The following is a 57,671-nucleotide window of genomic DNA, read 5'->3' on the forward strand; positions in this document are numbered from 1 at the left end:
GCACCTGAAGCACGAGCGGGGCCCCGGGGAAGTTCCCCCGGGGCCCCGCGAACGATCGGCTGAACGCCGGCCGGTGTCTACCGGCTACCGACTAGTTGTCGGTCTCGTTGAACTCCTCGTTGTTCTTCTTCTTGCGACGCGCCAGGTAGGCGGCGGCGCCACCACCGGCGGCGATCGCGGCACCCGCGGCGATCAGACCGAGCACGGGGCTGCCGGTCTGCGCCAGATCGGCCTCCTTCGGGTCCGGCTTGGGGACGTTGTCCTCGGAGCGGTTCGGCGGGGTCTTGTCGTCCCCGCCGCCGCCACTGCCGCCGCCGTTGTCGCCGCCGTCGTCGTGCACGCCCGTGGTGATACCGGCCATGCTCTCCGCGACCGGGAAGCCGGAGACGTACTCGCCGTCGATGGCGAAGTTCAGGGTCAGGAACGTGTAGGCGTCGTCCCACTCGAACCCGGAGTCGGTGTTCTGCTCCTCGCCACCGAAGGCCGCCAGGACGACGTCGACGGTCACGTTCTCACCGTCGAGCTCGGCCTGGAAACGGCCCAGGTGCTCCGAGTCGCCGATTTCGGGCGTGGACTCGTGCGTGACGTCACCGCCCCAGGTCTGGGTGGTGGTGACACTGCCGGTGAAAGTGTCCTCGAAGACGATGGTGTCCGCGCCGTCGGTGAGAACGGTGTTGTTCACGTCCAGCTCGATGACACCGGAAGCGCTGTCCTGCAGCTCCTCATCGTCGGTGTCGTCGCCCTCACCGTCGGTGTCGTCGCCGGTGCCGTCACCCTCACCACCGGTGCCGTCGCCTTCACCGTCACCCTCACCGTCGGTGTCGTCGTCACCTTCACCGTCGGTGTCGTCGCCCTCACCTTCGGTGTCGTCGCCGGTGTCGTCGCCCTCACCGTCGGTGTCGTCGTCTTCACCGCCCTCACCATCGGTGTCGTCGTCTTCACCGCCCTCACCATCGGTGTCGTCGTCACCTTCACCGTCGGTGTCGCCGGCCTCGACGCTGAGGACGTCCTCGAGGTCGCCCTCGGTGAGAACGATCCGGCCGCTCTCGACGACCGCACCAGCCTGCGCGCCGTTGTCGTCGACCAGGACGCTGGTGGTACCGGAGACGTTCAGCCAGGTGCCGACGCTGGCGTCGAAGGTGCCGTTCTCCGACTGCTGCTGGGTGATCTGCGATTCCAGGCGGTCCTGGCCGCCCGCGGCCGAGGCTGACGCCCAGCCGTAGGTCTCACCGTCGGCGTAAGCAGGAAGCGCGGCGGCGAGGCTGAGCGCGCCGAAAGCAGCGAAGGCGGCGCCGCCCTGGAAAACGCGACGCGCAGTGAATCTGGGGGTGCTCTTCAAGTCGAATCCTCATTCGGATGGTCCCGGTGCCACCTGAGTAGCCTCCGGGCCTGGTCACGCGATCCACCGCCGAACACGAAGGCGGACGGATGTCTCGGAACGCGGAATCACGAACCAGAGTCGGATGGGGCTGCGATGACGAGGGCGCAGAGAGGCCCTCTAACTGCAAAGATGGGGAAGAAGCACGGAGCGAGCCAGCCAGGGACAAGAGACCGACGGACCGTTGGGGTTGCTTCCCATTCCCTGACGGGACACTACATCCCAACAAAGATCAAATCACCACTTGATGATCACAAATGGATCACAACACCCTCTTTGGCTCACCACCCCCACGCGGAATGACAAGCCCAGTATTTTTTCTCAACGCAGGTAAACCTTTATCAAGATCATGCGTCTTTAATAGATCCCGCTCATCAGCAAAGGTTTCTGTGATTGGCGACACCATCTCACCTGAACCCTTCTCTTGAAAGCAGCGGAACCCTTTGTCCACTTCCGGACACCGGCTATGCACCCTTCGTGCGGTTCCGGAGTGGTAAGTCGGAGTCTGGCTCAGCGGCTAGGTTGTGAGGCATGCCCGACTCCGCACCGACAGGGCTCAGGAGCAGCACCACCCGCGCCCTGGCCCTGCTCTCACTCGCCGTCCTGTGGACCGCGGCCTGCACGTCACCGGCCGGTGGCGCCCCCGGCACCGATCCCACGGCGGCACCGCCGCTGCCCGGACCCGAGGACGGCTCCGCCACGTCGGAGGAGGACGGTGAGACCTCCATCGACGACGAGGCCGCCCCGCCCGGCGACGGCCCGCTCGGCGACCGGGTCGTGGTCATCGACCCCGGCCACAACGGTGGCAACGCGGCCGCCCCGAGCGAGATCAACGCCTTGGTGCCCGCCGGGAACGGTGAGAAGGCCTGTGACACCGTCGGCACCGAGAGCGCCAACGGCTACGCCGAACACGAGTTCAACTGGGAGATGTCCCTGCTCGTCCAGGAACGGCTGGAGGCCGACGGTGCGACGGTGATCCTCACCCGGGAGGACAACGAGGGCGTGGGGCCCTGCATCAACGAGCGCGCCGAGATCGGCAACGAGAACGAGGCGGACGCCGCCCTGTCCATCCACGCCGACGGCGGCCCCGAGCCCGGCCGCGGCTTCCACGTCATCACCCCCGGGGAGATCCCCGATCTCACCGAGGAGATCGTGGAGCCCTCCGCGCTCCTGGCCGAGGACATCCGCCGCGAGTACCTCGAGGGCAGCGACGTCCCCTACGCCGACTACCTCGCCGAGGACGGCCTGGACGAGCGCACCGACCTGGGCGGGCTGAACCTGTCCACGGTGCCGAAGGTGTTCCTGGAGGCCGGGAACATGCGCAACCCCGAGGACGCCGAGCTCCTGGAGGATCCCGAGTGGCGTGAGCGGGCCGCGGACTCCATCGCCCGCGGAGTGGCCACCTACCTCCTGCGCAGCTAGGGCGCCCCGCACACGCAGAAGCGGGCCCCGGGGAGTGTTCCCCGGGGCCCGCTCTGCGGCACAGTGGTCAGCGCCTCACGGCACCCCGTGCGACCGAGAGACTAGTTCTCGTTGGTCTCGGCGGTCTCGGTGGCCTCTTCACCGTTCTTCTTCTTACGACGCGCCAGGTAGGCAGCAGCGCCACCACCGGCGGCGATCGCGGCACCCGCGGCGATCAGACCGACCAGCGGCGAACCGGTCTGCGCGAGCGGCTCAGCGTCCTTGGCCTCGGTCTTGGGGAGCGTGTCCTTGTCGCGCTCCTTCTGCGGCGGGGTCTTGTCGTCGCCGCCGCCGTCACCGTTGTCACCGCCGTTGTCACCGCCGCCGTCGATCACACCGGTGGTGATACCCGCGGCGCTCTCGGCGACCGGGTAGCCGGAGATGACCTCACCACCGACGCTGAAGAGGATGTACATGTCGGTGACCGCGTCGTTCCACACGAACCCGGCGTCGTGGCTCTCGAAGACGGCCGTGGCGGACTCGAGCACCACCTTCAGCTCGACCTCCTCGTCATCGACCAGGATGGTCGTGCCAAAGCCGTCTGTGTTCGAGTTGAAGCTGTGGCTGACCGCGCCATCCCAGGTCTGGGAGGTGGAGACACTGGCGCCAGAGACGGTGCCTTCAAGGAGGACGTCGCTGCCGTTGTTGGCCAGCTCGGAGTTCTCCTCGTCGAGCTCGATGACCTCGGCGGAGGCGGTCGCGTTGACCTCGTCCTCGTCGTCCTCGTCGTCCTCGGAGGTCGTCTCGGAAGGCTGCTCGACGGGAGCCTCGGTCTGCTCGTCGGTGGGAACGTCGGACGGGTCGCCGGAGCCTCCATTGCCCCCGTTGTCGCTACCGGGCGCACCGGTGGCGTCGTCGTCCGGGTTCGGGTTCCCGTCCTCGTTGCCGTCGTCACCGTCCTCGGTGTCGCCGTCACCGTCCTCGGTGTCGCCGTCACCGTCCTCGGTGTCGCCGTCCTCGTCGTCGGTGTCGTCCTCGTCGGTGTCGTCGTCCTCAGTCTCCTCCTCGTCCTCGTCCTCCTCTTCGGGGTTGAGGATGCCGGGGAGGTCGGCCTCGGTGATGACGATGCGGGCGGTGTCCACGACGGCGGTACCGGTGGCACCGCTGGAGTTCACGGTGGCGGTGGTGGTGCCCTCGACGGTCAGCCAGCTACCGATGCTGCTGCTGAAGCTGTCGGTGACCGTCTGGTCCTGGGTGATGAAGGTTTCCACGGCACCGCTGGTACCGCCCAGGGCAGAGGCGTAGGCCCAACCGTAGGTGTCGGCGCTGGCGGGCGAGGCGGCGGCCAGGGTGAGGGCGCCGAAGGCGGCGAAGGCGACACCGCCCTGGAACACGCGACGCGCCGAGACTCGGGGAGAGTTCTTCAAGATCAATCCTCGTATGGATCGTCCGGACCCACGTGTGTCTGGGTCAGGCCTGGCTGCGACTTCCGCGTCCGAAACACATAGGTGGGGCGTCTCGGAATGTGGAATCGCGAACCAGGTTCGAATGGGGGACGGCCAGGGCGCACAGAAGCCCATGACCTGTGGGAACGGAGAGCGCACACGGTTTCGGCCCGCAGACGGCAAAGGCCGGAAGAACCGGCTGATTTGCTTTCTGTTCCCTGAGCAAAGGATACAGACACTCAGTACCTAAAACCCCCGATATGGGCATATCAGAAAGGTCACGATAGGCCTTCGACCACTCCGGGTAACAATACTCGACAATTCCGGTAATCTTTTTTGAACCCGGTAAACCAACCTTGGACTGGGGCGTCTTAAGAGGAAGTCCTCCAACTGGAGAGGCCACTGGACTACGCCGGGGCACGTCCACACCCGGCCAAAACTACCGGCCGGTATGGCGCACGTCACTCAACATCGGCATAATGCGAGCCATGAGTTCCCCTGCCTGTCTCCCCGCCCCCGGGTTCGGTTCCGACCCGCGCAGCCGCGACCGCCGCCGTACCGCCGCTCGCTCCGGCGCCGCCACCGCCCGGATCGCCGCCGTGCCACACACGGACTCGTGATACCGCCCCTACGAACGTCGTGAACTGCACAATGGGGACCATGCCTCTGACACCGGCGGACATCCGCAACAAGAAGTTCCACACGGTGCGCCTGCGCCCGGGTTACAACGAGGAGGACGTCGACGCGCTCCTCGACCGCATCGAGGCGACCCTGGTGGCACTGGAGGGCGGGCCGCGCAAGGGACCGCTGCTCACCGCGGACGAAATCCGCAACTCCCGCTTCCGCACCACCCGGATGAGCCCCGGGTACCGCGAGGACGAGGTGGACGACTTCCTCGACCTCGTCGTCGCCGACCTCGCCGGACGCGGCCTGGGACAGCCCGCGCCGCCGCCTCCACTGCCGCCGCACCCGGGACGGACCGGCCCCCAGCAAGCCAGTCCCGACCAGGGCCCGGCATACCCGGGGCAGCGCAGACCGGACCTGCCGCCGAACGCGCCCTCCGCGCCGATGTCCTCCCCCGGGCCGAGGATGGCCCCCAAGGACATCAGGGAGAAGCGCTTCGCCACCACCAGGCTGACCACCGGCTACAACGAGCAGGAGGTCGACGAGTTCCTGGACCGCGCCGAGTACACGCTGGAGGTCCTTCTCCAGGGCCGTCCTGACCGGGCCACGCTCACCTCGGCCGAGGTGGAACGAGTCCAGTTCGCCACCACCCGGGCCCGCCCGGGGTACGACCCGGCGCAGGTCGACCAGTTCCTGGACGAGCTCGCCGAGGAGTTCCGCCACCACGAGCGCCGCTGACCCCGAAACACGCCGCCTCCGCCACCTCACGCAAAGGAAAGCGGAAAGTAATATTTAGGCACAGGGAGTAGTCATCCTGAGCCGCGGGCGGCCTGAGGGGAGCAGCATGCCACACGTGACGCCGCAAGGGGAGTACTTCCCGGCCTGCGCGGTCTACGGAGTTTCCGGCTGCGACTCGGCGCCCGCGCGGTGGTCCGCGCCGCAGCCCTCACTGCACGGACACGCGCGTGAACTGTGCTCGGCGGACACCGACGAGGAGGTCGTCCCAGCAGCCGCGCATCCCTGGGAGAAACCGTTGCTCGCGCTGTGCGTGGCGGTGTCAGTGGGGTTGCTCGCGGTGGCGGTGAGGTTCGTGTGGTCGGTCTCGGGGTCGGTGCCGTGGACCGCTCTGGCACTGTTCACAGCACCTCTGACCTGCTGGTCGATGCGCGGACTGCGGTACGCCCGCGAGCGCGCAGAGTCGGTCAGGATCTCCCCCACCCAGTTCCCCGAGGCCTACCGGATGGTGGTGTCGCTCTCGGCGGACATGGGCCTGGCACGGGCCCCGGAGGCATACGTGCGGCTGGGTCCGGTCTCAGCGCGCGCCGACGCGGCCGCGCACGGGTTGCGGCGCTACCTGGTGCTGCCCGACGCGCTGTTCGACGGCGGCGGCCGGCTGCGCGACCCGGACGCCCTGGCCTTCCTCATCGCCCACCAGATCGGCCATGTTGCTGCCGGACACACCGGCTACTGGCGCCGGGTGGCCACCCTCGGCGCCGAACTGCTCCCGGGGCTGGGCGCAGCGCTCTCCCGCGCCGCCGAGTACACCGCCGACAACCACGCCCACGCGCACCTGCCCGAGGGGACCCACGCGGTCCGGTTGTTCGCAGGAGGGCCGAACCTGTACACACGGGTGAACATGGGCGAGATGGCCGCCCGGGCGGGCACCGACCGGGGGTGCTCCCTGCTCCTGTACCACCTGCTCTCGCGGCGTCCGAGCAATACACGAAGGATGGCCGCCCTGCGCGACCGCACCCGTCGTGGCCGGGTCTTCCTCTAGGGCGTGTCCGCCAAACACGCCCTAGCGACCAGGTGTTCCTCCGGTTGCCGGCCCGGAGCGGCTCAGCCCTTCACGATCTTCTCCAGTGTGTCAAGGTCCTCGCCGGACAGTGTCAGTCCGGCGCCGACGGTGTTCTCGCGCAGGTGTGCGACCGATGAGGTCCCGGGAATCAGCAGGATGTTCGGTGACCGGTGCAGCAGCCAGGCGAGGGCGACAGAGACGGGAGTGGTCTCCAAACGGCCGGCGACGGCGGAGAGCTCGGATGACTGCAGGGGGCTGAAGCCGCCGAGCGGGAAGAAGGGCACGTAGGCGACGTGCTCCGCGGCGAGCCGGTCGATCAGGGCGTCGTCGTGGCGGTGGGCGAGGTTGTACATGTTCTGCACGCTCACGATCGGCGCGATGCCCTGTGCCTCGGCGACCTGGTCAGCGGTGGCGTTGCTCAGACCGAGGTGGCGGATGAGGCCCCGGTCCTGGAGGTCGACCAGCGCCTCGAACGCCTCGGCGATCGGGTCCGGCTTGGGCCCCTCCGCGTCACCGAGGCGGAGGTAGACCAGGTCCAGGGTGTCGAGCCCGAGGGAGGCGAGGTTCTCCTCGACCTGGCGACGCAGCTGTTCCGGCCGCCGTGCGACCGGCCACCCGCCCTGTTCGTCCCGCTGGGCGCCGACCTTGGTCACCACGTGCAGTGATTCCGGGTAGGGGTGCAGGGCCTCGCGGATCAGCTGGTTGGTGATGCGCGGCCCGTAGGCGTCGCTGGTGTCGATGTGGGTGATCCCGAGGTCGACGGCCTCGCGTAGGACGGCGATGGCACCGTCGCGGTCGGCGGGCGGTCCCATCACTCCCGGGCCGGAGAGCCGCATAGCGCCGTAGCCGAAGCGGGTGACGGTCAGATCGCCCAGCGGCCAGGTGCCGCCGGGAAGTACAGGGGAGGGGGTGCTCATGCCTGGGGCCTTTCGTTCGGTCCGATCGCTGGTTCCTCTCGGTTCCTTCCTTCATACTGGTGGGGTAGCTTCCTTTCAGAAAGTAGGCACTTCGAAGTGCCCTGGCCACCTCGGGGTGAGTGGAGCTGAGCATGGGGACGATGTCGGCGGCCCAGAAGAGGGCCCAGGCCAAGATCGAGTACGACGCCTTCCTGGACGTGTGCCCGAGTCGGAAGCTGCTGGACCGGATCTCCGACAAGTGGGTCGCCCTGGTGCTGTGCGCGCTCGGCGGGGACGGGGAGCCCCGGGCCATGCGCTTCTCCGAGCTGTCCCGGACCCTCGCGGGCGTCAGCCAGAAGATGCTCACCCAGACGCTTCGGTCACTGGAACGAGACGGACTCCTCACCCGTACCGCGACCGCTACCGTGCCCGTCACGGTCTCCTACGAACTCACCGGGCTCGGCCTGTCGCTGCACCAGTTGATGGGCGGCCTGAAAGGCTGGGCCGAAGAGCACATGGACGAGGTACTAGCCAACCGCTCGGACCACGACACCCGGACCGGCTAGGGCCTGTTCGGGAAGTCAGGGGATGGCTGATCGCGACCCGCGCCACTCCTGGAAAACTTGACTTTTTCGAACGTGTGTTCGATAAGCTGTGGGGGTGAGTCTTCTGAACGAACAGATCGAGGTCCGTTCCACCGACCGTGGAAACCCCGCCCAGTTCACCTGGCGCGGCCATACCTTCCGGGTCCGCAGGGTCATCGGTGACTGGCCCGCGCGCCCCGAGGCTCCGGGCGTCCCGGCCACACAGATCCACCTGCTCCGCGTCTCGGCGGAGTCCGAGTCGGGTCAGCCCAGCATCATCGACATCTCACGCGACACCGCCTCGGACCGCTGGACCATGCGACGCCAGTGGAGCTAGCTCGACGTGCTCTGAGTTAGCCCAGGACCCATTCCTCGCACGCCAGGCACTCCGCCGTCGGCCTGCCTCACGGGCACCGTCGGTGGACGGCCCCTTCCCCACCCGCACGGCGCGGCCGGTCGTGTCGCGGCCAATCCTTCCCAGTGACGCAAGAGTGGCTCAGACGGGGCGGGAGCCGGGGCAGCTGTAGGAAGGCAGCACGAAAACGAACAGAACGAACCGGTGGGAGTGTCCCCAACCCGGGCTGGCGTGTGTCCGTTGCTTTCTTAACCCGCACATCCGGAGAGGGGCCCGAAAACGGTCGCGGGCACTCACCGGGCAGGAACCCGGCCCGGCCCACCAAGGGCGGATTCAACTGGTCGTCGCAACACCTCGTTGATCACACGGTTCAGCGCGCCGGGGGATTCTCCGGCGTCGTCGTGACTGCGACTGCGGCGCGCTGCATGACCGTCACGGCAACAGCGGGAAGACCGCGGGGCCAGGGTTTTGCGCCCCGGCGGGGTCAGCGCTCGTAGTAGGGCTGGCCCTCGGGTTCACGGGCCCAGCGGATGCGTTCGAGGATGCGCTCGGCCATCCGGGGCAGCTCATCCGGGCCGAACCAGGCCACGTCCAGGCTCTCATCGTCGTCGACCCTGATCCGACCGCCGACCGGACGGCAGCGGAAGGCCAGGTCAAGGAACTGCACCTGGTCGCCGTTGGGGTAGGTGTGCGGTTCCTGGCCGATGACGGTGGCCAAGCGCTCCACCTCGATCTCCACCCCGGTCTCCTCGCGTACCTCGCGGACCACCGCCTGGGCAGGCTGCTCACCCGGTTCGAGGATGCCGCCGGGGGTGGCCCAGCGGCCGTCGTCGGAACGCTGGTGCAGCAGCACCCGGCCTGCACCGTCGAGCACCACGGCGGTCACCCCCACCAGCGGGAGGAGGTCGTGGCCGACGTGCTTGCGCAGCTTCGTGAGGAAGTCGGGAACGGGCATGGCACCGACATTAGCGCCGGACCGGGTGGGGGCTGATCAACCGCGCCGTGCGCGGAGTTCGGCGTACTCGTGGTCGAGGATCGACATCAGGACCGCGTCGTGCCACTGGCCGTCCCAGCGCAGGTGTTCACGCCACACGCCCTCGCGAACGAAACCGGACCTGGCGTAGGACCGCTGAGCGCCGGTGTTGAAGTCGAACACCTCCAGGGCCACCCGGTGCAGTCCGGCGGTCTCGAAGGCGTACTCCAGGACCAGGTCGGTGGCCTCGGTGCCGTAGCCCTTCCCGGTCTGCGCCATGGAGTTGAGCCCGATCCGGTAGTGCGCCTCGGCGTTGGCCGGGTCCAGGTCGATGAGCGCGCAGTCCCCGAGGGCGGTGCCGTCCTCGGCGCGGATCAGCCAGTCGGCCCGGTCGTCGCGTTGCTCCCACGCGGTGAACACCCGGATCAGCTGTTCGGCGGTGAACTCCTGGTGAGTGCCGGTGAGCCTGCGCACCTGCGGGTCCATGTCCACCAACCAGGGGATGAGTTCCTTCCCGTTGGCGGGGCCGAGCGGTTCGAGCCGCACCCGCTCCCCGACGAGGGCGGGCTGGTCGCGGAAGACATCCGAAGGCACCATGATGGGGATCCAACCAGCGCCCCCACACGCGGGCAACGGGTTTTCGGCGGCAGGCCGCAGGCGTCAGGCAAGCGGCAGGTGACAGGGGGCACGGGTGGCGACCGGTACGGGCACGGTGAGTTTCCAGACCGTCCGGGAGACCAACATGCGCACCGTCCTGCGCACCGTGCGCGAACTCGCCCCCTGCTCGCGCGCCGCCGTCGCCGCGACCACCGGGCTGAACAAGACCACCGTGTCCAGCCTGGTCACCGACCTCACGGCGCGCGGTCTGGTCCGGGAAACCGGCGAGACCTCGCAGCGCCGGGTGGGCCGCCCAGGGGTCCTGTTGGCCCTGGACGACCGGTCGGTGGCCGCGATCGGTCTGGAGGTCAACGTCGACTACCTGTCGGTGGTGGCGGTGGACCTGCTGCACCGGGAGCTGGTGCAACGACACGTACCGCTGGACGCCCGGTCGGCCGGGGCCCTGGACTGCGCGCACCGGATCGCGGACATCCTGCGGGAAGTCACCGAGGGCCCCGAACTGCGCGAACGCTCGGTGCTGGGGGTGAGCGTGGCGGTCCCCGGGCTGATCGACGCCCCCTCCGGCACGGTGAAGCGTGCTCCCAACCTGGGCTGGCGGGACGTCCCGCTCCGGAATCTGCTGCGTTCCCGCCTGGCCGACTCGGCGCTGTCCGGGGCCACGGTCCTGGTCGACAACGACGCCAACCTGGGTGCCATGGCCGAGTACCGGTTCGGGCCGTTGGCCGGGCTGCCGGACCTGGTGTACGTGACCGGTGAGGTGGGGATCGGCGCGGGGGTGCTGACCGGCGGTGAGCTGCTGCGCGGCGCGGGCGGGTTCGCCGGGGAGATCGGGCACCTGGAGCTGGCCCCGGAGGGCCCGGAGTGCTCGTGCGGGCGCCGGGGCTGTCTGGAGGCGGTGGCCGGGATCGGCGCGATCCTGCGTGCGGCCCTGCCGGACCTGACCGCGGACCGGCCGTTGCACGGGCGCGAGGTCGCAGACCTGGTCGAGGTCGCAGTGGATCGGGCTTCGGCGGGTGAGAGCACGGCCGTGGCGGCACTGGAGCGGGCCGGAACCTGGCTGGGTCGCGGGGTGGCGACCCTGGTCAACGTGGTCAACCCGGGCGCCGTGGTGCTGGGGGGCTACTTCGTGCCGATGGCCCCGTGGCTGCTCCCCCGGTGCCGCGAGGCCGCCCGCGCCCACTCCTTCGCCGAGGAGGCGGGCGGCTGCCAGGTGGAGCCCTCTGATCTGGGAATGAGCGCGGCTTCCCGGGGCGGCGCCGCCGTGATGATCCACGGCCTGGACGCGGGAGACCTGCCATTGCCCCCGCAGCTGCCGCTGCCGCTGCCGTAGGGGGAAGCCGGGCCATCCGGAATCGCTCCTGCTCAGCCAGCACCAGCAGCCTGAGTTCGTCGCGTTCGTGCCAGACCGCGGCGATATCGCCCGCCGGGGTCTGAGGGGATTCGGGCCGCGACGCCCCTCTCCCCTCCAGCCCCGCAGGCCCGAGGCCGACACCCGTGGAGTCCGCATCCGCTACGACCCCGGAGCCACGGGCTGATACTGCGCTGGCAAACGTCTGTTGCCCAACGCAAAGAATCACGCCAATCACGCCAGATAGGCGTCTATCTGGGGCATGTTGGAGAACATGAGCGCCCGCACCAGCGACCCGCACGAGCTCTCCGTGACCGAGGCGCGTGACCACTTCTCCGAACGCGTCAACCGCGCGATCTACGGCGGCGAGGTCACCTTCGTCACCCGCGGCCGCAACCACCAGCGGGCCGCCGCGATCGTCCCGGCCAACCTGGTCGAGCACTACGAGGAACTACTGGACGAGCGGGACGCCCGGATCGCCGCTGAGCGCCTGGCCGACATCGAGACCGGCCGCAGCCAGACCATCTCCCTCGAAGACCTGGAGCGGAAGCTGAACCTGTGACCGACCAGGCCTACGCGGCCCGTTTCGACACCCCAGCTGCCAAGCAGGTGGAAAAGCTCGACAAACCAGTGCAACGGCGGGTGGTGGACAAGGCCCGTGCCCTGGCCAAGGACCCGCGCCCGCCCGGGTGTGTGCGCATCAAGGGGGCCGTGGACCTGTGGTGGGTCAGAGTAGGCGACTACCGGCTCGTGTACACGATCCGTGACGGGGAGCTGTTGGTGCTCGTGCTGAGCGTGGCGCACCGCAGCGAGGTCTACCGGGACCTGTGATCCCGTAACGGCGAAAGGCCCCGCACCCACTTCTTCAGGTTGAGTTCCAGTGGTCGTCGCAACACCCCACCTCTGAGTTGGCGGCGTTGAGGGCGGACAACGCGCAGCGGCTGGCGAAGCTCGCGGTGGGGCGTTCGCCGTTGGCGTGGATGCACGAGGCGCGGGACTCGAAGCCCTCGAAGTAGGTGGACATGCAGGACGGGATCCGGCGTGTGTGAGCCCCGCTCACGCGGGGATGGGCCGGTCCGCGTGTACTGGCCGCCGTACCCTCACGAACCCCCGTCTGTCAGACCCTCGGTGAACTCGTGGCCGCGTAGTAAAAGGGTCGGCGCCACTCCCCCCGAACGTGGCGGGCGGCGCCGACCCCACGGTCCGCAGGATGGGCCTCCGAACGGACCGTGTGGCCACCCTCGGGTCCCCTCCCGGCCCGGGGTAGCCACAACGCCCATCACAGCAGCCCACAGGGTTGCCCGGATAGACCCGCGGGGCGCAACGGTGACCATGGTCCTGGAGGCTCGTGGCCATGGCCCCGGGTGCCGCATCCCACGCATCAGCCGCATCCCGCGCACTCTGCTCGCGCGCTCTACACGTAGTCGCGGCGCTCCCGGGGGGGGCAGGGTGTTGCGACCACCGCCAGAGCTCAAGGCGGCAGTGCGGGGCGGTCTTGTTCGACCGGGCCTACATGAGGTCGGCGCGGCGGGCCAGGATGTGCAGGGTGGCCACCCCTACGGCCAAGCCACCCCAGATGACCCAGAGCCACCAGGCGGTGTTCTGGGTGACGATTCCTGTGATGAGGGCGACCAGGGCGAATGCGAGGGTGCCCCAGGAAATGAGGACGGCCGTTCGAGTCGTCATGCTTGCCTTCCTGTGAGGAGGTTGGGGGTCCGCCTTTACAGCTTCTGACGGCGGTGGCGCTGACGGTGGCGTCCGGTCATGTGCTTCCCCTGCCCGCTTCGGGGCAACCCTGGATGAACCGGACCAGCGCCAGCAGGAGGACTACGTCCGCGATCGCCAGCGTGACCACCTGGAAGAGTGTCACCCTTTTCACCTCCCCTCTACTCTGTCGCACCTATGAACACATAGGGGCCCCTAGAAGTTTTTCCCAGGGGTCCCTAGAATCTTGTGCATGGACACCACTTCCCTCACCCACCTGACCGAACAGCTCCGAGCCATCACCGACCCTGTCGATCGCACCCGCGCCGCAGCGGACCTCATCGACGCGCTCAACCACGCCCAGAAGGAGATCAAGACGATCCGCGCCGAGGCCGTCGCTGATCTGCGCCCTGGGCGATCCATGCGCGAGGTGGGCGAGATGATCGGCGTCTCCACCGGCCGTGTGGACCAGATCCTCAAGGGCAAGTAGGGACCACGACGAAAGCGCCCCCGCTCCGCCGAGTGGTGGAGCGGGGGCGCGGTGCGACCGCGCTTATCGGGTGCGCGCGTAGGTGATGTTCAGCCCGATCGTGACGGCCAGGATGACCGCCATGGCCGCCCAGACCCACCAGATGATGCCGGTGGTCAGACTGCCGACCAGGATCACGATCACAGCCGCGACCACGGCCACGTTGTGGGTGAGCAGGATTTTCTTGGCGTCCACCTGGTCTCCTTAGCTCGGACAGGTTCAGGTATCGCGGCACGGGCGAACTCCTGTGTCAGGCACCGGATGGAAAGTCCGGCGGGACAGGTCGTCAGGGGGCACCGCATGACCGTGACCGCCAAGCCAGACCATGCGGCGCCACGCTCAGATCCGGCGGCCTCGGGCACACTGGATGTGTGACCGCCAACCGCTCCGCCACCTGCACGCCGACGACGAAGCATCGACTTTATAGGGGCCAAACCCTCGCGTGCGACGACAGTACCCCCTCTTCCAGCGAGCACAATAGGGGGGCTAAAGTTCTGGTGGAGTAATCGAAGTGAGGATTCGCCTTGGACGCAAGGACACTGCACGACATCGCGGCCACGCCGGACCCCCTGGACAGAGCTCGTGCGGCTTCCGCCGCCATGACCAGCTTGCAGGGGCAGAGCGTGGAGCTCTCGCGAATCCGCCGAGGAGCCATCATCGAGGCGCAACAGGGCGGCATGCGCCAAGAGGACATCGCTCGCCACCTGGGCGTGTCCCCGGGGCGCGTGTCCCAGATGAAGAAGGCGGGCGGCGAGGAACCCGGCCACAAGGCCCCGACCGGCCCTTTGGGACCCCAGCCCCGAGTGCTCGTCCAGCGCGCGCTGCCGACTCCTCCGAGCACACGCGGTTCCAAGTCGCTCTACCTGACCGAGGCCGCACAACAGGGCCTGACCCCCGACCGCAAGATGCTGTTCGTCGGCCAGGAGCCCGCGAACGAGCACGTCGCACAGGGATTGCGGGTCGAACCGGGAGATCCGGTCATCGCCCGCCGCAAGATGTTCTGGGCCAACAGCGTCCCGGTCAGGATCTCGACCTCGTACTTCCGCGTGGACGTCGGCGAGAACACCCGACTCGACGGCGAAGGGTTCGTACTTCCCACATTGCAGGCCGCCATCGAGGATCTCGGGCACCGTTTCGACCACGCCGTGGAAACCCTGACAGCGCGTCCCGCGACCCCCTACGAAGCCGACCTCCTGGAGATCCCCGGCGAATGGGTCGTCCAGGTGCTCAGGGTCAGCCACTCCAGCGAGGACACCCCGATCCACGCCCTCGAAACCATCTGTGCGGCGTCCCGGCACACCTTCTCCGTGGGCCAGGCCGTCGGCAGCGACCAATTCTGATTCCGCGACGAGCGGCTGGCGAAAGTTCCCCGCCAAGGCGAACGTAGGAGCCCCGACCACATGCGGTCGGGGCTCCTACGTTTGACTCCAGCGGAACCTTACCCCGAGCGGCCCGGGGCGGGAAGTGCTCTTACCTGGCCGTAGGCGGTCAGGGATTCGGGACGTTTTCCCCTGAGGGCGGGGCGCGGCCTTGGGCAGGGCTGTGCATGAGCAACCGGACTCCTACCTCCAGCGAAGGACTCAGCCATGCACCTCCCCAGCGAAGACCTCACCTTCCGCAAGTCCTCCTACAGCGACCGGAGCGACTGCGTCGAAGTCGCCGGTCTACCCACCGGAGCAGTCGTGCGAGACACCCAGAACAGGGATCTCGGGCACCTGGTGTTCGAGACCAGCGAGTGGACGGCGCTCCTCGATTCCGTTCGCAAGTAGCCCCCAAGTTCAGAGAAAGGCCCTGGTCAGAGGATCGGGGCCTTTTTCGCACCCACTCGGAACCCTCCTTCTGCGCGGTGCCCGTTGACAATTAGTTGTGACTCTAGACAAACTGATCGCGTCCGGGACCCTCCGCGGATCGATCACCCTCAGGAGCGCGCATGACCGACTACCGGCCCACCCCCGAGGACCGCTTCACCTTCGGCCTGTGGACCGTGGGCTGGCGCGGAGTCAACACCTTCGGCGACCCCGTCCGCCCCCCGCTCGACCCGGTCGACGCCGTCCGCCGCCTCGCTGACCTCGGCGCGCACGGCATCACCTTCCACGACGACGACCTCATCCCGCCCGGCAGCTCGTCCACCGAACGGGACGCGATCCTCCAGCGGTTCCGGGGCTCCCTGGACGAGACCGGCCTGTCCGTCCCGATGGTCACCACCAACCTGTTCACCGACCCCGTCTTCCGCGACGGCGGGTTCACCTCCAACAGCCGGGACGTGCGCCGCTACGCGCTGCGCAAGGTCATCCGCAACATCGACCTCGCGGTCTCCTTCGGGGCGAAGACGTACGTGTGCTGGGGCGGCCAGGACGGCGCCGAGACCGAAGCCGGAAAGGACGACCACGCCGCCCTGGACCGGCTGCGCGAGGCCTTCGACGTGCTGTGCTCCTACGTCCGGGAGCAGGGCTACGACCTGCGCTTCGCGATCGAGCCCAAGCCCAACGAGCCGCGCGGCGACGTCCTCCTCCCCACGGTCGGCCACGCCCTGGCCTTCATCAACGAGCTCCAGCACCCCGAGATGGTCGGGGTGAACCCGGAGGTCGGCCACGAGCAGATGGCCGGACTCAACTTCGCGCACGGCGTCGCCCAGGCGCTGTGGGCGGGCAAGCTCTTCCACATCGACCTCAACGGGCAGCGCGGCGTCAAGTACGACCAGGACCTGCGCTTCGGCGCGGGCGACGTCAAGGAGGCCTTCTTCCTGGTCGACCTTTTGGAGCGCTCCGGTTACGAAGGCCCCCGGCACTTCGACTTCAAGCCGCCCCGCACCGAGGACATGTCCGGGGTCTGGGAGTCCGCGGCGGGCTGCATGCGCAACTACCTGATCCTCAAGGAGAAGGCCGCCGCCTTCCGCGCCGACCCGGAGGTGGCCGCCGCCCTGGCCGCCGCACGGGTCCCTGAGCTGGCCGAGTCCACGCTCTCTCCGGGTGAGAGCATCGCGGACCTGCTCAAGGAGGACCTGGACCTGGAGGCCGTCGGCCAGCGCGGCTACCACTTCGAGCGGCTGGACCAGCTCGCGCTGGAGCACCTGTTCGGCACTCGCTGATCCCGGAGTCCTCACCGGCTCCCCGTCCCGGGCCGCATGCCGGTGCGCCCGGGGCGGGGTCGCCCCGCGGGACAGGGGGCACCCCCGGGACGGTGTACCGCCGTCCCGGGGGCGCTGGGGGCTCAGGCGAGCTGGGCGATCAGGGGTTAGCCGCTACCGACCAGGTAGCGCTCCGCCTCGTCGGCGATCCGGCGGTTGTCGTAGAGTTCGGCGAAATCCCGGGCGCGCTGACGGTAGCGCTTGACCCAGGGGCCGAGAAGAACCGGGTAGGACAGGAACACCAGCGTCAGCGAAACCTGCTGCCAGAAGGTGGAGTCGGCCCCGGAGACCGTGTAGGCCAGGGCCGCGAGCAGGGCGAAGAACGCGGCACCGATCAGGCCCATGGCGTTGACGAACTTCGGAGAGTTGACCTTGGCTTCGGCCTGCGCCGCGACCACGCGGGCAACCCGGTTGACCTCCTCGCGCTCGTGCAGACCGCCGCGGCGCAGCTGGCGCTTGGCCTCCAACAGGTCCACCGGGTCGGTGTCTGACGCGAGGGTGGACGTGCCGAGGGTCTTTCGCATGAGCTTGGGCATCAACAGGATCATCAGCGCGCCCATGACCACCATCGGAACGACCAGTCCGAGGAGCAGCGGAAGCAGGAGCCTCCACTCGCCGATCAGGAATACACAGAAGAGCAGCGGGGGCAGCATGAACAAGGGGAAACCGATGAGGACGGCCCTGACGGCGTAGGCGCGCGGGTTGTTCTGCGCGTAGATCTGTACCCGGCCGAACAGGGCCCTGGGATGTCGGTAAGCGGAACGGGGGTGTGCCGTGTGCTCGTTCATGTCAGAACCCTTACCCAGAGCCCTCGTTACCAATCCGAGATTTTTTGGGGCGCCTTTCCGATACTTGACTCTGAATTTGCCGCTGTCCCCGGTGCGCGCATCCGACCGCTGGTGCGGGGAGGGGTCTACTCAGTCCTCCCCCGTGCCGAGTCCACCCGGCTCCTCGGGCTCCTCGGGCTCCTCCACGCGGATCGTGCCCGCGGACCCGTCGATGGTGATCGTCTGGCCGTCGCGGACCAGCTCGGTGACCCCGGGAACACAGATCACGCAGGGGATGCCGTACTCACGGGCGACGGTCGGCCCGTGCGCCACCACCGACCCGGTCTCCACGACCAGCCCTCCGGCGGTCATGAACAGCGGCGTCCACCCGGGGTCGGTGGTCGGCGCGACCAGGATCTCCCCAGGGGCCAGCGTCGCGCCCGCCGGGTCGTACACCACCCTCGCCACCCCGGTGGCGGTCCCCGGGGAGGCCGCGACACCCGTCAGCTCACCCTCCACTCCCTCTCCCGAAGGGAGCGCGGGCAGCGCCACCGCCAAGTCGGTCCCGTCCGAGAGCAGGAGCGAGGGCACTCGGCGGCGGCCGAGCTCACGCCGGTGCTCGGCCCTGCGCTGCGCCACCAGCCCGCGCAGGTCGGCCCCGTCCAGCAGGTCGTGCACCTCCTCGAAGTCAAGGAACACCACGTCGTCCGCCCGGTCGATCCGCCCCTGTCCGACCAGTTCCGCGCCCACCAGCAGCATCTGGCGGCGCACCTCGGCCAGCGCATACAACCACACGAACTTGGGGTACTCCCGCAGCCCCGACAGCTCGCGCGCCCGGTCGAGCAGGAAGGCGGTCAGCCGCGCGCGGAGCGGGCTGGTCGCGGCGAGCCTGCACACGAGCTCGTCCCGCATCCGGACGGCCCGCTCGGCCGCGGCCGCGAACCTGCGTTCCGGCGACTGCTCCGGATCGCTGACCTGGAGGTAGTTCGCGATCGCGGAGAACACCGGCGCCGGGTCCTCGGCCCACCTCGGCACGCCCATGTCGATCTCGGCGGCGCTCCGGTGCCCGTACGCGGCCAGGAAACCGGTGAGTCCGATATCCGGCAGGTCACCCGCCAGGTAGCGTTCGGCCAGCTCCCCCGGCGGCGTGCCGGTCAGCAGCTCCCGGTGTTCCCCGGCCCGCTCCGCCACCCGCCACAGCTCCAGGTCCATGGCGGTCGTGACGTTGTGCGGCATCCCGCCGAGGACCGCCGCGACCTCCGACGGTTCGGCGACCCCGCTGAGCAGGTGCTCGGGCAGCTTCGCGGCCGTCAGGCCCGCGTACAGGGGGCCGAGCATGGGCAGCATCCGCTCCGACATCACCGGACTCTGGAGGTGCCGGGCGTACTCCACCCGGTCCCGGGCCGTCACCACCCACTCCGGGGTGCGCGACGTCCCGGCCCGCGCCTGCTCTCCGAGGGCGAACACCCTCTCCCTGGTCCGGGCCGGATCCCAGAGCGCGAGGGCGGCGCCCGCCGCGACCTTCGCCAGCACCGGCGCCGCCGCCCGCACACCGCGCAGAACCGCCTCCGCCCGGAGCGGACGCCCCTGCCGCGGCGCGAACCGCGGGTCGTCCAGGAGGTGCTGAAGCGCCCGGACGGCTCCAGGGCCGTAGATACCGAGCGCCTCGGGCACCATGGCGCGCGTCCTCGGGTCGCGGACCAGTGCGGTCAGGTCCAGGTAGAGCCGCCCGCCCACGTTGACCAGCCAGGACTCCAGACCCGACGCACCACCCCCCGACAGCGAGGAGAACCAGTCCCGGGTCAGCTCGGTGAGGGAGGCGAAGCCCAGCGGGGTGAAGGGCCTGAGCATGCCCTGCATGTGGCCGGCCTCCAGATAGACGCCGGGCCCGTCGTCACGGCCGGGCGGCAGCGGGAAGAGCGTGGTGATCGCCCGGGACTGCAGGACCCAGGGGGTCCCGTCCCGGTCGATCGCCCACTCGACGTCCTGGGGCGAGCCGAAGTGGTCCTGGAGGCGTTCCCCCGACGCACGGAGCGCTTCTACCTCTTCCGCCGTCAGACAGCCGCCGTCGCCGGGGCCCTCCACTTTCCCGTCCGGCCGCACCACGTAGTGGTCGGGGTCGGCCGTGCCGTCGACGACCGCGGTCCCCAGGCCGGGCACCGCGTCCAGCACGGTCTCGCCCCGGGTGCCGGTCACCGGGTCGGCGGTGAAGAGCACGCCCGCCGCCCGGGGGTCGATCATGCGCTGGACGACCACCGCCATGTGCACGGACGCCTCGTCGATCCCCCGGTCCCGGCGATAGGCCCGCGCACGGTCGGTCCGGAGGGAGTCCCAGCAGTGGCGCACCGCCGCGACCAGGTCGTCCACACCCTCCACGTTCAGGTAGGTGTCCTGCTGCCCGGCGAAGGAGGCGTCCGGCAGGTCCTCGGCGGTGGCGCTGGAGCGCACCGCGACCCGGCCGCCGCCGAGTGCCTCGTAGGCGGCGGCCACCTCGTCACGGGGCACCTCGCCCGACCGGTGGGCCTCGGTGGTGACACAGAACCCGGCGGGGACCCGCTCACCCGCCCGGATCGCCTCGGCGAGTCCGGCCGCCTTGCCGCCGACCAGGTCGGCCCGGTCGGTGTCGATCCGCTCCAGTGCCAGCACGCGCACGTTCGGCCGCCCCTCACTCGTCTCTTCTCGGTCCACGGTCCACGGTCCACGGTCCATCCTGCGCCCGGGTCCCGGTTTTGGACAGGGGGCCTCGCGGACCGACCGGCCGGGGAGGGGCGGGACCGGTCCGGGAGGAGCGGGGCTCAGGAGCCGCCCAGGACCAGCTCCGCCACGGCGGTGCCCTCGTCCTCGAAGACCACGTACAGGTCGCGCAGCCCCGAGGCGCCGCGGACCGGGGTACGCACATCGGTGAAGTCGTAGACGCCGCCGCTCTCAGGGATCACGGCCTCTCCGGCGACCTCGCCCGTGACCGGGTCGTCCAGGCGCAGCCGGACGGTGGCCGCCCGGGGCGCGTTGGCGCTCAACCGGAGTTCGGTCGCGCCGCCGCCGAGGTCCACGTCCCGGTAGGCGACCCACGCTCCGGCGGCCCGAGCGCGCACCGCGTCCCCGGGCACCGCGTCTTCGGGAACGCCGGGGCCGGGGCCGGGTTCGGGGCTGACCGGGCACAGCCGGACCCCGGAGGCGTCGTCGTAGCGGTCCGCCGCCCACGCGGTGAAGGCGTCACGGGCGGGGATCGGCTCCCCGGGCACGTCCAGGGGCGCGGTGGCGACCACGTCCAGGGCCGAGCGCCCCACCAGGACCTCCCTGGGCGCCTCCTCGACCACGAAGCGGTCCCCGATGGTGTCCCAGACCGCCAGCCGCTCGACGTCGAAGGAGACCTTGGCGGTCTCGGTCCGTCCGGCCGCGATCCGCAGGCGGGCGAAGCCCCGCAGGGCTCGGAAGGGCTGGCGCACCCGGGAGTCCAACTGACGGGTGTAGACCTGCACGACCTCCTCGGCCGTCCGGTCACCGGTGTTGGTGACGGGCACCTCGACGGTGACCCTGCCGCCGGAGACCGTCACCTCGGCCCGGCCGTACGCGACCGGGGCGTACCCGAGGCCGTGCCCGAAGGGGTAGAGCGGGTCTCCGCCGAAGTACAGGTAGGTTCCGCCCGCGGTGATGACGTCGTAGTCCAGCAGGTCCGGGAGGTCGTCCGCGCTCCGGTACCAGGTCTGGGTGAGGCGGCCCGCGGGCTCCGCCGCCCCCAGCAGGACGTCGGCCAGCGCCCGCCCGTACTCCTGGCCGCCGTGCGCCGACCACACGATCGCCGGGACGTGCTCGTCCGCCCAGGTCACGGCGTACGGGTACCCGCTGCTCAGCACCAGGACGGTGTCCGGATTGGCGCCGTGGACCGCCTTGAGCACCTGCTCCTGCCGGGCGGGCAGTTCCAGGTCCGCCCGGTCCTCGGTCTCGCGGCCGTTGACCATGGGGTGGTCTCCGGCCACCACCACGGCGACGTCGGCTCGGGCTGCGGCCTCGGCGGCGGCCCGCGCCCCGGACCCCAGTCCGCGCACCCGGAAGGCGGTGCCCTGCCCGCCCAACCGGAGCGTTCCGTCCCCGTCGGCGGTGACGGGGCGGCCGGTGTGCACCTGGACGAGGTGGAACCGCCCGTCCGGAAGTTCGTCGAGCCGGAAGGTCTGGCGGACCTCCCAGGTGCCAGGCCCGGGAGCGGTGCAGGCCAGGGCGTCCCCGGGGGCCTCGTCCACGTGGAGTCCGGTGGCCGCCGACCGCAGGGCGTGCGCTCCCCCGCCCCAGTCGAAGAGGTCGAAGGAGGCCGTCTTCTCTGCCGCTTCGGGTTGCCCGGACTGCTCGGGACCGGTCCCCTCTTCCACCCGGAGCCCGCCGTCAGCGCCCACGACCACCCGGCCGGTGCCGGTCTCCAGGGTGATCCGGTCCGTTCCCTCGACGAACTCCACCTCGCAGTGCTCGGCCAGGCCCTCCCGAGCGGTGACGGCGTAGGGGAGGGTTCCGCTGTACCAGTCCTCCAGGACGGTGTCGCCGAGCTGGCCGATCACCGCGATCCGCGAGGCCGCCCGCAGCGGCAGGAGGCCTTCGTTGCGCAGCAGGGTGAGTGAGCGGGTGGCGGCTTCCCGGGCCAGGGCCCGGTGTCCGGGGCAGTTCACGACCTCCTCGGGTACCTCGTCGCCTTCGGGTTCGGGGTCGAACTCGCCCAGGCGGAACCGGACGGAGAGGATGTTGCGTGCTGCCTCGTCGACATCCTCCTGGCCGATCAGGCCCCGGTCGAGGGCTTCCTGCAGGTAGGAGAGGGTGGTCTCGGGCCGGTCGTCGTCCTGGGTGAAGCTGTCCAGCCCGGCGCGCAGGGCGTGCGCGTAGGCGGTGGGCCCGTCCGGGTGGAAGCCCTGGAGCCCGAAGAGGTTGGCGGGCGCGTGGGCGTCGCTGACCACGAGGATCCGGTCGGGTGCGGCGCGGCGCAGCACCCTGTTGATGAGCGGGCTCAGGTGGGCGGGCCTGCCGTTGACCAGGTTGTAGGAAGGCATGACCGCAACGGCGACACCCTCCTGGAGTGCGGGCAGGTGGGCGGGGAGCTCGTACTCGCGCAGCACGCGGGGCGGCAGGTCGCTGGAGGTGGTGCAGCGGTCGGTCTCGTTGTTGTAGCCGAGGAAGTGCTTGATCGTGGGTGCCGTGCGCGGACGCGGCCCGTCCCCGGCCAGGCCCCCGGCGTAGGCGGCGGCGAGCGTTCCGGTGAGCCAGGGGTCCTCGGAGTAGCCCTCCTCGTTGCGCCCCCACCGGGGGTCCCTGAGCGGGTTGACCACCGGGGCCCATACGTTGCGCCCGGCCGCGGGGTCCCGGCGGCGGACCGCCAGGAGCTCGGTGGCGGTGGCCGCACCGACACGGCGGAGCAGCCCCGGGTCCCAGCTGGCGGCCAGGCCGAGTGCTTGGGGGAAGACCGTGGCCTCGCCGAGCCAGGCCAGCCCGTGCAGCGCTTCGGTACCGGTCCGGAACTCGCGGACGCCGAGTCGTTCGACCGGGGCCTGGTACTGGTGGAGCAGGCTCAGCCGCTCCCGGGGGGTCATGCTCCGGAGCAGGTCCTCGACCCGGTCTTCGGTGCTCTGGCGGGTGTGGTGGGGGGTACTCATCAGGGCGTTTCTCCCAGCTGGGACCGAGCCGCTTCGTATCGAAATCGAATCGCTTCGACTCTGAGCCGCAGAGGCCTTGTGTGCTAGATCACGTTGGAGTAATTTGACTCTTCGATCGAACAACTAAATTCATATCAAAATGGTCTAGCGTTTCCTACCCCCGGGCATTGACGGCCCGGGCCGAGCAAAGGAACGACCGTGATGTCCCTCCCCCCGGCTCCGGCTCCGAACCGCCGTCGCTTCCTCGGTCTGATGGGCGCCTCGGGCGCCGCCGCGCTCTCCCCCGGTCTGCTCTCCGGCTGCTCCGGCAGCGCGGACACCGGCGGCGGCGGATCGGCCTCCGCATCAACCGACCTGGACGACCTGATCCCCACCTTCCGAGCATTCGACGGGGTCGGCCCCGACCTCCCCGGGACCGGCGGAGCCCCCGACGGTTTCACCTCCTACCCCGACACCTTCGTCCGAGCCGCCGGGGACGTCCGGGGCTCAGGCGGGCACTACACGGCGATGACCCCCATGTGGGGGCCGATCCCCCCCGGTCTGGGCAACAACTCTTTCTACGAGCACGTCAACGGGCGGATCGGCACCACGGTCGAGTTCAACTTCCAGGACGGCAACACGATCATCGACAAGATGAACGCCGTCGTCGCCGGTCGGGACGTCGCCGACATCACGATGTTCCCGGACTGGGTGATCAACCTGATCCCCCAGTTCAACCGGGCCGTCGGTGAACTGTTCGAGGACCTGACCCCCTACCTGGCCGGGGACGCGGGCCTGGCCTACCCGCTGCTGGCCAACCTGGACAGCGACGCCTGGCGCGCCAACGTCTTCAACGAACGCCTCCAGGGCATCCCCTGGCCCTCCGAGCCCTTCAGCAACTGGGTGCTCTACCGGCGCGACCTCCTGGAGGGCGAGTACGGCCTGGCCGCCCCCACCAGCGCCGAGGAGCTGTTCGAACTCGGCGAGGAGCTCAACGACCCCGACAACAACCGCTGGGCGTTCGGCGACTTCACCCTGACCGCCCGCCAGATCTTCGGCGCGCCCAGGCAGTGGCGGTACGAGAACGGCGAGCTGGTCCACATGTTCGAGACCGAGGAGTGGCGCGCCAGCGTGGAGTTCATGCGCCGCGTCTTCGACGCCGGACTCGTGCACCCCGACCTGGTCGCCCAGGGCGACAACTCCAAGGAGCTGCTCAACTCCGGTCAGCTGATCTTCGCCCAGGACGGCCTGGGCGGCTGGAACGAGGCCTACGCCCAGATCCTCGGTGACAACCCCGACTTCCGCCTCGACCTGTTGCCGGTCTTCGGCCACGACGGCGGCACCCCGGTGCTGCACCGCAACGACCCCTCCAGCCAGTCGGTGTTCATCCGCAAGGACATGGACCCCGAAGAGGTGGAGGAGATCCTCGCCGTCGTCAACTTCTGCGCGGCGCCCTTCGGAACCCAGGAGTACATGGACTACCGGTACGGGGAGGAGGGGGTCCACCACGAACGCAACGAGCACGGGGCCCCCGAGCTCACCGATCTGGGCAACTCCGAGGTCAGCGACGGCTACTACTTCATCAGCGGGCGCCCGCCGGCGATCACCGAGAGCCAGTACCCGGACTTCGTGGACTGGAAGGTCGCCTGGTACAACGACGCGATCGCCTACGCCGACGAGGACCCCTTCACCGGGATCCGCATCCAGCGCCCGGAGCGCTTCTCCGCCGCCGAACTGCCGTTGAACGACCGGGTGGAGAACATCATCCGCGGCCGCGAGGACCTCTCCAGCCTGGACACCGCCATCGACGACTGGCGCCGCGACGGCGGCGAGGAGGGGCGGGAGTTCTACATGGAGGTCCTCCAGGAACACGGCCGTGACTGAGCGCGTGGACGGCACCGGCACGGCCGTCGCTCCCCCGCCCCCGCGGGGCGGGTCGGGCGGCGGCCGGCCCGAACGCCGTCCCAAGCCGCGCAGCCGGGCCCGGCGCCCCTCCCTGCGGGCCCGGCTGCACCGCGACTGGCAACTGCTGCTGATGACCGTCCCGGCCATCGGCCTGCTGGCCCTCTTCCACTACGCGCCGACGCTGGGCAACGTCATCGCCTTCCAGAACTACAACCCCTGGGACGGCGTCACCGGCAGCCCGTGGGTGGGGCTCGCACAGTTCGAACGGCTCTTCGGCGACCCGCGCTTCTGGCGGGCCGTGGGCAACACGCTCGTGATCGCCGGGGTACAGCTGCTGTTCTTCTTCCCCATCCCGATCGCGCTGGCGATCCTGTTGGACAGCGTGCTCAGCCCCCGGCTGCGGCTGCTGATGCAGAGCATCGTGTACATGCCGCACTTCTTCTCGTGGGTGCTGGTGGTGACGCTGTTCCAGCAGATCCTGGGCGGAGCCGGGCTGTTCTCCCAGTGGCTGCGGCAGAACGGCTACGCGCCGCTGGAGATCATGACGGACCCGGACGCGTTCCTGTTCGTGGTCACCTCCCAGATGATCTGGAAGGACGCCGGGTGGGGGACGATCATCTTCCTGGCGGCGCTGGCCGCGATCAACCCGAACCTCTACGAGTCGGCAGCGGTCGACGGCGCGGGCCGCTGGCGCAGGATGTGGCACATCACCCTGCCCGGCCTGCGGCCGGTGATCATCCTGCTGCTCATCCTCAAGCTCGGTGACATCCTCAACGTCGGCTTCGAACAGTTCTTCCTGCAGCGGGACGCCTTCGGCTCCCGCGTGTCCGAGGTGCTCGACACCTACATCTACCACCAGACGCTGGTCACCGGGAACTTCAGCGCGGGGGCGGTGGCGGGCCTGGTCAAGGGCCTGGTCGGGCTCGTGCTGATCCTGGTCGCCAACAAGGTGGCCCACAAGATGGGCGAGAACGGGATCTACAGGCGCGCATGAGCACACTCTTCCAGGACCGCCCCGTGTGGGCGGAACGACCGGCTCTTCCCTCACGGCTCGCGAAGAACACCGTCCTGGTGGGCATCGCCGCGGTCGTGCTCTTCCCGCTGTACGTCGTCGTGCTGACCAGCCTGTCGACCGCCTCCGCGGTCAACGCGGCGGGCGGCCTGGTGGTGGTCCCGGACGGGTTGTCGTTCCAGGCCTACGCCGACCTGTTCAGCGGCGGCGTGGTCACCCGTGCCGTACTGGTGAGCCTGGGGGTCACCCTCGTCGGGACCGCGGTGAGCCTGGGCGCGACCATTCTGGCCGCCTACGGGCTCTCCCGTCCGGGTTCGCTCTGGCACCGTCCGCTGCTGTTCGCGGTGCTGCTGACCTTCCTGTTCGCCCCGGGGATGATCCCGCTGTACCTGCTGGTCAGCGACCTCGGACTGATCGACAGCTACTGGTCGCTGATCCTGCCCACCGCGGTCAACGCGTTCAACCTCGTGGTGATGCGGGCCTTCTTCATGAACCTGCCCCAGGAGATCGGTGACAGCGCCCGCGTGGACGGGGCGAACGAGTGGACGATCCTCACCCGGCTGGTGCTGCCCATGTCCAAGGGGGTCACCGCGGTGATCGGCCTGTTCTACGCGGTGGGCTACTGGAACGCCTTCTTCAACGCGGTCCTGTACATCAACGACAACTCCAAGTGGCCCCTGCAGCTCGTGCTGCGCCAGTACGTGCAGCAGGGACAGCAGATCAGCTCCAGCTCGGCGGTGGGCGACGCGGTCCAGGGCACCGCGTCGGCGCCGAACCTGGCCATCCAGATGGCGATCGTGGTGGTGGCGCTGGTGCCGGTCATGTTCATCTACCCCCTGGTGCAGAAGCACTTCACCAAGGGCGTCATCATCGGCGCCGTCAAGGGCTGAGGCCGCCGCAGACGGAGCTGGGGTCACCGACGCGGGATCCTGACCGCCGCGCCACGCGGCGTCCGGCGTCTCGCGTGCTGGGCGGCGGGAGTGAACCAGGTGGTGTGCCGGTTCACTCCCGCCGCTGAGCGAGTTGACGGGCCATCTCCTCCAGGGAGACGGAGTCTTCACTCCCTTCCCGCTCCGCCTCGTCGGCGAGGCGGTTGAGCCGTGCGTCCTCAGCCATGGCCGCCGTAACAGCACCGTTCATGGCACCACTGTGCCGGACGCACGTCCGTCGTGGCGGGAGTTCCAGTGGACGGAATCGCCGTAGACGATTCCGCGGCCGTTCGTGCCGACGTGGACCCGCCCGGAGACGTCCGAGGCATCGGTGATCACCGCTCACGGGCGAGGCCGTGCGGGAGGCCGGGAACCGGACGTCCGGTTCCCGGCCCCGTGTGCCGGATGCCCCAGGTCAGCGGATCAGTCGCAGGCCTGTCCGTTCAGGGTGAACCCCTCGGGCGCGGCGGGGTCGCCGTCCGCGGACCCGTTGAAGCCCACCGACACCGCCTCGCCCGGGGCGATCCGGCTGTTCCACGCGGGCGCGGTCACCGTGACGGTGGCGCCCGTCTGGGTGTGGGAGCCGTTCCAGAGGCTGGTCACCTCCTCACCCGCTGTGAAGTCCCAGGCCAGCTCCCAGCCCTCGACCGTCTCCGAGCCGGTGTTGGTCACCGCCGCGTCGGCCCGGAAACCGCCGGGCCAGGTGGCGCTGACGTCGTAGTCGACCTCGCACGCGCCCGGACCGTCGGTGGGGTCCGGCGAAGGGCTGGGCGAGGGGTCCGGGTCCGCGGTGGGTGAGGGCGAGGGGGTGGGCTCGGGGTCCGTCCCGCCGTTCCCCTCCGCCGGGTCGCCGTAGACGATGCCGCGGCCGTTCGTGCCGACATAGACCCGCCCGTGGACGTCCGGGTCACCGGCGATCACGGAGCCCGTCCAACCCCACTGGTGCTGGTCGTCGTTGATCCGCACCCACGTGGCGCCCGCGTCGTCGGAGCGGAAGATGCCGCGCACCCCGTCGATCCGGGAGCTGGTGTAGACGGCCGGGTAGTCCTCACCCGGCGCCGGGGCGCCGAAGCCGACTGCGTCGCCCTCGTCCACGGCGCCGATCCGCTCGAAGCTGTCGCCCGCGTCCGTGGTGCGCCACATCCCGTAGGCGCCGTCCGGGTCCCCGCCGGCGACCCACACGTCGCCGGTGTGGCCGGGTACCGCGCCGAAGCGGATGTTGCCCTCGTCGGGAAGGCCGTCGAAGCCGGAGGCGGTGAAGGTGGCCCCGCCGTCGGTACTGGTGTGGAACACCCCGTCGGCGACCGCGTAGAACACGTCCGGGTCGACCCGGTCGGCCTCCACACGAGCGCCCTCGGGGACACCGGTCGAGGCGGTCCAGGAGGAGCCGCGGGTGGTGGAGACGTGCACACCGGTGCCCTCGGGGCTCCAGACCACCGAAGAGCCGTCGGCGGCGACGGCGACCGTTCCACCGCCGGTGACCCCGCCGGGTTCCTGTCCCTGCCACCAGGTGTCCCCGCCGTCGTCGGAGATCCCGATGTGGGAGGTGGCGTCGTCCTCGGCGTTGCCGGTGCGGACCAGCAGGGAGGGGTCGAGTTCGGCGAAGTCCACGCTGGTCCCGTTGCCCCAGTAGGGCTGCTGGTGCATCCGGGCGGGCACCTCGTCGAGGTCGTGGTGGGTGAAGCCGCCGATGTCGGCCATCACCGACACCAGGGGACCGCCGGGCGGGACCGCCAGGTCGTGGATGGAGGTCTCCTCCAGCCCGTGCACCTTCACGTCGATGTCGAACGTGGTGTCGGAGTCCCAGTTGGTGAGGTTGTCGCTGCCGTAGATGGTGGCCCCGGTCCCGTACATGAACCGGTCGGAGTCGAACGGGTCGATCGCCATGGCCTGCGTCATCCAGCCGAGTTTGGGCCGGGTCTCGGGCGGTTCGCCGCTGCCGCCGAAGTCCAGCCAGGGCGCGGTGGAGATGTCCATCTCGTAGCGCTTGACCCGCTCGGGGTAGGAGCCGTACTCCCAGGCCTGGGTCCAGGTCTGGCCGCGGTCGGTGCTGCGGAAGATCTGGATGTCCGGCCACCAAGAGATCTGGGTGGCGACCATGAGGGTGTCCGGGTTCTGCCGGTCGATGGTCAGCCCGCCGTAACCGAAGTAGTTGTCCTCGGTGTCGGAGGGGACGGGGCTGATCCTGTTCCACTCCTCCTCGGCGGTGTCGTAGCGCCACACGTCGCCGGAGTCCCCGTCGTAGGGGCCGGGGGTGGAGGTGGTGGCCACGTAGAGTTGTCCGCCCTCGTGGTCGAGCACGCCGTGCGCGGGCAGGTGTCCCGCGGGCGCGCCGGGGAGCGGTTCCCAGCTCTGACCGCCGTCCTGGCTCCGGTAGACGGTGTTCTCCAGGTCGGCGACGCCCACATAGACGTCCTGCGTGACCGAGCCCTCGGAGCCGGTGCGCGGGTCGAACTCCACCCAGGTCACCCCGGTGATGTCGTCGTGCACGCCCCACGGGTCGTCTGGGTCCTCGACGTAGTCCCCGGGGTTGGGGAACTCCTCGACCTCGGCCCAGGTGGCGCCGTGGTCGGTACTGCGCCACAGGCCGTGGCCGCCGCGCGCACCGAAGTAGACGACGCTGTTGTCGTTGGGATCGACCATGAGGCGCTCGCCCAGGCCGCGGCCGGGCATGTTGCCGCCGAGCTTGAAGGGCAGCTCGGTCGCCTCCCAGGTCAGGCCTCGGTCCTCGGACCGCAGGATCGCCCCGTTGTTGGGGTCCCAGTCGTTGGTGTAGGTGCCCGCCGCGACGTAGACGCGATCCGGGTCGACCGGGTCGGTGGCCAGGCTGACGATGCCGGTCCAGCCCCAGTCGTCCCAGCCGATCCAGTCGAGCATGGGCTGCCAGCGCTCGGCGGCGGGGTCCCAGCGGTAGGCTCCGCCGATGTCGGTGCGGGCGTAGGCCAGATCCGGCTCGGTCTCGTTGAAGACGATCCCGGGAACGAAGCCGCCGCCGGCGATCTGGACGTTGTCCCAGGTGTAGGGGGTCTGGGCGGAGGCGGTGTGCGCCTGCACGTCCGTCACGGCTCCCGTGAGGGAGGCGGTGAGGGCCAGGGACGCCGCGGCCGCCGTGCCCGCCACCGCCGCCCCAACTGAATGGGATCGCTTCCATGTTCGTTCGTGAGATGTCCTGGATCCGGGCATGAGCGGGCTCCTCCGTAGGGGGTTCATCTCGGGGGACGGCGCGGAAAACCCACCCGCCGAGAATCCTGCCGCCAGTGTGTATTCACGGTGACAGATCGTCAACGGGGGTTATCCGAGTATTTTCGAAGCGCTTCGATACCTGCACTCAGGACGCTGGCAATTTCCCGTGCAAACGTGTGGTGACTCCCTGTTCCAGCCGCACCCGCCGATTTCCGTCTGGCATACGGACGAGCAGCGGACCGCCCCGCTCCGAGCACAGCTGCACCGCCACCCTCCCCCGGCCCCACTCCAGCCGTTCCACCGCCACGCCGCCGCGTGCGCGCAGCCCTTCGACGAGGCCCGACGGCCACGCCCGGGGCAGCGCGGGCAGCACCTCCAGCCTCCCCGGCGCCGATCCGAGCAGCATCGCCGCCACCAGAGCGGGGAAGCCCCCGCCGATGTCCACGTTGAGGATCCTCCCCCGGTTGTGCGTGGGCACCATGGTCGGCCGCCAGTACCGTTCGGCCAGCAGCGACACCGTCTCGTAGGCCTCCTCGGCCATTCCCAGAGACGCCGCGGCCAGGCCGAGCTGCACCAGCCCGAAGGCCATCTCGTCCGCCTCCTGGCCACGCCACCAGGACAGCCGGGCGCGTACCGTCCGGGCCGCGGCCCCGGCCAGCCGCGGATCCGCGAAGGCGGGATCCCGCTCGTACCAGAGCGGGTACAGATGGGAGGCGTGCCGGTGGGCGTGCCGGTCGGTCTGGGCCATCGGTCCCGCCGCCGTGGCCCACTCGGCCAGTTCCCCGTCCGCGTTGATCCGGTACCCGGGGAGCCGGGCGGCCAGCCGGACCCACCTGCGGGCACCGGGCACCCCCAGTGCCCGGTGCGCGCGCACGAGGTTGCGCGCCAGGTCGCGGACGGCGGCCACGTCCATCGTCGCGTTGACGCATGCCTGACCGTCCCCGTCGGCCGGGGTGTTCTCCGGCGAGTAGGACGGGGAGAAACCGTCCACGCCGAGGAAGCCGTCGTAGAACTCGGCCGCCTCGGTGAGGAACGGTAGGGCCCGCTCGCGCAGGAAGCCGCGGTCCAGGGTGTAGGAGTAGTGGTCCCAGTACAGGCGCGCCATCCAGGCGCCCCCCGCGGTCCAGCAGGTCAGGCACCACTCGGGGCCGAAGTGGTTGTGGCGGCCGCTGGTCGAGGCGTGCGCGGGCACGAGGATCCCGTCGCACCCGTACAGGCGCCGGGCGTTCTCCCGCAGGTCGTCGGCGAAGCCGTCCAGCAGGTCGAAGAGCGGGAGCATCAGCTCGGGGGTGCCGGTGGGATGCAGGGCCGCCAGGGCCGAGGGCAGGTTGCCGTCGAAGGTGTACCCGGAACGCCAGGGCGGGTCGTAGGTTCCGCTCCACACCCCCTGGAGGGTGGGCGGGAGGTCTCCGACGGCGGAGACGACGGCGTACCGCCCGGCGTCCACCAGGCGGGCGACCCGCTCGGGAGCGGCCCCGCCGCCCAGGCGCACCCTGAACCGGTCCATGAGGTCCGCGTGCAGGGGCCGGTGCCGTTCCCACAGCACACCTCGGCCCGCCGCCGGGAGGGGCCCGGGCTCGGGCGGCTGTTCGGCGCCCGGCTCCGCCACCCGTGTCCGGAGCAGCAGGACGAGCCGCCGGACGCTGCGGAGGCGGAGCCGCTCCCCCTCCACCCGGACCGTCCCGCCCTCCGCGGTGACCCCGCAGGTCACCGAGTACCCGGCCGTCGCGCCCTCCGGCCGGTCCGGGAAAGCCGCGGTGAGCGACAGCCGACCGGGCGCGGTAGCGGTTTCGACCAGCAGCGGCACCGGCGGGCTCCCGGGGAGCACCTCCAGGGCGAGCATCCCCTCCAGCCCCGACAGTCGGTCGAGTTCGCAGACCACGACGTCGTCGGCGCGGGAGGCGAACACCCGGTGGACAGTGCCGTCTGGCATCTCCTCGGTGACCGTTCCCGTGTTCAGGTCACAGGACCTCGTAACCGGACCGGCCACCGGGCGGGAAGGGGTGAAGGCGACCCGTGCGGCCCCGACCAGGGGATCGATCCAGTGGGTGCCCTCGTACCCCTCCCCCGCCGCCAGCGCGGTGATCCGCTCGGCCGTGTCCCGGGCGCGCCCTCTCCTCAGGAGCGCCCGCAGCTCCGGCAAGATCGGGGCCGTGCGCGGTGCGGGCAGTGCCTCCTGGACCGGGAGGAAGAGGCGTTCGTGGGAGAGGGTAAGCCGGATCCGCTCCGGATCCGAGTGCACGAGCACCCCTTGGCGCCCGTTCCCGCTGATCAGCGCGTCCTCCCAGTCCCGGACGGGATGACGGGTGCGGACGGTTCGGTCCGGGGGGCTGTCGCCTGCTGGTCTCACGGGGCATCCTTAGCGGGTCGTGTCAGTGGATTCGAGGGAGCGTGTGCCATGTCCGTCCTGTGGTTCGGCGGAGACCACAACCCCGAGCAGTGGCCCGAGGACGTACGCGTCCAGGACACCGAACTGATGCGCCGGGCCGGGGTGAACCTGGTGACGGTCGGGGTCTTCTCCTGGGCGCTGCTGGAGCCCCGCGAGGGGGAGTTCGACTTCGGTTGGCTGGACCGCGAACTGGACCGGCTCGACGAGGCCGGAGTGGGCGTCTGCCTGGCCACCCCCACCGCGTCCCCGCCGCCGTGGTTCGGGGCGGCCCATCCCGACGCGATGCCGGTCACCGCCCAAGGCGTACGCCTCACCCACGGCAGCCGGGACACCTACGACGTGACCGCACCCGCCTACCGGGCGGCCTGCGAGCGGATCGTCCGCGCCCTCGCCGAGAGGTACTCCGCGCATCCGGCACTGCGGCTGTGGCACGTGCACAACGAGTACGGCACCTGGTCGCACTCCGCCCACGCCGACCGTGCGTTCCGGCAGTGGCTCCGCAGGCGGCACGGAGACCTGACGGCCCTGAACGAGGCCTGGACGACCGCCTTCTGGAGCCAGCACTACTCGGACTGGGAACACGTCCAGACCCCGCGCGCGACCCAGTACCTGGCCAACCCGGCCCACGTCCTGGACTTCCGGCGGTTCCTGTCCGACGCGATGCTCGACCACTACCTGGCGCAGCGCTCGGTGCTCAAGGCGGCGAACCCGGCCGTGCCGGTCACCACCAACTGGGCCTTCGGCGGCTGGGTCCCGGTCGACCCGTGGAAGTGGGCCGAACACGTGGACCTGGTGGCCGTGGACGACTACCCGTCCGCTCCGGGCGCCGGGGCGGCGGCCCAGACCGCCTTCGCCGCCGACCTCGCCCGTTCCTACGCCGCACGCGTCCCCGGCGGCGGCCGTCCCTGGCTGCTGGCGGAGCAGGCCGCGGGGGTCGTGTACACACCCGGGCGGACCGTCGCCAAGGCACCCGGAGAAATCGTCCGGCACAGCCTGTCCCACGTGGCACGGGGATCCCGGGGCGCCATGTTCTTCCAGTGGCGGGCCTCCCGGGGCGGGTCCGAACAGTGGCACTCGGGGATGGTGCCGCACGCCGGGCCCGACTCGCGGATCTTCCGCGAGGTCTGCGAACTCGGCACCGCGCTGTCCCGGATCTCCGAGGTGGCGGACGCCCCGGTCCAAGCCGACGCGGCGATCACCTGGGACCCGGAGTCCTGGTGGGCGATGGGGGCCGCTTCCCTGCCCGACTCGGGCCTGGACTACCTGGAAGCGGTGCGGCAGGTCCACCGGGTGCTGTGGCGGTCGGGCCGCACCACGGACTTCGTCCGCCCCGACCGGCCGCTGCCCGAGCTGCCGCTGCTGGTCGTGCCCTCGCTCTACCTGCTGTCCGACCGGGCGAGCGAGCACCTGACGGACTACGTGGAGGGAGGCGGGACCCTCGTGGTGACCCCGTTCAGCGACATCGCCGACCCCCGGGGCACCGTGCGGACCGGCGGTTACCCGGGCGCGCTGCGCGAGCTGCTCGGCGTCCGGGTGGAGGAGCTGCGCCCCGCCCCGGACACGGAGCTGTTCGACACCGGCCTCGGCCCGGTCCGGGGCTGGACCGAGGCGGTCCGGCTGACCGGGGCGGAGGCGGTGGCCGTCCACCGGTCCGGCCCCTTCCCGGGGGAACCCGTCCTGACCCGCAACCGCCGGGGCTCGGGAACCGCCTGGTACCTGTCCGTCCGGTTGGACGACACGGCGCTGGGCGCCCTGCTCGCCGGGATCGGTCCGCAGGGCGCCGGGCCGGACGCCACCGCCGATGACCTGCGGCCCGCGCCCGGCCCCGAGGGGGGACCGGGCGCGGGGGAACCGGGTGCGGGCGTCGAGGTGGTGCGGCGCGCCGATGGAGACCTCGCCTGGATCTTCGTGCTCAACCACACCGAAACCCCCTTCCGGGTCGACTCCGCCCCGTGGGGGCTCGCCCCCGGCGCCGTGGACCTGCTGACCGGTTCAGTGGCCGCGGACCTGACGGTGCCGGGCGGCGGTTCGGCGGTCCTGCGCGGCCGACTCAGCCCTTGATCGGGAGTTCGGTCCCCTCGCGCAGCAGCACGGGCACCCGCTCCAGCGGCGCGTCGATCGTGATCACCGTGCCGCCCGGGTGGGTCCGCCCCGTCCACGGGTCGGTCCAGGAGGCGCCTTCCGGCAGGTAGACGTCCCTGGTCCGCGCCCCGTACTCGGTCACCGGGGCGACCAGGACGTCCGGCCCCAGCAGGAACTGGTCCCCCTCGCGCCAGGCGTTCGCGTCCTCGGGGAAGTCGACGAACACCGGGCGCATCGGCGGCAGCCCGCTCTCGTGGGCGACGCGCATCTGGTCCATCACGTAGGGGCGGAGCCGCTCGCGCAGGAACAGCAGTTCGCGCAGGATCCCGTAGACCTCCTCCCCGTAGGACCACACCTCGTTGGGGCCGCCGGACATCTCCGGGTAGAGGTCGTGCGTGAACGGCTCCCGGTACCCGTGGAGCCGGAACAGCGGGCAGAAGACCCCGTACTGGAACCAGCGGACCATCAGTTCCCGGTACTCGGGAGACTCCTGGTCCCCGCCGTGGAACCCTCCGATGTCCGTGGTCCACCAGGGCAGGCCGGACATGGCGACGTTGAGCCCGGCACGGACCTGGGTGCGCAGCGAGTCGAAGGTGGGTGCGATGTCCCCCGACCACAGGGCGGCGCCGTACCGCTGGCTCCCCGCCCAGGCCGAACGGCACAGGGTGATCACCTCCCGCTCACCCGCCGCCAGCATCCCCTCGTGGAAGGCGCGGGCGTGTTCGAGCGGGTAGATGTTGCCCACCTCGGTGCCGGGCCCGGCGTGGTACCGGAGGTTCTCCGGGTGGCCCGGCTTGAGTTCGGGTTCGCAGGCGTCGAGCCACCAGACCCGGATCCCCAGGGAGTGGTAGTTGCGGCGGACGCGCTCCCACAGGTACTCGCGGGCGTCCGGGTTGGTGGGGTCGTAGAAGGAGACCTGCACCTGGGAGTCCACGCCCTTGTCGGCCCAGTCCGCGTGTACCGGGGGTCCCTGTTCGGTGGCCACCAGGTAGCCGTTCGACAGCATCTCGGCGTGGTTCTCGCTCAGCGGGCTCACCGAAGGCCACACCGACACCATGAGTTCCACTCCCATCTCGCGGAGCTCGTCCACCATGGCCTCGGGGTCGGGCCACTCCCGGGGGTCGAACTTCCAGTCGCCCAGGTGGGTCCAGTGGAAGAAGTCGCTGACGATCACCGACAGCGGCAGGCCGCGCCGCCGGTACTCGCGGGCCACCGCCATCAGCTCGTCCTGGGTGCGGTAGCGCAGCTTGGACTGCCAGAAGCCGGAGGCGAACCCGGGCAGCATCGGGGGGTGTCCGGTGGCGTCGGCGTAACGGGCCAGGATGTCGGCGGGGCCCTCACCCGTGGTGACCCAGTAGTCGATCTGGCGGGCGCTGTCGCTCACCCACCGGGTTCCGTTGTCGGCGAGTTCGACCCTGCCGGTGGCCGGGCTGTTCCAGAGCATCCCGTAGCCGCGCGAGGAGACCAGGAAGGGCACGCTGACCTCGGCGTTGCGCTGAACGAGGTCGATGACCGCGCCCTTCTGGTCGAACAGTCCGTGGGTGTGCTGGCCCAGCCCGTGGATGCGTTCGTCCTCGTGGGCCCGGAAGCGCTGTTCGATCCGGTAGTAGCCGTTGCCGGTGGAGGTGTAGACGCGGGGGCCGGGCCACCAGAAGTGGGCGCGCTCCTCGGCGAGCAGTTCCACGCCGTCGCGGGTGAAGCGGAGCTGACCGTCACCGCTCGCCTCCAGGGTGAGGGAGCCGCTGACCAGGACCGCGGTGTCGCCGAGGCTGACCCTCGCCTCTCCCGGAGGTGGGCTGTCCAGGGCACCGGGCAGGTCCTCTCGGATGTTGGACAGTGCGGCGCGGACGCGGATGCCGTCGGAGCCCCACGCCTGGGCGCGTAGGACCTGGTGGCTGCCGCGCCACTCGAAGCCGTTCTCGATCTCGGTGAACACGGGGTGTCCTTCTGTTAGGGGGTGGGTGGGAAGGTATACGGGGGATTGTCGAAGCGCTTCGACGATGGGTATCGGGGCGGTCCGGTGCGGGATGGTTCGGTTCGGGACCGGGTCGAGGGGCGGGTCTCAGGCCCGGGGGGAGACGCTGCCCCGTTCAGTCAGCCGGGGCTCCAGCAGAGTGACCCCGGGCTCGCCGAGGCCGTCGATCTTGTCCACGAGCAGGCCGACGGCACGGCCGCCGAGCTCCTCGGCGGGCAGGTCCACCGAGGTCAGAGGCCGGGGAGCGAGCGGCGAGGGGCCGATCACCAGGGCGGACAGTTCCGGGGTGCTCCGGCCGTGCTCGGCGAAGGCGTCCAGCAACGGGCCGACCGAGGGCTCGTTGTGCACGATGACACCCGTGAGCTCCGGGCGCTCGCGCTGGAGGCCGTCCGCGACGCGGTCGGCGCTTTCGGGGGTGCAGGGGTGGCTGGTGGCTCGGACGCCGCGGCGCGCCGCGGCGGATTCGAATCCGGCGAGGGTCCGCTCGGCGAAGCCGGTGCGCCGCTCGTACACCGAGGGCGGCTGGCCGACGAAGGCGATGTCGGTGTGTCCCCGATCGGCCAGGTGGTCCACACACAGCGCGCCCGCAGCGGCGAAGTCGAGGTCTATACAGGTCAGGCCGGCGGTGTCCTCGGGAACCCCGATGAGCACGGAGGGCAGGCCGAGGGAGCGCAGGACCGGTACGCGCGCGTCGTCGGCCTCAACGTCCATGACGATGATGCCGTCCACCATGGCACTGCCCGCGACCCGGCGCAGGCCGTCCGGACCCTCCCCCTGGGTAAGCAGCAGGACGTCGTGGTCGTGGGTGCGGGCGGCGGTGACGACGGAGACCGCGAAGCGCATGGCGACGGGGACGTGGACGTCGTCGCGCAGGGGGACGACCAGGGCGATGACGTTGCTGCGACGGCTGGCCAGGGAGCGCGCTCCGGCGTGGGGCTGGTATCCGAGTGCTTCGATGCTCTCCCGGACCCGGCGCGTGGTCGACTCCGAGATCGACCGCTTCCCGCTGAGGACGTAGGAGACCGTGCTCGGTGAGACCCCGGCGTGCCGGGCCACATCGGAGATCCGCACCGCACTGCCCCGTCCGTTGTCGAATCGATTCGATGGAATGTTACGCATCCGACCACCTGGGCGCAATGCCTACTGGAGCAGCACCCCGGGAGGAACTCCGCCCCGAGACTACTGGGCCCCGCCAGACCGTCGATACCGGCCGCCTGGCTTCCTCCCCGCGCCCTGAGCCGCAAGGCTGGCTCCCGGATCGGTGATCCGCTCCGGAGGTGGCGCACCAGCCCCCGGAGACTGGGGGCCGGTCAGCTCTCCTGGGGATGCCCCTCCTGTTCGGCCTCGTCCCGGCGGGCGTCGTAGGCCTCGGCGAAGTCACGGGCGCGCTGGCGGTACCGCTTGACCCAGGACCTGAGGAAAAGCATGTAGACCAGGAACAGCAGGGTCAACGACACGGCGAGCCAGAAGTCGGCGCCCGGACCGACGGCCAGGTAGGTGACCGTCGTAATGAAGGCGAAGCCCAGCAGTCCGAACAGGCTGACGACGGTGATGGCCTGGGGCGAGTTGATCTTGGCTTCGGCCTGGGCAGCGACCAAACGAGCAGCCCGGTTGACTTCCTGCCGCTCGTGCAGGCCCCCTCGGCGCAGCTGGCGTTTGGCCTCCAGCAGGTCCACCGGGTCGGTGTCCGGGGGCAGGACCGACCCGCCCAGCATTCGGCGCACGGACCACGGCATCAACAGGATGATCACAGCACCAACGACCACCACGGGCACGGCCGCGACGCGAAGAAACAGCAGCATCTGCGGCCAGTCCTCGGGCCGACCCACGAAGAGGACCGCAGGCGGGAGCAGCAGCAGGAGGATGAGGACGGCCCTGACGGCGTAGGCGCGCGGGTTGTTCTGCGCGTAGATCTGCACCTGGCCGAACAGGGCCCTGGGATGTCGGCGAGCGGACCGGAGGTATGTCGTGTGCTCGTTCATGCCACACACCTACCCGTAAAATCCGTTACCAGTCCGAGACCATTGCTCTGCCGTCCCCTTGCCTGCCTCAGGATCTCTCGGGGCCCTTCGGTCTGTCTTCCTCGCCTCTGGCGGTGTAGGCCGCCGCGAAGGCGCGGGTCCGACGTCTTTGCCGAGCCTCGATGGGCAGACCCACAGCCGTACCCACCAGCATCAACACCCCCGCCGCCAGTCCGAGGACCGCCATCCAGTGCCAGCCGCCGTGGTCCCCGTACCGGCTCCAGGCGTAGACCAGGTTCATCACGCCGACGAGGGTGAAGAGCACCGCGTACATCCACAGCGGCATCTCCTGTCCGCGGGCCTGGGAGGCCAGGGCTCTGGCGATCCGGTCCACCTCCGGCCTGCCCGAAAGCTCGCCGGACCGGAGCGCTCTTCTGGCGGCGCGCACGTCGGCGGGGTCGGTCTCGGCGGGGATCACGCGCCCGCCCACCGAATTGTTCAGGAGGGCGAGGAGCGTGACCACGAAGAGCGGTGCGCCCAGTGCCGCGCCGAGGAAGGCGAGGACGAGCAGCAGGTACAGGGGCTGGTCGTCGAAGGCGAGGAAGAGGCCGAGGGCCATGGCCAGGAACAGGAGCAGGCCGAAGGCCGCCCCCGCCACGCGTACCGCGCGGCGGGGGTTGTTCTGGAAGCGGATCTGCTGGCGGATCAGGGCGTCGGAGAGGCGGCGGGAGGTCCGGGGGGTACGGCTCTGTGTGTCGATGCCCCCGATTATTACCGAAACGGGCGGCCCGCATCCGGTTGTCCACAGGGGGATCCGCGGGCTGGCCTCCTTCGGAGGACCCGCTCCGGCGGACCGTACCCCGGGCAGAGCTCAGAGCGCGCCCGGGGCGGGGCGCGGGATCGGGGGACGTCCGTGGCTGTTGTGGTCCCGGGAGGGGCTCACCGAACCCGGGAGTGGATGCTTCGTGTGGCGGTCAGCCGGCCTGGCGCTTGGCTTCCAGAGCCTCCATCGCCGCGACGGCGGTGGCGACGGTCTGGTGGACCGGAACCTGGCGGTGCAGACCGACCATACGGACGATCTTGGTAACGCGCTCGTTCAGGTGCGCCAGTGACAGCGAACCGTTCCGCTCACGGATGGTCCGATAGGCGCTGATGATGACGTTCAGCCCGCTGGAGTCCATGAACTCCAGGGCGGACAGGTCCAGGATCAGCCACGGACCGTGGTCATCGATCGCGGCCCTGATGTGTTCCTGGAGGTCGGCGGCGGTCGCGATGTCGAGTTCTCCCTCGATCGCGACGATGACGCTGCGGCTCTCGAACCGCGTGCTCAGCCCAAGCCTGTGCACGTTCACTCCTCCCGGCCCCACGTTCAGATGCTGAGGGGTCCCTCGCTTAACCATACGCAGCCCGGCCGGGAACGACTACCGGACCCGGCTCCACTCCCACAGAGCCGGTCCGGTGAGGGGAAACACTTGCGCGCCCGAGCGGTCTGGTAAGTCGTTGGACACACACGGTATAAGCGAACCGCTCCCACGGGAATGCCATCAGGCAAGAAATTTTCGCCTCATGGGCGAGAACCCCCTCTGGCCAGGGCGGAATCACCCGTTTACCGTAGGTTATTTCACGACATGAACCCCGGTGCGGTCCGTTGTGTCTCAGGTGTCCTCGCCGTCACCTTCGGCCCGCTCAGGTCGATTCCGTCCGCCCTGAACTCCATCACTCTGGGTGAAGGACTCCAACAAAGTACGCGCCGCGAGGGTGGCCGTGGTGTCACCCGAACGCACCTGCGACTCCATCCTCGGGATGAGTCCGGCCACACCGCGGTCCCGTAGGAACGTGTCCATGAGCTGGTCACGGACCTGGTCCCACATCCAGCTCACCCCCTGGGAACTGCGCCGTTCGGCGAGGGCGCCGTCGCGCTCCAGCACCCGGCGGTGTTCGAGCACGGTCTCCCACACCTCGTCCAGGCCGTCACCGGTCAGGCCGCTACACGTCAGCACCGGCGGCCGCCACTCGGGGTGGACCGGCTGGAGCAGCCGCAGGGCGCGCGAGAGCTCCCGGGCGGCCTTGCGGGCGTCGTCGGCGTGCGGGCCGTCGGCCTTGTTCACCGCGACCACGTCCACCAGTTCCAGCACACCCTTCTTGATGCCCTGGAGCTGGTCGCCGGTGCGGGCCAGCGTGAGGAACAGGAAGCAGTCGACCATTGCGGCGACGGTGACCTCGGACTGGCCGACCCCCACCGTTTCCACCAGGACCACGTCGAACCCGGCCGCCTCCATGAGCAGCATGGTCTCCCGGGTCGCCCGGGCCACCCCGCCCAGGGTGCCCGCCGTGGGCGAGGGCCGGATGAACGCGTTCGGATCCACCGCGAGGTCGGCCATGCGCGTCTTGTCGCCGAGGATGCTGCCGCCGGTGCGGGTCGAGGACGGGTCCACCGCGAGCACGGCGACCCGGTGCCCCTGGGAGGTGAGCCGGGTGCCGAGCGCGTCGATGAAGGTCGACTTGCCCACACCGGGCACGCCGGTGATCCCGACTCGCTGCGCCTTGCCGGTGTGCGGGAGCAGGCGCACCAGGAGTTCCTGGGCGGCCCGCGCGTGGTCCGGGCGGCGTGACTCCACCAGGGTGATCGCCCTGGCCAGGGTCGGCCGGTGGCCGGACAGGACCCCTTCGGTCAGGGCGTCCACGTCCACCGGACGCCTCCCGCGCACCGCCACGGTCACTCTCCTTCCAGTCCGGTTCCCGCCGCCGGGTCCAGCCGTTCCTCCAGTTGGTCAAGCAGGTCGATCGCGGCCTCGGCGATCACCGTGCCGGGCGGGAAGATGGCGGCCGCCCCGGCCTGGCGGAGCTCCTCGAAGTCGCCCGGCGGGATGACCCCGCCCACCACGATCATGATGTCCTCGCGGTCGAGCTCGGCCAGCTCCGCGCGCAGCGCGGGCACCAGGGTGAGGTGCCCGGCGGCCAGCGAGGACACCCCGACCACGTGCACGTCGGCCTCGACAGCCTGGGTGGCGACCTCAGTCGGGGTCTGGAACAGCGGGCCCACATCGACGTCGAACCCGAGGTCGGCGAAGGCCGTGGCGATGACCTTCTGGCCCCGGTCGTGGCCGTCCTGGCCCATCTTCGCCACGAGGATACGGGGGCGGCGGCCCTCGGCCTCGGCGAAGTCGTCGACCCGGGCGGTCACCCGGTCCATCAGGTGGGCCGCGTCGGCGCTCCCGGCCACCTCGTCCTTGTACACACCCGCAATCGTACGGATCTGGCCGGAGTGGCGGTTGAACACCTTCTCCATCGCGTCGGAGATCTCACCGACCGTCGCCTTGGCCCGGGCCGCGTTCACGGCGGCGGCCAGCAGGTTGTTGGTGAGGTTCTCGTCGGCCTTCGACTCGCGCCCGGCTGCCTCGGTGAGGGCGTCCAGGGCGGCCCGCACCTCGTCGCCGTCGCGCTCCTCGCGCAGACGGCGGAGCTTGTCCAGCTGCTCGGTGCGGACCTTGGAGTTGTCGACCTTGAGCACGTCGATCTCGTCGGGGGTGTCCGGCCGGTACTTGTTGACGCCGATCACCGGCTGACGGCCCGAGTCGATGCGCGCCTGGGTGCGGGCGGCCGCCTCCTCGATGCGCATCTTGGGCAGTCCGGCGTCGATCGCGGCGGCCATGCCCCCGGCCTTCTCGACCTCCTGGATGTGCGCCCACGCCTTGGCGGCCAGCTGCTGGGTGAGGCTCTCCACGTAGTAGCTGCCGCCCCAGGGGTCGACCACGCGGGTGGTGCCGGACTCCTGCTGGAGGAGCAGCTGGGTGTTGCGGGCGATGCGCGCGGAGAAGTCCGTGGGCAGGGCCAGTGCCTCGTCCAGGGCGTTGGTGTGCAGCGACTGGGTGTGCCCCTGGGTCGCGGCCATGGCCTCCACGCAGGTGCGCCCGACGTTGTTGAACACGTCCTGCGCGGTCAGCGACCAGCCGGAGGTCTGGGAGTGGGTGCGCAGGCTCAGCGACTTGTCCTTGGCGGCGCCCAGGTCCTTGACCAGGCGCGCCCACAGCAGGCGGGCGGCGCGCAGCTTGGCGACCTCCATGAAGAAGTTCATCCCGATCGCCCAGAAGAACGACAGCCGGGGCGCGAACACGTCCACGTCCAGTCCGGACTTTTGACCTGCGCGAATGTACTCCACACCGTCGGCAAGGGTGTAGGCCAGCTCCAGGTCGGCCGTGGCCCCGGCCTCCTGCATGTGGTAGCCGGAGATGGAGATGGAGTTGAACCGCGGCATCCGCTGCGAGGTGTAGGCGAAGATGTCGGAGATGATCCGCATCGACGGCTGCGGCGGGTAGATGTAGGTGTTGCGGACCATGAACTCCTTGAGGATGTCGTTCTGGATGGTCCCCGACAGCTTCTCGGGGGAGACACCCTGTTCCTCGGCGGCGACGATGTACAGCGCGAGGATGGGCAGCACCGCGCCGTTCATGGTCATGGACACGCTCATCTTGTCCAGCGGGATGCCGTCGAACAGCTGGCGCATGTCGTAGATGGAGTCGATGGCCACGCCCGCCATGCCCACGTCGCCCGCCACCCGGGGGTGGTCGGAGTCGTAGCCGCGGTGGGTCGCCAGGTCGAAGGCGACCGAGAGGCCCTTCTGACCGGCGGCGAGGTTGCGGCGGTAGAAGGCGTTGGACTCCTCGGCGGTGGAGAAGCCCGCGTACTGGCGGATGGTCCACGGCTGGTTGACGTACATGGTCGGGTAGGGCCCGCGCAGGTAGGGCGGGATGCCCGGCAGCCCGTCCACGAAGTCCAGTCCCGCGCGGTCGGCCGGCGTGTAGAGCGGCTTGACCCCGATGCCCTCGGGGGTCTCCCATTCCAGTGCGTCGGCGGCCTTGCCCGTGCTGTCCTCCAGGGCGCGCTGCCAGTCGGCCTCGCTCTGACCGCCCTGCGCATCCTGGTCGGTGCCGGTGAAGGCGGGCGGTTGGGGTGCGACGTCGGAGAAGTCGGGGATCATGCTCTCGCCCCCTGGGTGGTGTCGGGCCCGGTGGAGTCGGGTCGGGCGGAGTCGGTCGTGGTGGCCGGGGGATCGGTGAGGATCACGTCGACCAGATCGGTGAGCAGGGCGACGGCGTCGCAGCCCTTGTGGGCGAAGGAGTCCACCCCGGCCTCCCGGTAGGCGTCGCGGGGCGCCCCGGCCAGGAGGACACGGCGGGCGCCGACCCCCCTGAGCGCGCGGGCGACCGCCTCGGCGTGTTCGGCGTAGACCTTGTCCGAGGAGCAGATCACCGCGACCCGGCTGCCGGAGGCGGTAAAGGCGGTCGCCGCGGCCTGGGCGTCACCGAGCGGGCCAGGGTTGTCGACCGCGATCCCGCCCGCGGCGAGGAGGTTCGTGGCGAAGGAAGCCCGTGCGGTGTGGGCGGCCACCGGTCCCAGAGTGGCCAGGAAGGCGGTGGGACGCCGACCGGTGGCGGCGGTGTGGGCGTCGGACCGGTCGCGCAGGGACTCGTAGTCCTGGGCGTAGCGGCGGACCGGGAAACCGCCCTTGACCTGCGCGGGGTAGGCGGGATCCGGTTCGCGGACGAGGGGCTTCTCGTGCGGGTCCGGGAACTCGCTGACCCCGGTGAGCGGGGCGGTGCGGCGGGCCAGGTCGTGGCGGCGCCGCTCCCAGAGCCGGTCCACGGCGGTACGGAGTTCGCCGTGTTCGATGGCGGCGGCGATGCCTCCGGCCCGCTCCAGTTCCTGGAAGAAGACCCATCCGGCGGTGTAGAGGTCGCGGGTGAGGGCCTCGACGTAGAAGGAGCCCCCTGCCGGGTCGATGACCTGGGCCAGGTGGGACTCCTCGATGAGGAGCGACTGGGTGTTGCGGGCGATCCGGCGGGCGAAGTCGTCGGGCAGGCCCACCGCGGAGTCGAAGGGCGCGACGGTGACCGCGTCGGCGCCGCCCACCCCGGCGGCGAAGCAGGCCACGGTGGTGCGGAGCATGTTCACGTGCGGGTCGCGGCGGGTGAGCATGGCGTCCGAGGTGGTGGCGTGCAGGCTCATGCCGCGCTGGTCGGCGGGCAGGCCGCAGGCCTGGAGTACCTGGTTCCACATGGCGCGGACGGCGCGGAGCTTGGCGATGACGGAGAACTGGTCGGCGTTGGCGGCCAGCCGGAACTCGATCCGGCGGGCGGCGTCAGCCAACTCCAGTCCGGCTGCGGTGAGGGCGCGCAGGTAAGCGGTTCCGGCGGCGATCGCGGAGCCGATCTCCTGGGCCTCGGAACCGCCCGCGTTGTGCACGAGGGTGCCGTCGGCGATGAACAGGCCCAGCCCGGGGTAGCGGGCGGCGTGTTCGGCGGCGAAGTCGGCGGGGCCGCTCAGGTCGGGGCATTCCCCGGCTAGGGCGGCCGTGCTGAGGGGGTCAAGGCCCAGGTGAGAGATGACCCGGCCGTCGGGGACGTCGGCGTCGGCGTGCGCCTGGAGCAGGGCGGTGGCGGCGGCCAGGGCGTCCGGTCCGGGTGCGGCGAGCACCACGGGGGCGAGGTCGAGGTAGACGTCGGCGAGGGCCTCGGCAAGCCGGTCGACCGGAACCCCCCTCTCCCCCACGGCCACCCACAGCGAGCTCACGCCGTTCATGAGGTCGTTGTGCATGCGGCGGCGGAGTTCGTCGGGGTCGGCATCGGTGTGCCGGGCGCGGATGTCCCAGCCCCCGGCCACTCCCCCGCCCGGACGGTAGCCGCGGGTGAAGGGCGCCAGACCCGGATAGCCGGGGTCGGCGGCGGGCGGCTCACAGGTGTAGAGGGGTTCGATGTCGAAGCCGTCGTGACTGCGGGTGGCCAGCACGGACTCGGGGGTGTCGGCGAGCCGGTCCTCGGCGACACCGCTCTTGCGCAGCACCCCGGCGACGAGTTCGCGCCACCGCTCACGTGTGGCCGCCGGGAAGCCTTCGGCCAGGTTGGGGGCCGCGGTACCGGCGGCCCCGCTCTCAGGGACGTCCATACTCCGAGATGGTAGAGAACCGCTTTCGACTCCGACCAGCCGGGGTGTGGCGTCGGGCACAGGATCGCACCCCGCCGATGTGAACTGCGGTTTCGCCAGGCCGTTCACACGGGCGACGCCATCCACGAATGATGGAGGCGCCCTTCCGGTGGCAGAGCCGGGAGAAGAGCGATGAGACCTCCGATTGGGAGGTCGGCAACTCCCACGGTACGGATCCTTCACTCCTTCACGTCCTACCGGGCCTGAGAGGCGCTGAGGGCCGCCGGTCCGGGAGCACGGCCCGGGCCGACAGCCCTCGGTTCTGCTTCCGGCGGACGCTGGCCCGCACCGGACCCGCACCGGACATCGGAGGTCAGGCGCGCTCGGCGCGCTCGATCTTGTCCAGGTGCTTGTACTTGACCGCCTCACGGGGGAACGGGATCCGGAGGGTGTCGGGGTGCATGCCCCCGTCCAGGAAGGCCTGGATGACCTCGTCCGCGTGCTTGGTGCGCGCGGTGACGTACTTGCCGTCGCGAGTCACGATCTCCACTCCCTCACCGGACGCGCTGACCAGGTTGTACCGGCTGATCCGCATGGCCATCCGGCCGGGGAACCGGGCCCGGCCGATGTAACCGACCGCTCCGACAGGGATCTTGACCCTCCGGTATCCGGCCATGATCTCCATGACGGAGGAGCGCAGCGAGTAGCTGACCCCCACCAGCATCTTGAGCCCGAAGAAGAGGAACAGGCTCACGAGGATGACGAAGATCGCCGCCCACCAGGGCGCGTTCTCGTCCACGAAGACCGTGATCATGCCGCCGATGAAGAGGCCCGCGACGATCAGCCAGGTGATGACCTGCGCGATGGGGTGGACGACGGTGAAGGAGTCGTACCGCACGTCCTGGGGCGCCTGCGGCCCGGGCGAGGCGGGGGTCTCCGGCTGGGGACCGGAACCGGGGGAGCTCATAGCTTTTTCCTTGCATTAGTGGGCAAACCAGGAAAAAACTACCAGCCCGGGTAGCCACTCCAACACGGAGCGCCACCTGCACCTCTGCGCCTCTATACCTCGCGCCTCTATACCTCTGCGCCTCCGCACCTCTCAGCCGCAGTTGGTGCCGTTGCGCACGACCCACTCGTCGCCGATCACACCGCCCCAGTCCACGCACTGTCCCGCGGCCTCCAGGTGGACCGGACCGGCGTACATGGTCCAGTTGCCCGGGTCCCGCGTCCAGGAGGTGGAGTTGCTCCGTTTGAGCACCGCGTCCATGTTCATCGCGGCCCCGGCGTTGGAGCGGACGACCACCACGCAGTTCTTCCCGTTGGAGTTGTTGTAGGTGAGGTAGATGGTGCCACCGGTGATGGAGGCGCTGTTGACCACGTTGTAACCGTCGCCGCAGACCCCGTTGTAGGGCGCGGCCGCCGCTGGCGCGGGGTTGACCAGGAGCGCGGTCAGGGTGAGGGCGAGCCCGCAGGAGATCCAGCGGGCGAGGGACTTCGGCACTTCTCCTCCTCCTACCAGGGCGGGGTTCCGCTGCCGCTGGTCTTGTGGTGCTCCACGATCCGGGTGATGGTGACGGTGCCGCCGCTCTCGGTGTAGGTGACCTCGGCCGAGATGGTGCGGCTGCCGCTGTTGACGTAACCGGCCAGGGCGGCCGGGCTGGAGGACACCGAACCGGCATCGCCGTTGCCGATACTGCCGCCCTCCCCCTGGCAGAAGCTCCAGGCGCACACCACCGTGGCGCCGTCGAGCACGGCGTACTGACCGGAGCCGTTCGCGGGCTGGAAGGCCACGACGTGGGTGCCCGAGGGGTGCGAACCGGAGGCGCTCACCCCGGCGCCGACCGTGGCCATCGTGGTGGTGGGTCCGCTGCCGCCGTCCGAACCGTCCTCGTCGTCAGCGTCCTCGGAGCCCTCCCCGTCGGCCTCGCCATCCGAGTCCGCGTCCTCGTCGGAGGGGTCGGAAGGTTCCTCCGAGGGGTCGTCCTCCGATGCCGAGACAGCGGACTGGTCGGGATCAGCCGCGTCCGAGCCGTCCGCCGCGCCCCCGCCGTCGTCCTCGTCTCCGCCGAACCACGCGGCGATCGGCAGGGAGTCCCAGTTGTTGACGACCGCCACCCCGCCGACGCCCATTCCGGCGAGCAGCACCAGGGCGACGGCGGCCGCGGTGAGCGCGAGCCCCTTCCGGCCGCCCTTGCCCTGCTTGCCGCCGCGGCGCCGCCTGGGCACCGCGACCTCCCGTTCCTCCGGGGTACGCACCCCGTGCCAGGTGGCCTGGAGGGTCTCGGCGACGGCGGTCCCCGCCGAGGTCGGCCCTTCGATGGGAGAGATCGGGCGGCCCATGTTGACCAGCTGCATCACGCTGATCACCAGGGCCATGGCGGTGGGCCGCTGGTCGGCGTCCTTGGACAGCGCCCGGCGCACGAGGTCGGCGAGCGGGCCCTCGAAGCCCTCCATGTCGGGTTCGCCGCTCATCACCCGGTGCGCGACCGCGGAGGGGTCACCACCGCCGAACGGGGGCCGACCGGTCGCCGCATAGGTGATCAGGGCGCCCCACGCGAAGATGTCGTCGGCGGTGCTGGCGGGCTCACCGCGGTAGTGCGCCGGGCTGATCCAGCCCGAGGAGCCGAGCAAGGAGCCGGTCCGGGTGAGCGCGGTCTGGTCGAGGGCGCGCGCGATACCGAAGTCCAGAACCCTGGGGCCCTCCGGGGACACCACGATGTTGGCGGGTTTGAGGTCGCGGTGGACCACCCCGGCGGCGTGGATCTGCGCGAGGGCCTCGGCGATGCCCACCGCGAGGCCGTGCAGCAGCATCGAGGGCAGCGGGCCCTTGTTCTCGCGCAGGTAGGCGTTGAGGGTGAGCCCGCGGACCAGCGGCGTGGCCAGCCAGGGCTGGGCGCCCTCGGTGTCAGCGGCCAGCAGCGGCACCGCGCAGGCACCGCCGACCCGGGCCAGCATCTCGACCTCGCGGGCGAAGCGGCCGCGGAAATCGGGGTCGGCCGCGAACTCGGGGTGGATCACCTTGACCGCGACCAGGGACCCGTCCTGGGCCTGGGCCGCGTACACGACACCCATGCCGCCCGCGCCCAGGCGCTTGAGCAGCCGGTGGGGTCCGATCTCGGCGGGATCGACGGGCAGCAGGTCGGTGGCCGTGGCGGGCAGGAGGGCCGCGTTCGGGGCAGGACTCATGGATCTCACAGATGCGAGGGCGGGGGCGGAGGGACTCCGGGGGAAACCGGGGCGCCTTGCGCCAAGACGGAGAGCCTTGCGCACAAGCGAACCGAGCACTGCATCCTAGCCTTTGAGGCCCCGGGACCTCATGCCGAACCACGCCGTATCAGCGGATACCACGCTTACCTGGCCAGAAGCGGCCAGATCGCCGCTCCCGTAGGCATACCCCGGCACCGCCTACTACCGCCCCACCCATCAGGCGGGGGCGCTCCCGCGCTGCTCCCGCTGGACCTCGTGGATGTGCTTGTAGTCGACCTGGTCCACGGGGAAGGTGCGCTGGAAGGCACCCGGGTGCACACCGGCCTTGGCCATCGCCTGCAGGAGCTCGTCGGCGTCATCGGCGCGCACGGTGACGTAGGAGGCGTCGCGAGCGACGATCTCCAGGCCGGGACCGGCGCGGCCCACCATGTTGAGTCGGCTCATCCGGTTGGCGTCCCGCTTGCTGAACTCGGCGCGGCCGATGTAGGCGACCGCGCCCACGGGAACGCTGGCCTGGTGTTTGAGGCCGTGGATCTTCAGGACCCCCTTGGTCAGGTCGGCCGAGACGGTCCCGGTCGCGGAGAACACGGCAGCGATGAACAGGCAGAAACCGCCGGCGATCAGGAGCGCCCACCACGGGGTGTCCGTGCTGACCACGATGCTGACGGCAAAGAGGAACATCCCAGCGCCCAGGGTCCAACCGACGTATCTCAGGATCGGGAAGACGCGGGTCAGCGAGAAGTGGGAGACCTCTTCGGGGGCGGGCTGTTCCGGCTGACTGGACGCATCGGGGGCAGGGGCGCTCAAGGGAACCTCCAGGGGTTGAATGTGCGAAATCGCGACACAAGACTACGATCCCGACACGGAGAGCGAACACGGGGCCCACTTCGCCCCGACTTGAACCCAGTCGCCCCCAGAGCCGTACTGAAAAGTGCAGCCGTCCGCCCTCGGTCTCGTCAGCCCGGAAGGTCCCTGGTCCCAGCATGCCTCTGCCCCGAACCCACTACGACTGGTCTTTCCTACCCGCCGGAACTGACCCCATCCCCTGGGACCCCGAGGAAGTGAAGGAGGTCAAGGAGCACTACGAGGGCATCGTCGATCGTCTGGAAGAGGCTCTGGAGTCGCTCGGCAAGGCGGACGACTACGGCTCCGGTGAGGCGATGGACGAGCTCTCGAAGAAGATGGAGGACCTACCGAAGAAGCTCGAGGACGCCAAGGAGACCTATCGGGCTGCGGTCAACGCTTACGGGCCCTATATCGACGCTCTGGAATTGGCCCGGGACAAGAGCAGGACCGCGGCCGTACTCGCGAAGGCGTCCGCCCTCAGCGCCGAAAACGAGGATCTGAGCGAGGAGGCACGCGAGAATGCGGAGGAGCGGCTGGACGAGCACACGGCAACTGCGCTGAATGTCCTCGCCGATCTGACCACCGCGGCCGACATCGCCGCGGAAGCGCTGAACGACGCCACTCGCGACCTGGACGAGCAGCTGCTGGACGCGTGGGACGGGGTCGTCGACTACCTGCGTGACAACCCGGTCATCTACTTCATCGCCGCGGTGGTGGTGGGTATCGCGCTGTTGTTCGTCCCAGGCGCTGGCTGGGCCATCCTCGCAGCCGCACTCGTCGGCGCGATCTTCCTGGCAATCGACCTGACGATGCTCCACAAGGAGGGCAAGCTCGGGAACAACGGGGAGACCTGGGCCACCATCGGTATGGGCGTTGTCGGCATGATCCCCGGTGTCGCGGGGCTGCGGGCCCTGGGCAAGACCGGCCGCCTCGGAAACCTGATGAACAGGGCGGGGTCAGCCAAGCCCGGCCCCATCCGCACGAACCTGCAGAACACGGCCAACGCGTTGCGCTCCACCCCCGTGGGCAACACGGTCTCCAACGTGCTGACACGGACCTCGAACTTCACCCAGGCCGCCCGTACCGGGACCCTGAACGGTTCGCCGGGGCAGAGTCTGGCCGTGGACATGGCCATCAACGTCTCCAGGGACAGCGCCACCGGTGCCGCGGGAAACTCGGTCATTGAGGTGGGCAAGATGCTTGACGGTGAGAACCCCGACTTCCTGAGTGCCGTCGTACTGGGCGCCGCCACCGGTGCCCCTGGCGCCGTCGTCGGCACCGCCAATGACCACAACGCGTTCGGCGCGATGTTCGGGACCAACTCCCTGGCCGGTTCCGAAGGCGTCAGCAGCCCGCTCGGGGTCAACGACCAGAGCCCCGACCTCGGAAGCGGATCGAGCGAGTTCGTCCCGAGCGGCGACGGCTCCGGAGGCACGGCCACCACGACCCTCGGGGACACCCCGGGGTCACCGAGCAGCACCTCGGAGTTCGCGCCGGACGGTTCGTTGTCCTCTTCCACGATCACAGTCGGGGATTCCTCCAGCACCGCAACGGTGCACCAGGAGTTCTCCTCGGACGGAAACCCCGCGTCCACCACCATCGAGACTCCCCCCGCGGCCGTCAGCGGTAGTGACGGGGGCTCGTCCGTACTCGAGTCCTCCTCCGGTTCCGGGGGCACCTCCTCGACACCCGCCGACACCCCCTCCCCGAGCAGTAGCAACGACGCACCGGTATCCAACAACAACACCGGTGGCTCCGGTGACAACACACCCGCCAGCAGCCCGAACAACAGTGCCCCCTCGAACAGCGGTTCTCCAGCGGAGACCACCATCACCCCGACCGAGTCGGGCAACCCCCAGGTCACCAGCTCCGGGGACTTCGGTACCTTCACCGTGAGCGACACCCCCGGCCACTCCGGGAACAGCGATTCCAGCTCGATCCGCTACGAGTCTCCCTCGGACGCATCTGGGGAACCACGCACCTCCGCGGACCTCTCCCGGCAGGGCGAGGCCGACGTCATGGTCGGGCCCAACGAGCAGCTGGTCGTCAGCGGGTCCGGGTCCGGGGACCGAGACTTCCAGGTGGACGGCGGTTCCAGCGGTAGCGGCAACCGGTCAAGCGGGGACTTGGCCCTGTCCCGACCGCCCCGCCAGGACCACCCCGACTCCACCGGAAGTGACGGCACCGCGCCCAACGGGCAGCGTGACACCTCGGCCCCCGACCGCTCGGAAGGCCCCTCCTACACGCGTGACGGCAACGAGGTCACCGTTCCCACGGACTCGGGGAACGTCCGGGTGAGCAACGACGACGGCACCCGGATCACCACCCCCGAGGGCACCACGGTCACGCGTTCCGGCGCAGGGGAGACCACCGTCCGGCCCGGTGACACACCCGTCACCCTCACCCCCCAGGAGTCAGGGAGCCCGGCCACCGTCCACCCAGACGGCAGCGCGACCGTAACCCAGCAGGACCACAGCACCTCCCTGCGGCCCGACGGGTACGACGTCAGCAGCGGTGTCGGCGGCCACAGCATCAACCACACCGACGGCAGCGTCACGGCCACCAACTCCAGCGGCACCGTGGAGACACGGCCCTCCAGTGAGAAAGGACCGGAGGTGAGCATCAGCAACGCCGACGGCAGCCTGTCACTCACCCGGGACGCGCAGGGCACCACCACGGTCAAGGACCAGGAGCGCACCTTCGAGCTCAACGCCGCCGGTGTACCCGTGGTTCCCGCCATCTGGCCGACCAACATCCCCCAGCGGTCCCCCAGCGGAGGGTTCAGCAACGGTCGGGTCACCACACGTCCCGACGGCTCCGTCACCCACCCCAACTTCACCGTGCGCCCCAACGGCCAGGGCATCACCCTGACCAACGGCAGCCAGTCCTGGCACTTCGACGCCCAGGGCCGCCCGGCACCGGACAACCCGCCCGCCGACGGCATACCCGGCACGGTACGCCAGAGCGACGGTTCCTTCACCTATGTCAACAGGGCGGACGGGATCGAGGTCGGACCCTCCCCGGCCACGGCCCAGCCGGGCACACCTGCCGGAGCCGCCCCTCAGCAGGTGCGCTCGCCCCAGGACGGGTTCTCGATCGAACTCAGCCCCAACGGCTCAGGTGGACACGACACCACTGTCTCCGTCGACCTCGGCGGCTCGGACCGTCTGAACATGCACCACCCCGAGTCCGGTGGTGTGAACGTCTCCACCGACTCCGGCTACGCGATCGGCGGCAACCCGGGCGGCGAGACCATCGCACGCGGCCCGGATGGCCTGTTCGCGTCCACCGACGGCACCACGAGCCAGACGTCCAACGGTGACCTGACCACCACCCGGGACGGGGACACTGCCAGCACCAGCCCGAACCAGCGCTCCTGGGAGGAGTTCGTCCACCACAACGGGACCTCCACCAGCGCCATCGGCGATAACGGAACCGTGGTCACCACTGGCCCCGAAGGGGCACGGATCGACACCGGGGGAGAGGGGTTCACCCTGACCCCGAACGGCGGGGACGGCATCAACGTCAGTTCCGCCAACGACGGCACCACCGTCTCGGGTGGCTCCGGCGACAACTCCTGGCAGGCCAAGACGACCAACGACGGCACGGTGAGCGGTCGGGACAGCACCGGCGCGGAGATCACCGCCGGGTCCGGCGGCCAGGTCCGGTTCACCGATGGCCAGAACATCCAGGGTGTGCGTAACCCCGACGGCACCACCGGTGTCACCGTCACCGCACCAGCTTCCTCGGCGACCCGCGGCACCGGGGAGGAAGGGGCCATAACGGTCGACACCAGCGACGGCACGAGCGTGCAGGTGGACAGTACGGGTTCCACCGTCACTTCCCCGGACGGCGGCGTCCACGAGGTGAACTTCCCCTCGGACAAGTCACTATCGGACGAACTCCCCAACCTCGGGAATTCGCCGCGCCTGAGCCCCGAGGTCCGAGTGAACCACGATCAGCCGAACCAGCCGGTGCTGTCCGCGGACCGGACGGTCAGCGTCACCAACTCGCGGAACCAGGTGGTCACGGCAAGCGCCGAGGGTACGCGCATGTCGGACCGGGGCGGTTCGTACCAGGAGGCGAACAGCACCGTCCTGTCCAACTCCAGCGGTGTGTCCAACCAGACCCACGGGCCTCGACTCGTCATGGACAAGGATGCACCCGCCAGCACCAGGCGGAAGACCGAGACCGCGGTGGTGCGGGACGATTCCGGCACGGTCAAGACCAGCACCGTGCACAACATCAAGGACAGTGTCGCGGTGTTCGGGCCGGACATGAGCCGCAACCCGGCGACCGGGGAAACCACCGTCGAGCACCACGGCTTCCGCGCCGAGCGCACCGGAAACGACGATGCGGATCTCTCCGTCCGGCCTCTGGGAGAGGACGGACCGACCGTGTCCCGGGACGGCAATGGCAACACCACCACCCGAGCCGAAACGGTGGAGGTGACCGTGTCCAAACACGCGGAAACCGAGGCGTCTCAGGTGACCATCTCTTCCCCTGACTCCTCGAGCAACTCCACCCTGACTTGGAGCAGTGCACCAAACAGCCGGGAGAAGTCAGTCACCCTCAATTCAAGCGGCGAGCCGGTGGAGATTTCCTGGAAGAAGAGTCTTTTGCACTCCGAGAACTGGACCGTGCAGATCAGCGACAACACCAGTGGATACACGGTCACCCGTGAGACCCACCCCCAGGGGCCTGAGCTACCAGCAAGGGTCGACGTCCACCTGCGCAACGACTCCACCGGTGAGGTGACCACGATCGACTCGCGTGGGAACGTCCGACATGACACGGGCACGGAGCAGGTCAACATCTCCTCTCAGGGCACCACAACCACCACACCCAAAGCTGATTCCGGAACAGGAACCATCCGGCAGGCACAGGATGGCTCAGTGGAGATGCGCTTCAAACCCACCGATGGATCGGACTCACCTCGGGTCCTCAGTCATATCGATAACAAGGGCCAGGTTGAGGCACGACTGACCAAGCCCAAGGACGGCGACCAGCCCGCTGAGAGTTGGGGCACCGGCATCGATCAGAACGGGCAGGCGACCGTCACCAACCTCCGCAGCTGGACGGATGGCCCGGTCCGACTTCAGCCACATGGGGGATTGGCCAACGTCGACGCTTCGCCTGATATCCGAAACAGCGGTCAGGAATTCCGCGAACCCGACTCACTCTGGGGACATGACTCCAGGTGGAAGCAGGTAAAGGCAGTTATTTGGCAGGGCGTGAAGGGCGCCAGTTTTGAAACACTAAACCAGGCCAGCGGGGTGTTCGCTAAGCAATTCATCCTCAACGACGACGAGACCATGGAGGAGTCCATCCTAAGCGCAGGCCTCAACATCGGAAGCGGCGTATCCCGTGGAATCTCGGATCATAAATACCGGGATACTCGCTGGGGCAGCCAGGATGGGCTGGACCGGGCCGCCTGGCAGACCTGGGCCGACATCACCAAGTCCTCACGCCAACAGTTGGATGCCGCACGCTGGGGCGGAATGGAGAACCCCCTAAGCAAGGATGAAGATGAAGATCAGGAGGACACAGAAGACGGGGAACCTGAGTGCGAGCAGAGCACCGATGAAGAGACCCAGACGGAGGACACCGTTGCACACTCTCAGTGAAGTAAAACTACGCACAGGGCTATGGCTGGACAGACACCGTGGAATCATGATCGCTTGCATGATCACGATCTTTGGGGTCGCCGTCACTGTTCCCGCATGGATATTCCCCGTCGCCGCAGAGATCCCGCTCGGGCCGGGCGCTTCCTACGCCCTAGCACTTTGCACTGTTGGAATTCCGTCCGCCTTCGCAGCCACCTTCGTATTCCCCGAATCCAGCAGACCCACACCCGAATCACTCCACATGGCACGCATGGCGATACGCAAACTCGATAAAGCAACCAAAAAGCTCAACGAAACCCTCCAAATAGCCACAGAAAACGCCGACACAAAACAAAGAGAACGCATCAGTAAGCTCCACAGCAAAGCACAGGACCTGAGTAATCAAATCGCCAAATCAAAAAAGAGTCTCAAGAAATCTAGTGTCGCGACCGATAAATCCACAGCCTACTCCATCAGAATGGGTATTCTCTGCGAACTCGACCAGACCAAACAGCTCACCAAAGAGCTCACCGACTTCCTCGATGCGCGGGGCATTCCCCACTCCACAGAAGAGTAATCGCAAGCCCCAGACCCAGGAACCCAGGAACCCAGGAACAGAATCCCACCCCCCGGTGGACATTGCCCACTCTCAGTGAAGCGAAGCTAAAAAAGCAATATGGCTGGATAGACATACTGGAATATTGATCGCTTGCATGATCACCATCGCTGGGGTCACCGCCACCATTCCCGCATGGATATTCCCCATCGCCGCGGAGATCCCGCTCGGGCCAGGCGCCTCCTACGCCCTAGCACTTTACACTGTTGGGATTCCGTCCGCCTTCACAGCCACCTTCGTACTCCCCGAATCCACTAAGCCCACCCCCGACTCACTCGCACTAGCAGACCTGACAGAAAGAGATCTCGACAGAGCAACAAAAACTACACAGAACCCTCGAAATAGCCGCTAAACTCGCCACCGCAGAACAAAACAAACGCATCAGCGAGCTTCCCAATAAAACACAGAAACTGGGCGATGAAATCGCCAAATCAAAAAAGAGACTCAAGGATTCCGACGCCACGATCGATAAGTCTACTGCCTATTGGTTGAGAATGGAAATTCTCTTCAAACTCGACCAGACCGAACAGCTCGCCAAAGAGCTCACTGATTTCCTTGACGCCCGAGGGGTCGACTATGGAAAGGAAGAAGAAAAATGCCCGCGATCGAAGTCAACACCGACAAGCTCTACTCACTGAAGACCAAGATGGATCTTGCACTCAATTCCATTGACTCGGACGGGAACTACTCCATGGAGGTTCCCAGCATCGGGCCGTTGAGCCTGGACAATGCGGCAATTAATTTCCACTCCGACAGCGAGAGCGCCTTCCGCAGCGCCAAGCGCGACATCGGGCTCATCGGCGAGGCCATCGTGGATATCGCTGCCAACTTCGAGAACACCGACACCGAGTGCGCTGCCGACCTGGCCGAGCAGAATGCCGAGAACGCTCAGAACCCTCAGAGCAGTTCCATGCCCGGTGACGGACAACCGGTCTGACCGCACCCGACTGAAAGACCCGAATGCCCTACATCTTCGAAGAAGACGACTCCGCCCCCGGTGAGATCGGCTATGACCTGCGCATCCCCGAGGACTGGGAGCACCTCGACCTGTCCCCTGAAGGGCTTCGGCAGCGGCAGGCCGAGATCCTGCGCCAGATGAGCGGCGCGGACCCCGAGCGGATCAGAATTCTCAACAACACGTTCAACGACTGGTTCACCAGCCAGCACACCGCTGAGCAGGTTGGCCTGATCAATGCCGCGGGGGCCTTCCACCGGTACGAGGACGGCATCTTCATGGCCACGGTGTCGGTCTTCCGCTTCGAGCAAGAACCCGGGACCAGGTTCGATCCGATGGAGATGATCCGGCTCATGCACCCGCCCGAGCGGATGGCCGAGGCCGACGATCATCTGGAGACCGGAGTCATCGACATCGAGGGCCTCGGCCTGTGCACGCGGGCCCAGGGGATCGTTACCCACCAGCATGACGAGATCACCGTGCGCGCGGTGGTCGCCCATACTTTCGCCAAGGTGACCGGAACCCGCTACTGGCTGATGATCAGCTGCAACAGCCCCGTGTCAGCCGAGGCGGACGCGGTGCTGGACCTGTTCGACGCCATCACCGGCACCCTGCGGATCTGGTCCAGGTAACCGGCTCGTCAGAGCTTGCGGAGGGTCCCCTACTTGAGCTTCTCCCGCTCGTGCTTGATCTTGCGGTAGAGCTCGTAGGACCCGCCGATCGCGAAAGAGGTCAGGACGATGGCCAACAGCCACCACAGCACCGGAGCGCTGTAGTCCGGGACCACGATCTCCTCTTGGGCGAAGGTGAACACGTTCCCGATCACTGCGGCCCCTCGGGGCTCACGATCTGCTGCTTGCCCTTGGCCTTCTTGGAGCGGATCGCGCTGACCACGCCGAGGAGTACCGCGCCGATCACGCCGCCCAGG

Annotated in this window: 49 protein-coding genes (1 of these 49 running past the window's edge); 21 read left to right on the top strand and 28 right to left on the bottom strand. The window is 69.4% G+C overall.

Annotated features, from left to right (window positions below; all coding sequences use genetic code 11):
* Positions 1–91 precede the first annotated feature (91 nt).
* The gene (locus D457_RS0114520; protein WP_017581394.1) at positions 92–1,339 is read right to left on the bottom strand and encodes an LPXTG cell wall anchor domain-containing protein; all 1,248 of its coding nucleotides are present in this window, start codon (positions 1,337–1,339) and stop codon (positions 92–94) included.
* A 570-nt stretch (positions 1,340–1,909) separates the two neighbouring features.
* Between D457_RS0114520 and D457_RS0114525 the strand changes: the two genes are divergently transcribed.
* Positions 1,910–2,800 carry an N-acetylmuramoyl-L-alanine amidase gene (locus D457_RS0114525; RefSeq protein WP_017581395.1) on the top strand — a complete coding sequence of 297 codons (891 nt, stop codon included), beginning with the start codon at positions 1,910–1,912 and terminating at the stop codon, positions 2,798–2,800.
* A 101-nt stretch (positions 2,801–2,901) separates the two neighbouring features.
* On the opposite strand, the gene D457_RS0114530 is transcribed toward D457_RS0114525, so the two are convergent.
* Positions 2,902–4,206 (bottom strand): LPXTG cell wall anchor domain-containing protein, encoded by a 1,305-nt coding sequence (locus tag D457_RS0114530; protein ID WP_239646106.1) that lies wholly within the window; start codon positions 4,204–4,206, stop codon positions 2,902–2,904.
* Between the two features lie 506 nt (positions 4,207–4,712).
* On the opposite strand from D457_RS0114530, the gene D457_RS37505 reads away from it, so the two are divergent.
* From D457_RS37505 to D457_RS0114540, 3 genes are all read left to right on the top strand, one after another.
* Positions 4,713–4,844, top strand: a complete 132-nt coding sequence (locus tag D457_RS37505; protein WP_275041006.1) for a hypothetical protein — start codon at positions 4,713–4,715, stop codon at positions 4,842–4,844.
* A gap of 31 nt (positions 4,845–4,875) precedes the next feature.
* Entirely contained in the window at positions 4,876–5,586 is a 711-nt protein-coding gene (locus tag D457_RS0114535) for a DivIVA domain-containing protein (RefSeq protein ID WP_026116656.1), read from the top strand.
* A gap of 106 nt (positions 5,587–5,692) precedes the next feature.
* The gene (locus D457_RS0114540; protein ID WP_152514242.1) at positions 5,693–6,625 is read left to right on the top strand and encodes a M48 family metallopeptidase; all 933 of its coding nucleotides are present in this window, start codon (positions 5,693–5,695) and stop codon (positions 6,623–6,625) included.
* A gap of 62 nt (positions 6,626–6,687) precedes the next feature.
* Here the strand turns inward: D457_RS0114540 and D457_RS0114545 are convergent, their stop codons facing one another.
* Positions 6,688–7,563, bottom strand: coding sequence for an oxidoreductase (locus D457_RS0114545; protein ID WP_017581398.1), 876 nt, complete (start codon positions 7,561–7,563; stop codon positions 6,688–6,690).
* A gap of 131 nt (positions 7,564–7,694) precedes the next feature.
* On the opposite strand from D457_RS0114545, the gene D457_RS0114550 reads away from it, so the two are divergent.
* Positions 7,695–8,108, top strand: a complete 414-nt coding sequence (locus tag D457_RS0114550) for a winged helix-turn-helix transcriptional regulator (protein ID WP_026116658.1) — start codon at positions 7,695–7,697, stop codon at positions 8,106–8,108.
* A 94-nt stretch (positions 8,109–8,202) separates the two neighbouring features.
* The gene (locus D457_RS0114555) at positions 8,203–8,463 is read left to right on the top strand and encodes a DUF6504 family protein (protein ID WP_026116659.1); all 261 of its coding nucleotides are present in this window, start codon (positions 8,203–8,205) and stop codon (positions 8,461–8,463) included.
* 502 nt (positions 8,464–8,965) lie between these two features.
* Here D457_RS0114555 and D457_RS0114560 read toward each other — a convergent pair.
* Both D457_RS0114560 and D457_RS0114565 read right to left on the bottom strand, forming a co-directional pair.
* Positions 8,966–9,436: an NUDIX hydrolase gene (locus D457_RS0114560; protein ID WP_017581401.1), complete on the bottom strand. Its 471-nt coding sequence runs from the start codon at positions 9,434–9,436 to the stop codon at positions 8,966–8,968.
* Positions 9,437–9,472: 36 nt separating this feature from the next.
* Positions 9,473–10,051, bottom strand: coding sequence for a GNAT family N-acetyltransferase (locus D457_RS0114565; RefSeq protein ID WP_017581402.1), 579 nt, complete (start codon positions 10,049–10,051; stop codon positions 9,473–9,475).
* 94 nt (positions 10,052–10,145) lie between these two features.
* Here D457_RS0114565 and D457_RS0114570 point away from each other — a divergent pair, with 94 nt between their 5' ends.
* The 3 genes from D457_RS0114570 to D457_RS0114580 all read left to right on the top strand — a co-directional run bounded on the left by D457_RS0114570 (position 10,146) and on the right by D457_RS0114580 (position 12,251).
* The gene (locus tag D457_RS0114570) at positions 10,146–11,402 is read left to right on the top strand and encodes an ROK family transcriptional regulator (protein WP_017581403.1); all 1,257 of its coding nucleotides are present in this window, start codon (positions 10,146–10,148) and stop codon (positions 11,400–11,402) included.
* Between the two features lie 292 nt (positions 11,403–11,694).
* Positions 11,695–11,982 carry a type II toxin-antitoxin system Phd/YefM family antitoxin gene (locus D457_RS0114575; protein ID WP_017581404.1) on the top strand — a complete coding sequence of 96 codons (288 nt, stop codon included), beginning with the start codon at positions 11,695–11,697 and terminating at the stop codon, positions 11,980–11,982.
* Positions 11,979–12,251: a type II toxin-antitoxin system RelE family toxin gene (locus tag D457_RS0114580; RefSeq protein ID WP_017581405.1), complete on the top strand. Its 273-nt coding sequence runs from the start codon at positions 11,979–11,981 to the stop codon at positions 12,249–12,251. The genes D457_RS0114575 and D457_RS0114580 overlap by 4 nt, the downstream gene beginning before the upstream one ends.
* Before the next feature lie 34 nt (positions 12,252–12,285).
* Here D457_RS0114580 and D457_RS36660 read toward each other — a convergent pair whose 3' ends face one another.
* A complete protein-coding gene (locus tag D457_RS36660; RefSeq protein ID WP_017581406.1) occupies positions 12,286–12,444 on the bottom strand; it encodes a hypothetical protein in 159 nt (52 codons plus the stop codon).
* 485 nt (positions 12,445–12,929) lie between these two features.
* Positions 12,930–13,106, bottom strand: coding sequence for a hypothetical protein (locus D457_RS36170; RefSeq protein ID WP_017581407.1), 177 nt, complete (start codon positions 13,104–13,106; stop codon positions 12,930–12,932).
* A gap of 271 nt (positions 13,107–13,377) precedes the next feature.
* Here D457_RS36170 and D457_RS0114600 point away from each other — a divergent pair, with 271 nt between their 5' ends.
* Positions 13,378–13,614 carry a hypothetical protein gene (locus D457_RS0114600; protein WP_017581409.1) on the top strand — a complete coding sequence of 79 codons (237 nt, stop codon included), beginning with the start codon at positions 13,378–13,380 and terminating at the stop codon, positions 13,612–13,614.
* A gap of 63 nt (positions 13,615–13,677) precedes the next feature.
* Here the strand turns inward: D457_RS0114600 and D457_RS36175 are convergent, their stop codons facing one another.
* Positions 13,678–13,848, bottom strand: coding sequence for a hypothetical protein (locus D457_RS36175; RefSeq protein ID WP_017581410.1), 171 nt, complete (start codon positions 13,846–13,848; stop codon positions 13,678–13,680).
* A gap of 329 nt (positions 13,849–14,177) precedes the next feature.
* Between D457_RS36175 and D457_RS0114610 the strand changes: the two genes are divergently transcribed.
* The 3 genes from D457_RS0114610 to xylA all read left to right on the top strand — a co-directional run bounded on the left by D457_RS0114610 (position 14,178) and on the right by xylA (position 16,741).
* On the top strand, positions 14,178–14,993 hold the full coding sequence (locus D457_RS0114610; protein WP_017581411.1) for a GntR family transcriptional regulator: 816 nt from the start codon (positions 14,178–14,180) through the stop codon (positions 14,991–14,993).
* 246 nt (positions 14,994–15,239) lie between these two features.
* Complete coding sequence (locus tag D457_RS0114615; RefSeq protein ID WP_017581412.1) at positions 15,240–15,422, top strand: DUF397 domain-containing protein; 183 nt, start codon at positions 15,240–15,242, stop codon at positions 15,420–15,422.
* 161 nt (positions 15,423–15,583) lie between these two features.
* Positions 15,584–16,741, top strand: coding sequence for a xylose isomerase (gene xylA / locus D457_RS0114620; protein WP_017581413.1), 1,158 nt, complete (start codon positions 15,584–15,586; stop codon positions 16,739–16,741).
* A gap of 146 nt (positions 16,742–16,887) precedes the next feature.
* Here xylA and D457_RS0114625 read toward each other — a convergent pair whose 3' ends face one another.
* The 3 genes from D457_RS0114625 to D457_RS0114635 all read right to left on the bottom strand — a co-directional run bounded on the left by D457_RS0114625 (position 16,888) and on the right by D457_RS0114635 (position 23,177).
* Positions 16,888–17,568, bottom strand: coding sequence for a hypothetical protein (locus D457_RS0114625; RefSeq protein ID WP_017581414.1), 681 nt, complete (start codon positions 17,566–17,568; stop codon positions 16,888–16,890).
* Positions 17,569–17,697: 129 nt separating this feature from the next.
* Positions 17,698–20,199 (bottom strand): PEP/pyruvate-binding domain-containing protein, encoded by a 2,502-nt coding sequence (locus D457_RS0114630; protein ID WP_017581415.1) that lies wholly within the window; start codon positions 20,197–20,199, stop codon positions 17,698–17,700.
* A gap of 143 nt (positions 20,200–20,342) precedes the next feature.
* A complete protein-coding gene (locus D457_RS0114635; protein ID WP_017581416.1) occupies positions 20,343–23,177 on the bottom strand; it encodes a glycoside hydrolase family 3 protein in 2,835 nt (944 codons plus the stop codon).
* A 201-nt stretch (positions 23,178–23,378) separates the two neighbouring features.
* Between D457_RS0114635 and D457_RS0114640 the strand changes: the two genes are divergently transcribed.
* From D457_RS0114640 to D457_RS0114650, 3 genes are read left to right on the top strand one after another with little or no spacing between them, the layout of a single operon-like run.
* Positions 23,379–25,040: an extracellular solute-binding protein gene (locus D457_RS0114640; protein WP_017581417.1), complete on the top strand. Its 1,662-nt coding sequence runs from the start codon at positions 23,379–23,381 to the stop codon at positions 25,038–25,040.
* A complete protein-coding gene (locus D457_RS0114645) occupies positions 25,033–26,055 on the top strand; it encodes an ABC transporter permease (RefSeq protein ID WP_017581418.1) in 1,023 nt (340 codons plus the stop codon). The genes D457_RS0114640 and D457_RS0114645 overlap by 8 nt, the downstream gene beginning before the upstream one ends.
* The gene (locus tag D457_RS0114650; RefSeq protein WP_017581419.1) at positions 26,052–26,963 is read left to right on the top strand and encodes a carbohydrate ABC transporter permease; all 912 of its coding nucleotides are present in this window, start codon (positions 26,052–26,054) and stop codon (positions 26,961–26,963) included. Before D457_RS0114645 ends, D457_RS0114650 begins: the two co-directional genes overlap by 4 nt.
* 112 nt (positions 26,964–27,075) lie before the next feature.
* On the opposite strand, the gene D457_RS32575 is transcribed toward D457_RS0114650, so the two are convergent.
* The 3 genes from D457_RS32575 to D457_RS0114665 form a co-directional block, all read right to left on the bottom strand.
* On the bottom strand, positions 27,076–27,213 hold the full coding sequence (locus D457_RS32575; protein WP_239646107.1) for a hypothetical protein: 138 nt from the start codon (positions 27,211–27,213) through the stop codon (positions 27,076–27,078).
* Between the two features lie 212 nt (positions 27,214–27,425).
* A complete protein-coding gene (locus D457_RS0114660) occupies positions 27,426–30,185 on the bottom strand; it encodes a cellulose binding domain-containing protein (RefSeq protein WP_026116662.1) in 2,760 nt (919 codons plus the stop codon).
* 145 nt (positions 30,186–30,330) lie between these two features.
* The gene (locus tag D457_RS0114665) at positions 30,331–32,535 is read right to left on the bottom strand and encodes a glycosyl hydrolase family 95 catalytic domain-containing protein (RefSeq protein WP_026116663.1); all 2,205 of its coding nucleotides are present in this window, start codon (positions 32,533–32,535) and stop codon (positions 30,331–30,333) included.
* Positions 32,536–32,583: 48 nt separating this feature from the next.
* Here D457_RS0114665 and D457_RS0114670 point away from each other — a divergent pair, with 48 nt between their 5' ends.
* Positions 32,584–34,635, top strand: coding sequence for a beta-galactosidase (locus D457_RS0114670; RefSeq protein WP_017581423.1), 2,052 nt, complete (start codon positions 32,584–32,586; stop codon positions 34,633–34,635).
* Here the strand turns inward: D457_RS0114670 and D457_RS0114675 are convergent.
* The 12 genes from D457_RS0114675 to D457_RS34115 all read right to left on the bottom strand — a co-directional run bounded on the left by D457_RS0114675 (position 34,625) and on the right by D457_RS34115 (position 49,527).
* Positions 34,625–36,592 (bottom strand): glycoside hydrolase family 31 protein, encoded by a 1,968-nt coding sequence (locus tag D457_RS0114675; RefSeq protein WP_017581424.1) that lies wholly within the window; start codon positions 36,590–36,592, stop codon positions 34,625–34,627. The genes D457_RS0114670 and D457_RS0114675 overlap by 11 nt on opposite strands.
* 126 nt (positions 36,593–36,718) lie before the next feature.
* A complete protein-coding gene (locus D457_RS0114680; RefSeq protein ID WP_017581425.1) occupies positions 36,719–37,702 on the bottom strand; it encodes a LacI family DNA-binding transcriptional regulator in 984 nt (327 codons plus the stop codon).
* A 239-nt stretch (positions 37,703–37,941) separates the two neighbouring features.
* The gene (locus D457_RS0114685) at positions 37,942–38,613 is read right to left on the bottom strand and encodes a hypothetical protein (RefSeq protein ID WP_017581426.1); all 672 of its coding nucleotides are present in this window, start codon (positions 38,611–38,613) and stop codon (positions 37,942–37,944) included.
* Between the two features lie 67 nt (positions 38,614–38,680).
* Positions 38,681–39,250, bottom strand: coding sequence for a hypothetical protein (locus D457_RS0114690; protein ID WP_017581427.1), 570 nt, complete (start codon positions 39,248–39,250; stop codon positions 38,681–38,683).
* Positions 39,251–39,566: 316 nt separating this feature from the next.
* Complete coding sequence (locus tag D457_RS0114695) at positions 39,567–39,938, bottom strand: STAS domain-containing protein (protein WP_026116664.1); 372 nt, start codon at positions 39,936–39,938, stop codon at positions 39,567–39,569.
* A gap of 309 nt (positions 39,939–40,247) precedes the next feature.
* The gene (meaB, locus tag D457_RS0114700) at positions 40,248–41,312 is read right to left on the bottom strand and encodes a methylmalonyl Co-A mutase-associated GTPase MeaB (RefSeq protein ID WP_017581429.1); all 1,065 of its coding nucleotides are present in this window, start codon (positions 41,310–41,312) and stop codon (positions 40,248–40,250) included.
* Complete coding sequence (gene scpA / locus D457_RS0114705) at positions 41,309–43,570, bottom strand: methylmalonyl-CoA mutase (protein WP_017581430.1); 2,262 nt, start codon at positions 43,568–43,570, stop codon at positions 41,309–41,311. Before scpA ends, meaB begins: the two co-directional genes overlap by 4 nt.
* On the bottom strand, positions 43,567–45,534 hold the full coding sequence (locus D457_RS0114710; protein ID WP_017581431.1) for a methylmalonyl-CoA mutase family protein: 1,968 nt from the start codon (positions 45,532–45,534) through the stop codon (positions 43,567–43,569). The genes scpA and D457_RS0114710 overlap by 4 nt, the downstream gene beginning before the upstream one ends.
* Positions 45,535–45,886: 352 nt before the next feature.
* Positions 45,887–46,480 (bottom strand): hypothetical protein, encoded by a 594-nt coding sequence (locus D457_RS0114715; protein WP_017581432.1) that lies wholly within the window; start codon positions 46,478–46,480, stop codon positions 45,887–45,889.
* Positions 46,481–46,612: 132 nt separating this feature from the next.
* Entirely contained in the window at positions 46,613–47,014 is a 402-nt protein-coding gene (locus D457_RS0114720; protein ID WP_017581433.1) for a hypothetical protein, read from the bottom strand.
* Between the two features lie 11 nt (positions 47,015–47,025).
* The gene (locus tag D457_RS0114725) at positions 47,026–48,699 is read right to left on the bottom strand and encodes a serine/threonine-protein kinase (protein WP_026116665.1); all 1,674 of its coding nucleotides are present in this window, start codon (positions 48,697–48,699) and stop codon (positions 47,026–47,028) included.
* A gap of 237 nt (positions 48,700–48,936) precedes the next feature.
* On the bottom strand, positions 48,937–49,527 hold the full coding sequence (locus D457_RS34115; RefSeq protein WP_017581434.1) for a hypothetical protein: 591 nt from the start codon (positions 49,525–49,527) through the stop codon (positions 48,937–48,939).
* A gap of 176 nt (positions 49,528–49,703) precedes the next feature.
* Here D457_RS34115 and D457_RS0114735 point away from each other — a divergent pair, with 176 nt between their 5' ends.
* From D457_RS0114735 to D457_RS0114745, 4 genes are all read left to right on the top strand, one after another.
* Positions 49,704–55,193, top strand: a complete 5,490-nt coding sequence (locus D457_RS0114735; RefSeq protein ID WP_020480260.1) for a hypothetical protein — start codon at positions 49,704–49,706, stop codon at positions 55,191–55,193.
* A gap of 58 nt (positions 55,194–55,251) precedes the next feature.
* A complete protein-coding gene (locus D457_RS35765; protein ID WP_152514243.1) occupies positions 55,252–55,749 on the top strand; it encodes a hypothetical protein in 498 nt (165 codons plus the stop codon).
* A gap of 634 nt (positions 55,750–56,383) precedes the next feature.
* A complete protein-coding gene (locus tag D457_RS0114740; RefSeq protein ID WP_017581436.1) occupies positions 56,384–56,725 on the top strand; it encodes a hypothetical protein in 342 nt (113 codons plus the stop codon).
* A 23-nt stretch (positions 56,726–56,748) separates the two neighbouring features.
* Positions 56,749–57,375: a hypothetical protein gene (locus tag D457_RS0114745; protein WP_017581437.1), complete on the top strand. Its 627-nt coding sequence runs from the start codon at positions 56,749–56,751 to the stop codon at positions 57,373–57,375.
* Positions 57,376–57,404: 29 nt separating this feature from the next.
* On the opposite strand, the gene D457_RS36180 is transcribed toward D457_RS0114745, so the two are convergent.
* Together D457_RS36180 and D457_RS0114755 are read right to left on the bottom strand one after the other, a co-directional pair.
* On the bottom strand, positions 57,405–57,569 hold the full coding sequence (locus tag D457_RS36180; RefSeq protein WP_017581438.1) for a hypothetical protein: 165 nt from the start codon (positions 57,567–57,569) through the stop codon (positions 57,405–57,407).
* On the bottom strand, positions 57,566–57,671 hold the 3' portion of the coding sequence (locus tag D457_RS0114755) for a hypothetical protein (RefSeq protein ID WP_017581439.1). The gene runs 563 nt beyond the window's last position; the window shows 106 of its 669 coding nt (coding positions 564–669); the start codon falls outside the window, past its right edge — the gene reads right to left on this strand; it ends in the stop codon at positions 57,566–57,568. The genes D457_RS36180 and D457_RS0114755 overlap by 4 nt, the downstream gene beginning before the upstream one ends.

Origin of the sequence: Nocardiopsis valliformis DSM 45023, from assembly GCF_000340985.1 — a bacterium.
In the GTDB taxonomy this organism is placed as follows: Bacteria; Actinomycetota; Actinomycetes; order Streptosporangiales; family Streptosporangiaceae; genus Nocardiopsis; species Nocardiopsis exhalans.

Excerpts from the sequence above, each read along its gene's own strand:
- D457_RS0114525 (WP_017581395.1), top strand. The coding sequence starts at position 1,910 with ATGCCCGACTCCGCACCGACAGGGCTCAGGAGCAGCACCACCCGCGCC.
- D457_RS37505 (WP_275041006.1), top strand. The coding sequence starts at position 4,713 with ATGAGTTCCCCTGCCTGTCTCCCCGCCCCCGGGTTCGGTTCCGACCCG.
- D457_RS0114535 (WP_026116656.1), top strand. The coding sequence starts at position 4,876 with ATGGGGACCATGCCTCTGACACCGGCGGACATCCGCAACAAGAAGTTC.
- D457_RS0114540 (WP_152514242.1), top strand. The coding sequence starts at position 5,693 with ATGCCACACGTGACGCCGCAAGGGGAGTACTTCCCGGCCTGCGCGGTC.
- D457_RS0114545 (WP_017581398.1), bottom strand. The coding sequence starts at position 7,563 with ATGAGCACCCCCTCCCCTGTACTTCCCGGCGGCACCTGGCCGCTGGGC.
- D457_RS0114550 (WP_026116658.1), top strand. The coding sequence starts at position 7,695 with ATGGGGACGATGTCGGCGGCCCAGAAGAGGGCCCAGGCCAAGATCGAG.
- D457_RS0114560 (WP_017581401.1), bottom strand. The coding sequence starts at position 9,436 with ATGCCCGTTCCCGACTTCCTCACGAAGCTGCGCAAGCACGTCGGCCAC.
- D457_RS0114565 (WP_017581402.1), bottom strand. The coding sequence starts at position 10,051 with ATGGTGCCTTCGGATGTCTTCCGCGACCAGCCCGCCCTCGTCGGGGAG.
- D457_RS0114575 (WP_017581404.1), top strand. The coding sequence starts at position 11,695 with ATGAGCGCCCGCACCAGCGACCCGCACGAGCTCTCCGTGACCGAGGCG.
- D457_RS36660 (WP_017581406.1), bottom strand. The coding sequence starts at position 12,444 with ATGTCCACCTACTTCGAGGGCTTCGAGTCCCGCGCCTCGTGCATCCAC.
- D457_RS36170 (WP_017581407.1), bottom strand. The coding sequence starts at position 13,106 with ATGACGACTCGAACGGCCGTCCTCATTTCCTGGGGCACCCTCGCATTC.
- D457_RS0114600 (WP_017581409.1), top strand. The coding sequence starts at position 13,378 with ATGGACACCACTTCCCTCACCCACCTGACCGAACAGCTCCGAGCCATC.
- D457_RS0114615 (WP_017581412.1), top strand. The coding sequence starts at position 15,240 with ATGCACCTCCCCAGCGAAGACCTCACCTTCCGCAAGTCCTCCTACAGC.
- xylA (WP_017581413.1), top strand. The coding sequence starts at position 15,584 with ATGACCGACTACCGGCCCACCCCCGAGGACCGCTTCACCTTCGGCCTG.
- D457_RS0114625 (WP_017581414.1), bottom strand. The coding sequence starts at position 17,568 with ATGAACGAGCACACGGCACACCCCCGTTCCGCTTACCGACATCCCAGG.
- D457_RS0114635 (WP_017581416.1), bottom strand. The coding sequence starts at position 23,177 with ATGAGTACCCCCCACCACACCCGCCAGAGCACCGAAGACCGGGTCGAG.
- D457_RS0114640 (WP_017581417.1), top strand. The coding sequence starts at position 23,379 with ATGTCCCTCCCCCCGGCTCCGGCTCCGAACCGCCGTCGCTTCCTCGGT.
- D457_RS0114650 (WP_017581419.1), top strand. The coding sequence starts at position 26,052 with ATGAGCACACTCTTCCAGGACCGCCCCGTGTGGGCGGAACGACCGGCT.
- D457_RS32575 (WP_239646107.1), bottom strand. The coding sequence starts at position 27,213 with ATGAACGGTGCTGTTACGGCGGCCATGGCTGAGGACGCACGGCTCAAC.
- D457_RS0114660 (WP_026116662.1), bottom strand. The coding sequence starts at position 30,185 with ATGCCCGGATCCAGGACATCTCACGAACGAACATGGAAGCGATCCCAT.
- D457_RS0114670 (WP_017581423.1), top strand. The coding sequence starts at position 32,584 with ATGTCCGTCCTGTGGTTCGGCGGAGACCACAACCCCGAGCAGTGGCCC.
- D457_RS0114685 (WP_017581426.1), bottom strand. The coding sequence starts at position 38,613 with ATGAACGAGCACACGACATACCTCCGGTCCGCTCGCCGACATCCCAGG.
- scpA (WP_017581430.1), bottom strand. The coding sequence starts at position 43,570 with ATGATCCCCGACTTCTCCGACGTCGCACCCCAACCGCCCGCCTTCACC.
- D457_RS0114710 (WP_017581431.1), bottom strand. The coding sequence starts at position 45,534 with ATGGACGTCCCTGAGAGCGGGGCCGCCGGTACCGCGGCCCCCAACCTG.
- D457_RS0114715 (WP_017581432.1), bottom strand. The coding sequence starts at position 46,480 with ATGAGCTCCCCCGGTTCCGGTCCCCAGCCGGAGACCCCCGCCTCGCCC.
- D457_RS0114725 (WP_026116665.1), bottom strand. The coding sequence starts at position 48,699 with ATGAGTCCTGCCCCGAACGCGGCCCTCCTGCCCGCCACGGCCACCGAC.
- D457_RS0114735 (WP_020480260.1), top strand. The coding sequence starts at position 49,704 with ATGCCTCTGCCCCGAACCCACTACGACTGGTCTTTCCTACCCGCCGGA.
- D457_RS35765 (WP_152514243.1), top strand. The coding sequence starts at position 55,252 with ATGATCACGATCTTTGGGGTCGCCGTCACTGTTCCCGCATGGATATTC.
- D457_RS0114740 (WP_017581436.1), top strand. The coding sequence starts at position 56,384 with ATGCCCGCGATCGAAGTCAACACCGACAAGCTCTACTCACTGAAGACC.
- D457_RS0114745 (WP_017581437.1), top strand. The coding sequence starts at position 56,749 with ATGCCCTACATCTTCGAAGAAGACGACTCCGCCCCCGGTGAGATCGGC.